This is a genomic window from uncultured Maricaulis sp. (assembly GCF_947259345.1).
In the GTDB taxonomy this organism is placed as follows: domain Bacteria; phylum Pseudomonadota; class Alphaproteobacteria; order Caulobacterales; family Maricaulaceae; genus Maricaulis.
This window is the reverse complement of sequence record NZ_CAMYLS010000006.1, coordinates 1-57132: the sequence shown is the minus strand read 5'-3', so window position 1 is coordinate 57132 and position 57132 is coordinate 1. Positions and strand designations below refer to the sequence as shown.

Here is a 57132-nt window from a genome sequence, read left to right as displayed (position 1 = left end):
AGGCCAGCGTGAAGGGCAGACCGGCCATCACGAAACGCGGCCAATGGGCGATCAGCAAGGCATAGGCCTTGGCCACGCTGGGCAGGACGGGAATGGGCTGGCTCGACATGACGTCTCCGATCACTTCGACGCCAGAGATACCGCCCTGCCCGCAAGGATCAAGCGCGACGCGCGGTCGCGCTAGCGCGCCATGCGGAAGTCGAAGCGGGTTTCCACGCCCTCGCGCCGCACCGGTTCGCCGTCGCGCGTCGCCGGTTCGTAGACCCAGTCCTCAATCGCGTCGATCGAGGCCTCGTCGAAGATTTCCGGCGGGAAGGAGCCTGTCACCTCGATCGCGTCGGTCCGCCCTTCCTCGGTGACCGCGAAAGTCACGTAGACCACGCCATCAATATCCGAGTAAGCGGCGTCTCTCGGGTAGTCCGGGTTCCGGCGGCGGATTGGAGCCGCATCACAACAGACCGTCTCCGCGTCTGCTTCATCGGCCAGCCCATCATCGGCTGCGGCCTCGACCTCCCGGTCCAGATAGCGATCGCTATGAAAGGGGTTGGCCGCGAGCCGCGCGTCCAGCCGCGCGAACGCCGCCGCTTCCCGATCAGCGTCATCCTCATCATACAGGTTGAGACGTGCCGATGTGGTCGCAGCCTGCAAGGTTCGCAGATCCGGATGCTCCGGCGCGACCTCTTCCATGACATCCAGCGCCACATGCAGCGAATAGGTCGCGCGCTCGAAATCCTGATCGAGCGTCTGGGCCACACCGGCATAGAACAAGGCCAGCGCGTAGCTGACATTGGGCGCCTCCAGCTCGGCTTCAAAGGCTTCGGCCGATTGTATGGCCGCATCTCCCGCATCGCCGATACGTCCCCGCCCCATGGCGAGAGCCGCACGCGTCAGGAAGGCGACACCGGCGAAATCCGACGCAGCGCCGAGGTTGCCATCCAGCTCTTCAAGCGCATTCGCGGCGCGGCGCGCGCACGCATAGGCGTCATCGCGATCCTCGATTTGCAGTGCGAACAAGGCCGCGTTATGCCACCGCCACGCGCGCTCCACGGCACTTCCGCCCGCCCTGTCAGAGAGCCGTGCCGCCTCTCGCCAGGCGCTCTGGGCTGTCTCGAAATCCTGGTTGAGGGCCGCGCCATAGCCGTAATTCTCGGCCAGCGTCGCGAGCGTGGTCAGGTCGATATCCGCGGCTGTTCCGGCCTCATAGGCCCGACGCGCATTCTCCAGGACCGCCGCGGCGTCGCCCGCCCGCATCGCGGCCTCGAAGGCGAGATAGGGCTCGGTCACGGACTCTGGCAAATTCTGGGCAAGCGCATCAGCACTCAATACGAGCGCAGCCAGCGCACCAATCAACCACTTCATGAAACAACCCCCTGTTGCAGGAATTTATCCTTCCCGACGCCAGACCCGTCAACCCGCTCGCCCCCGATTGTCCCGCCCCTGCCCCAGCCCGCTTGACTTCAACGCGCCCGGGTTCGATATGCCGCGCATGACAGATCAAGCGATGAAACCCGTTCACGTCATCGGCGGCGGCATGGCCGGTTCCGAGGCCACCTGGCAGCTCGTCTCGAAGGGCGTGCCCGTCATCCTGCATGAGATGCGCGGCGTAAAGGGCACCGATGCCCACCACACGGACGGGCTGGCCGAGCTGGTCTGCTCCAACTCCTTCCGCTCGGATGATCACCGCACCAATGCGGTCGGCCTCCTTCACGAGGAGATGCGCCGTCTCGACTCGATCATCCTGCGCCAGGGCGATGCCGCCCGCCTGCCCGCTGGCGGCGCACTGGCGGTGGATCGCGACGTCTTCTCGCAGGCCGTCACGAAAGAGCTCTCCGAGCATCCGCTGGTCACCATCAATCGCGAGGAAGTTCCCGCCCTGCCGCCGGAAGACTGGGACAGCGTCATCATCGCCACCGGCCCACTGACCTCGGAAAGCCTGTCCGAAGCGATCCTCAAGCAGACGGGCGAAGGCGAGCTGGCCTTCTTCGATGCCATCGCGCCCGTCGTCTATCGCGACAGCGTCAACACCGAGAAAGCCTGGTTCCAGTCGCGCTATGACAAGGGCGAGACCGAGGCCGAGCGCAAGGCCTATCTCAACTGCCCGATGGACAAGGACCAGTATGAGGCCTTCATCGACGCCCTGATCTCGGCCGAGAAGACCGAGTTCAAGGAATGGGAGGCCAATACCCCCTATTTCGACGGCTGCCTGCCGATCGAGGTGATGGCCGAGCGCGGTCGCGAGACACTGCGCCACGGCCCGATGAAACCGGTCGGCCTGACCAATCCGCACAATCCGACCGTGAAGCCCTGGGCCATCGTCCAGCTGCGCCAGGACAATGCGCTGGGAACGCTGTTCAACCTCGTCGGTTTCCAGACCAAGATGAAATACGGCGCCCAGGGCGAAGTCCTGCGCATGATCCCGGGCCTGGAGGAGGCGCGCTTTGCCCGTCTCGGCGGCATTCACCGCAACACGTTCCTCAATTCGCCGAAACTGCTTGATGCCCAGTTGCGCCTGAAGAGCCAGCCGCGCCTGCGCTTTGCTGGCCAGCTGATCGGGGTGGAAGGCTATGTCGAGAGCGCCGCCATGGGCTTGCTCGCGGGACGCTATGCGGCTGCGGAACGCCTCGGCGGCAGCCTGACCCCGCCACCGGCAACGACCGCGCTGGGCGCGCTGATCGGCCATGTCACGGGTGGCCATCTGGATGCCGGCAAGGGCTCTTTCCAGCCGATGAATGTCAATTTCGGCCTCTTCCCGCCCATCGAACAGCCCACCGTCGATGCCGAGGGTAACCGCATCAAGGGCAAGGCCAAGACCCCGGCCCGCAAGATGGCGATGTCGGAGCGAGCCTTGAATGATCTTGAAGCCTGGAAGGCGGGCTAGGCCGGATAGCCGGTCTTGCTACCAGGGCAAGTCCTGGCCGGAGACGTGGTAAAAGCGTCCACTCATCACCGGATTGCCATAGGCGCGGGCGATGAGATCGAGCTGCCCGGAGACGGATTCCGGCACGGTCAGCTGTCCGTTGGGACCGCCCATATCCGTTTTCACCCAGCCGGGATGCAGGATGAGCACGACAATGCCCTTATCCTTCAGATCGATGCTGAGTGATTTGCCGACCGCGTTGAGCGCCGCCTTGGAACTGCGATAGCCATAGCCGCCGCCGCTCTCATTATCGCGCACCGAGCCCATGCGTGAGGATTGCAGCGCGATCACCTTCATCTCCGAGGCCTCGACCTGGCCAACGAAGGCCTCGACCAGCGCCAGCGGCGCGATCGTGTTGACCCGGAATTCCTGCAGCATCGCCTCGCCGGCCGCCTGGCCGAATTTGCGCGTTTCCGGCGCCATCATGCCGGCATTGGCGAAGAGGAGATCGATCGGCCCCGTCACCCCTTTCGCAAGCGCTTCGGCACTCGCCGGATCGGCGGCATCATAGGCATGGATGTCCAGCTTGCCCTCGCCCACCGGAAGGGCTGCCAGCTCCGTGGCCGCGTCCGGATTGCGGACGGCAGCGCTGACATGCCAGCCGCGCTCGAGCAATTGCCGGGCATGTTCCAGCCCGAGTCCGCGATTGGCTCCGGTGATGAGCGCATGATGCATAGGTCGTCTCCCTGGTTGGCGCCATGTTGGACGCGAGGCGGGTCTGTGTGCAAGAGGCTGACGCGGTCTATCGACCGGTCAATGCCAGCCAGGTCAGTCGCAGGCGACGGCTCAGCGGATTGATGTCCGGCGCCAGCGCATAGGGATTAACCGGCAGACGCGCGAGATGGGTTGCGGCGAGGCGGCAATAGCCGATAGCCGGCACCGCTTCGGCGGGGACGGGCCCGGCCTTGGCCAGAGCCTCGCACGCCGCCCGCGCAGCGCCGATCACGCCCTGACGCGCTTCGGCGACCTTTGCCTCGCCAAGCCCCTGCGCGAGCATGGCCGGCGTCGCCCCCACAGCCCCCAGGGCGTCACCGCCAACCGGTGCCCGACCGATGCGAGCCCGAATGGGAAAGGCCCGCAGCAGGCCGGTCAGTCCCCAGGCACGCCCGGCGGCTGTCACGGTGTCGTCGGACAGGCTGCCTTGGGCATCGAGCGCTTTCAGAGCCAGTCGCGCCAGGCACCCTGCCGTGTTGTCGACATAGGCGAGAATGTCATCGAGATCGGTAAAGGGACGCGCCGCGATATCGTCGAAACGCGCCTCGATCAGCGGTGAGATATCATCCAGGCTGATCCGGCCAATCAATGGCGCCAGCCCTTCGGTCACGTCATGGCGCCGCACTTTCTGTGGCGAGGCAAAGAGATCCGCAACGGCATCCCGCCACCAGGTCAGTTTCATCTCCCCGATCAGGCTTTCCGAACTGCTGTCGGCAATCCGGCCCAGCTCGAGATTGAGCCCGTACAGTGCCAGGAGGCCGGCCCGCTGCTCCGGCTGCGCAAAGAGCGCGCACAAATAGCGGTCCGGGTCCGCGCTGTGCAGCAAGCTGTCGATTTCTTTGCCTGTCATGCGTCTCCCCGGTGGACATGGCCGCAATCCACACCATATGTCCGGTCATGAAAACGGCCCAACCGGCCCCCATCCTTCCCGACTTCGTCACTGCAAGAGGTACTCATGGCTTTCACCCTGCCCGATCTTCCCTACGCCAAGGACGCGCTGGCTCCCCATATCTCCTCCCAGACGCTCGATTTCCACCATGGGAAGCATCACAACGCCTATGTCGGCAAGCTCAACGGCCTCGTGGATGGCACCGATCTGGCCGCCCTGTCACTGGAAGACGTGATCAAGGCCACGGCGGGTGACGCCAGCAAGGCGGGCATTTTCAACAATGCTGCCCAGATCTGGAACCACACCTTTTACTGGCAGTCCATGCGTCCCAATGGCGGCGGCACCCCGACCGGCGACCTGGCGGCCATGATCGACCGTGACTTCGGTTCGCTGGACGCTTTCAAGACGGCCTTCGCCGATGCCGGTGCGACCCAGTTCGGGTCCGGCTGGGCCTGGCTGGTTCTGGCCAATGGCAAGCTGGAAGTGCGCAAGACGCTGAACGCCGAAACCCCGCTGACCGAGGCGGGCGTCACCCCGCTTCTGACCATGGATGTCTGGGAGCACGCCTATTATCTCGACTTCCAGAACCGTCGCCCGGATTACATCTCGACCTTCCTCGACAATCTGGTGAACTGGGAATTTGCGGCTGAAAACCTCGCCGCCGCCCAATAAGGCCCTCGTCAGAGCGCCGCTCGCGTCCTAACCTTCCCCTCGGTCGATAAACACTATCCCGAAGGGAAGGTTAGATGGCGTTCAAACAAGCCATGGCAGCGTTCGCGCTGGCCACGACGGCACTCATGGCCGTCACCGCGCCGCTACAGGCGCAAGACATCCACACCGTCGAAAATCCTGCCGCGCTGGGCTTTGACCCGCACGCGCTCTCCTTGCTGGACGCGCGGCTCGACGCGCTCGCCGCAGAAGGCGCGCGTCCGGGCTATGCTGCGATCATCGCGCGGGGCGAGCAGATCGCCTTTGTCTCCGAAGCCGGAGAGGCCGACCTGGAGGCCCACACGCCCTTCACCGTCGACACGCCGGTGCGCATTGCGTCGATGACCAAGCCGGTCACGGCCTTCGCCATCATGATGCTGGTCGAACGGGGCGAAATCGCGCTGGGCGATCCGGTCAGCAACTATATCCCGGCCTTTGCCGATGTCCGCGTCGCCAGCTCCCCGATGGCCAATGAGGCTGGCGAGATCGAGACCCGGGCACCGGATACGGTGATGACGATCGAACACCTGCTCACCCACACGGCCGGGCTGGGCTATATCTTCGAAGCCGAAAGCGATCTCGGCCAGCTCTATCTGGAAAACTCCATGTATGAGGGCGACGGCGATCTCGCCGTCCGGGTCGATCGCCTCGCCGAACTCCCGCTCTACGCAGACCCCGGCGACCGCTGGATATACTCCTACAGTCTCGACGTTGCCGGCCGGGTGATCGAAGTTGTCTCCGGACAGCCGCTCAACACCTTTCTCGACACTGAGATTTTTGCGCCGCTGGGCATGGATGATACCGGCTTCTTCTTTGACGATGTCGACTTTAGCGAAGCCGAGCTGGCTCCGCTCTATATCCATGACGAAAGCGGCGAGATGGTGCCTTACGAATTCGGCAATCCGACCTGGCCGTCGGGCGGTGGCGGCCTGGTTTCCACCGCATCGGACTATATTCGCTTCGGTATGATGCTGGCCAATGGTGGCACGCTCGGCGACGTTCAGCTGATCGCGCCGGAGACGTTCGCCGTCTTCTCACGCCCGCACACGACGGCGGACCAGCTTGGCGAAGGCTGGACCGGTCGCGCCTTCGCCCTGGGCATGGACATTGTCCTGCCTCCCGCCGAGGGCCAGCGGCCTGCCGGCGTGCCCGGCGATCTGAGCTGGGGTGGCTTCTTTGATACGGACTTTTTCGTTAGCCCACAGACGCGCACCGCAGCCGTGATCATGACCCAGATCCAGCCGTCCCAATACCGGCCCGAGCCGCGCACCCTGCGCGAGTTCCGCCCCCGCGTTTACGCCAGCTTCGCCTTCGACTGAGGGCGATGGACAATCACGCAATCTGTGGCGACGGAAATCCCGGGTGAATGGCGTTGGACAGGGGCAACGGGTCGCAATCCCTCCCTGTCTCGCCGACCCGGCGCTCACGTACCCCCGAACGTGAACAGGGCCCGCCATGTCCCGGCGGGCCCTGAATCTTTCCGACTTACCTGTCAAAGATGCGTCAGCCGAACACCGTCTGTGCCATGGCCATCGCGATCAGCATCGGGAAGGACAATAGCGTGTTGGTGCGCGAGAAGAGCATCGCCGTACGGGCGGCCTTCGGCTTGGCCTCGGCATCGGCCTCGACCATGCCCAGCGCGATCTTCTGATTGGGCCAGATCACGAACCAGACATTGATCGCCATGATAATGGCCAGCCACATGCCAATTCCGACAAAGGAATATTGCGGCGTGTAGACATCGGAGACGAGGCCCAGGCTGAGCACTTCCATGGAATAGCCGCGCAGCCCGGCCACGGTGAGGCCGGTGAGAACCGTAAAGGCCGCGCCCCAGCGGAACCAGAACAGGGCCGCCGGTGCGATCACCTTGCCGATCGCCGGCTTCTGCTCGTCCGGGATGTTCGGCATGTTCGGGATCTGCACGAAGTTGAAATACCAGAGCAGACCGATCCACATGATACCGGCGACGACATGAGTCCAGCGCGCAAAAGCCTGCCAGAAAGCGCCGTCCAGCGCGATCGCACCGGACATTACATAAGCGCCAAGATAGATTGCGGTGAGCACGAAGGAGACGATTACCGTCGTGCGCAGATTGCTGAGAATTCCAGCCATTTTTCCCTCCCCTTTGGCAGAATCACCCTGCCTGTGGGGAGAAATTACACCAGAACTCGCGTCTCACGATAGGGCGCCGACCTCAATACCCGGTCAGCTCTCACTGCTGTCCCGTTGGACATTGGTGAAGAGCAGGATCGGAGCCGCCACGAAAATGGACGAGAAGGTCCCGATCAGCACCCCCCAGATCATGGCGAAGGCAAAGCCCTTCAGGGCCGTGCCGCCGATCAGGTAGAGCGAGATCAGGGCAACCAGCGTGGTCACCGAGGTCAGGATGGTGCGCGACAGCGTGTCATTGATCGACAGGTCGAGCACTTCCTGCAAGGGCTTGCGCTTGTACTTGCGCAAATTCTCGCGGATCCGGTCATAGACCACCACGGTGTCATTCATCGAGTAGCCGACAATGGTCAGGATGGCGGCAACGGTGGCGAGGTCGAAGGTCATCTGGGTCAGCGAGAACATGCCGACTGTGGCGATGACGTCATGGGTCAGGGCCAGGATGGCACCGACCGAATACTGCCACTCGAAGCGGAACCAGATATAGACCAGCATCAGGAAAAGCGCGACGCCGATGGCGGTAAAGCCGGTCACGATCAGCTCACCGGACACCGCACCACCAATGACGGTCGTGCCACGCATGTCGATGGTCGGATAGGTCGCCTCGAGCGCGGTTTCCAGCGCCTCCCGGGCGTCATTCTGGGCGGCCTCGCCTTCAAGGCCCTCGCCTTCCTGAAGTGGCAGGGAGATAAGGTAGGTGGTCAGACCATCACCGGCGCCGCCGGCCCCCTGAACGCGCGCCTCACCCAGATTGAGCGCGTTGGCGGTGGCCCGCAAATCCTCGATCGAGGTCGTTTCATCCGCGACCACTTCGGTCTGGATACCACCGCGGAAATCGATACCGAAATTGATGCCAACGGTCGCGAACTCGAACATCGAAAACACGATGAAGAGCGCGGAGAGACCAAGCGCGATGAAGCGACCCCGGATGAAGGGGACGGTGCCCGATGTGGGGAGATATTTGACGAGTGCGAGGGACATGTCGGTTTCCTCCCCTTAAATCGGCAGCTTGGCGGGCTTGACGGCCCGCAGCCAGAGAACCGCCAGCAGGCGGGAGACGACGAAGGCGGTAAAGACCGAGGTCAAAATGCCGACGCCCAGGGTCACCGCGAAGCCGCGCACCGGACCGGCTCCGAGCATGTAGAGCACGGCCGCGGCGATGAAGGTGGTGATATTGGCGTCGAGAATGGCCGCAAGCGCCCGTTCATAGCCGGCCTGGAGGGCTTGCACCGGCGTTCGGTTATTCTTCGCCTCCTCCCGTATGCGCTCATAGATGAGCACATTGGCGTCGACCGCCATACCGATGGTCAGGATGATGCCGGCGATCCCCGGCAGGGTCAGCGTCATGCCGAGGCCGGACAGACCGCCCAGGATCAACACCACATTGACGAGCAAGGCTGTGGTGGAGAAGATCCCGAACACGCCATACATGGCGATCATGAAAATGATGACGAGCGCAAAGCCGATCATAACGGCCAGCTGGCCGCTCTCGATCTGATCGCGACCGAGCGAAGCGGTAACCACGCGTTGTTCGACCGGCGTCAACGAAGCCGGAAGCGCACCCGCATTGAGCAGGATGACCAGCTGATTGGCCGTCTCATAGGTATATCCGCCACCGATCACACCGGACCCGGACAGGATGGGCTCATTGATGGTCGGCGCGGTGATGATCTCGTCATCCAGCACGATGGCAAAGCGTCGGCCGCGATTGCTTCGGGTCAGTTCGCCAAAAACCAGAGCGCCCTGGGTATCGAGACGGAAGCCAACGACCGGGCCAGCATAATTCGGGTGGCTGGTGACATAGGCCTGGTTGAGATTCTCACCCGTCAGCCGCTGACGGGTCTCGACGGCGAGCCACGCGGTTCCGCCGGAATCCGCCATCGCGAAAACGCTGACGCCTGGCGGCGTGCGGCCCTGGCCATTCGGTCCCGGATCAACATTCTCGTCAACCATGTGGAAGCTCATCGCGGCCTGGGTTCCGACCAGATCGATGATGACCTGCGGATCATCCGCGCCCGGCACCTGAACCAGCACGCGACGATCACCGGAGCGGGCAATGGTCGGGTCTGTCGTCCCGAGCCCGTCGAGACGGCGACGGATCACCGTGATCGATTGTTCCAGCGTCCGGTTCCGGATCGCTTCATACTGTTCGTCAGTGACGGAGATGCGAATGGCGGACGGATCGGTCTGATCCGCCGCAATCTCATACATGTTGGCAAAGCCGGCCTGCCCCGAACCAGTTGTTACCGGCGCGTTGAGCGCACGGATACGCTCGAGCGCTGTCTCACGCTCTTCCGGACGCAGCATCAGGACAACGACCTCTTCGCCGATCACGGAGACCGAGCGGGCAAGGACGGGCGGCGCATTGCGCAGCGAAGTTCGGATGTCGGAGGCCAGCGCTTCCAGCTGGGCATCGCGGACCTCGTCCATATCGACTTCAAAGACGATATGGGAACCGCCTTGAAGGTCGAGGCCGAGATTGATCGTGCCGGACGGTATGAAGCGCCAGATGCCGTTGGGCGTTCGCGTGCCATCCGCCTCGTTGATCGTATACCGGTCAGTCTCCGGCACGAAATTGGGGATGGTGTACATCACGCCAAGAAGCGTGATGAAGAAGATGGAAAACAGTTTCCAACGCCCGAAATGCAGCATGACAGCGCGGCCTCTTGGTCAGGGACGATCAATAATGCAAGTCAATCGGTTCAACCGATTTCCTTGTCATCCTTCTTGTCGTCTTTCTTGGCATCATTGGCCGGCTTGGGAGCAGGACGCCCCTTCACATCAGCGATCGTGGAGCGGACGATCCGGACCTTCACGCCCTCGCCGACATCCAGGGTCACTTCTTCATCAGCGACCTTGGAAATCTTGCCGATCATGCCGCCCTGGGTGATGACTTCATCACCACGCTTCAGGCCCTCGATCAGGGCCTTGTGCTCCTTCATCCGCTTTTGCTGTGGACGAATGAGCAGGAAGTAGAAAACCAGGCCCATGAGAACAAGCATGGGAATGGGAGATGACAGAAACTGTTCCATGAGGTAGCGCGCTCCGCGGCTTGTGGGCGTGTGACGCAACCAAACTGCGTGAACGCCCGGAAATTCGAATGCGCGGGACTATATCGGGACCGGCCTTGGTTGCAACAAGGGTCGGCTGTTGGAAAGCGGTACGATTGTGTGGCTTTCGCCACAGGCAGGCTTGTCCGGACCCTAGTTGAGATAGGACATCGGATCGACCGGGTTCACACCCGAACGGATCTCGAAATGCACCTGGGGACGATCCACCGTCCCGGTCGCTCCGGCCTGGGCGATGATCTGGCCGCGGGATATCTGGTCGCCCTCGCGCACAAGAAGACGCGAATTATGAGCATAGGCAGTCACATAACCGCCGGAGTGGCGGATCAGGACAAGCTGCCCATAGCCAGCGAGTTCGCTGCCGGCATAGACGACCTGGCCCGGTGCGGCAGCCCGCACCTCCGCCCCGGACGGCGCTTCGATATTGATGCCGTCATTACGCTCGCCATTGGGACGGCGTCCGAAGCTGGACAAGACCTGACCTCGGATTGGCCAGTCAAAGCGCGGGGCACCCGCCTCGGCCGGCGGCGGCGTATAACGATCCCGGTTAGACGCGGTCGTCGACGCGCGCGAAGAACCACCGGATGTGGTGCTGGCGATCCGGGTCCCAGCCGGCAGGTTGATCTGTTGACCCACCTCGATCTCATATGGGGCCCGGATCCCGTTATGGTTGGCAAGCTGCTGGAAGGGCACACCATAGCGCAAGCCGATCCGGTAGAGGTTTTCGCCACGCTGAACCACATGGACCGGCGGGCGCGGCATCGAGATCGTCTGGCCGACGCGCAGCGTATAAGGCGCACTGAGACCATTCGTGCTGGCCAGGTCCGCCATGCTGACGCCACACCGCTCGGCGATTTCCGACAGCGTATCATTGGTGCGCACGGTATAGCCGGATCCGCAATTCATGCTGGCACGGCGCGGCGAGGACGGCGATGACGTCGTGGCTGAGGACGATCCGCTGCCGAAACTGCGATAGTCGACCCGCGCCGGCTCACGCGGATTGGACGCGCAAGCCGCAAGGCTCGCACTCACCACCGCAACGAGGCAGATCAGGGACATTCGACGCATTTCGGGCTCGACCTCCGACAGGAATAGCCGGGCCATCAAGCCAGAGAAGGTTTAACCGGCGGTTATCCATGGCGACGCTTCCCGAATGCGGGGCATTTTTAATGTAACCGCCCGGACCGGCCGCTATTCCCCTTTGAGCATAGCCAGTTTGGCGAGACACCAGGCCCGCCCCTCGGACTCGGAGCCGACCACGCGAAAACAGCTGCCCCACTCCGCAAGCAGCGCCGAGATCATGGCCTGGCGTTCGGGGCTGTCATGCCCCTGCGGCGGGATATAGGCGAAAGGGCGTGCGTCCAGCACGCCAAGAAAATCTTCCCAGATCTCCCGCGATATACTTGGATTGGGTGGCAACTCGGCTTCACTGGCATCAATGAGGATCGCCCGGAGGCGCCCCGCGCGCACATCTTCACGCGCCCGCTCTTCGGCCACTGCATGTTCGGTGCGCGTCGCCAAGCCGGTCAAGGTGACGCAGGCCAGCCCATCCTCGCCCGGATCAATATACGTTATCCCCATACCGTCACCTTAGCACATTCCGGCTTGAACATCTGCTAGAGTGCCCGCGCCTCGCCCTTCACCAACGGAACAAACCGAACATCCATGATGTCGGTTTCGGTGATACTGTCGCCCTCACGCACATAGCGCACCAGGACCTGACGGGTCTCACGGTCCACCGGCGCGACGGCGATACCGCCATCCTTGAGCTGTTCGAGAATGGCGTCGGGCCGGGTCGGGGCCGAGGCCGTCAGGATGATGCGGTCAAAGGGGGCCTGCTCCGGCCAACCGACCGAGCCATCACCGATGCGGGTCACGATATTGGTCAGACGCATGGCTTCGAAGCGGGCCTCGGCTTCACGCGACAAGGTGCGATAACGCTCCACCGAATAGACCCGTCGCGCCAGCCGCGCCAGGACAGCCGCCTGATAACCGGAGCCGGTGCCGATCTCGAGCACTTTGCAACGATCATCCAGCTTCAGCGCCTGGGTCATCAAGGCGACGATCAGCGGCTGCGAGATGGTCTGGCCGCAATCGATCGGCAGGGCCCGGTCATCATAGGCCTGGTCGCCAAAGCGTTGCGGCACGAAAAGATGGCGCGGCGTGCGTTCGAGCGCACCCATGACCTTGGCATCGGTCACACCGCCACCACGCAGGCTCATCACGAGCTGGATCATGCGGGGATCAGGCATTTGCATGCGAGGCAACCTTCTTCACGCGTCAGTCCGCGGCCAGGGCGGGATCAGGATTTGGGCGGGACGCCGCCGAGCATGCTTTTCAGATTGCCCAGCGTCTCGCCATGGGTGAGGTCCATGTGCAGCGGCGTAACGGAAATCTTGCCGTCATAGATCGCCCGCAGATCGACCCCGTCCGGCGGATTGGACAACAGACCCTTGAAGGCGAGCCAGTAATAATCCATGCCGCGCGGATCCGTGCGGTGCTCGGCATGCAGGATATGCTGGTCGCGACGCCCCTGGCGCGTGACTTCGACTTCCTCGACTTCATCCGGCTTGCGGTCCGGGAAATTGATGTTGATCAACACATCCTCGGGCCATTTCAGATCAAACAGGCGGCGCAGGATGGGCGCGCCATACATTTCCGCCGTCTCCCACTGGATCGGATCATCCTTTCCGAAACCATAGGCCTGGGACAGCGCGACCGACGGCACCCCCAGCTGCATGCCCTGCATGGCACCGGCGACCGTGCCGGAGAAGGTCACATCCTCGGCGATGTTCTGGCCACGATTGACGCCCGAGAGGACGAGGTCAGGCTGTTTGCCGGGGATGAGGTCCTGAATGCCCATCAGTACGCAATCGGTCGGCGTTCCGGACACCGCCATGCGGCGCTCGTCGAAATGGCGGACCCGCAAGGGCGCATGCAGCGACAGAGAACGTCCGGCCCCGGACTGCTCCTCGGCGGGCGCCACGATCCACACATCGTCCGACAGCTGGCGCGCAATCTTCTCCAGCACTTTGAGCCCGTGGGCGCGGATACCGTCATCATTGGTAAGGAGGATGCGGGGATTGTCTGGGATCATGATCAACCGGTCGCTTGCTGTGTTCGCCAGCGCCTGCTTCTAAAGCAATTTGTGCCGACCGCCAGTCCCCGGACGCGGTCAAAATCATGCCGGACAAGCATCAGGCGGCCCCTTGTGGAGGGCCGCCTGAGCCTACGACCAATCTCGCAAAAACAGGGAATAGCGAGCCAAACAGGTCAGGCTGATATTGTCTCCAACCCACCCATATAGGGACGCAGGGCCGCGGGAATAGTGATCGAACCGTCGGCGTTCTGGTGATTTTCCAGGACGGCCACGAGGGCGCGGCCGACGGCGACGCCGGATCCGTTCAGCGTGTGCAGGAAGGCCGGACGCTTCTCGCCATCCTTGCGGTAGCGGGCATCCATGCGACGCGCCTGGAAGTCGCCACAGGTCGAGCAGGACGAGATTTCGCGATAGCAATCCTGGCTCGGCATCCAGACTTCAAGGTCATAGGTACGGCGGGCGGCAAAGCCCATATCGCCGGTGCACAGTTTCATGACCCGGTAGGGAAGCTCGAGCAGCTGCAGGACCTTTTCGGCGCAACCGGTCATGCGTTCCAGCTCGGCATCGCTTTCGTCCGGCGTGACGATCGACACCATCTCGACCTTCTGGAATTGATGCAGGCGGATCATGCCACGCGTATCGCGACCGGCCGAGCCGGCTTCCGAACGGAAACAGGGCGTGTAGGCTGTCATGCGCATGGGCAGATCGCTCTCGGGATGGATGGTCTCGCGCGCCAGATTGGTCAGCGGCACTTCTGAAGTGGGGATCAGCCAGCGACCATCGGTCGTGCGGAACGAGTCTTCCGTGAATTTCGGCAGTTGACCGGTCCCGAACATGGCTTCGTCGCGCACCATGTAGGGCGGGCTGACTTCTTCATAGCCGTGCTCGGTGGTGTGCAGATCGAGCATGAACTGCGCCAGCGCACGTTCCATGCGGGCCAAACCGCCGCGCAGCGCCACAAATCGCGACCCGGAGATCTCAGCGGCGGCCTTGAAGTCCATCTGGCCGAGACCTTCACCCAAGTCGACATGGTCGCGCGGCTTGAAGTCCATGGCCCGGGGATCGCCCCAGCGACGCATTTCCTCATTGTCTGCCTCGTCGGCGCCCTGCGGCACGTCGTCATAAGGCAGGTTCGGCAGGGCGGCGAGATGCTGGTTCAAGGCTTCGTCGAAATGGCGCGCCTGCTGACCGGCCTCTTCCAGCACGGATTTGAGACGGTCGACCTCGCTACGCAAACGGTTGAACTCGGCTTCGTCGCCGCTCGCCTTGGCCTTGCCGATCTGCTTGGACAGCGCATTGCGCTCGGTCTCGGCGTCCTGTTGCTTGCCCAGCGCATCGCGGCGGGAGGCATCAAGCTCGATCAGGGTCGCGGATTGCGGCGTCAGGCCACGCTTGGCGAGGCCAGCGTCGAATGCGTCGGGATTGTCGCGGATGAGCTTGATGTCATGCATGGGTCTGATCCGGTTGGAATGAAATAACGAGGCCGGGCTATAGCCCTGCCCGCGCGCGCCGTAAACCGGATCAGTCCTCTTCAGCCTCGTCGGCCTCGGCCTTGGAAGACTGCATCAGATGCATGCCGCCAATCGAGATGAAGTAGAGCAGCATCAGCGCACCGCCCAGCATAACCTGGGAAATCGGATCCGGCGGTGTCGCGAACGCGGCAAACAGGGCAATCCCGACAACCGCAAAGCGCCAGCCCTTGAGCAGGGTCTTCGCCTTGAGGATGCCGGCCTTGGCCAGCAGCATGAGGAAGACCGGCATCTGGAAGGAAATGCCAAAGACCAGCATCAGCGTGGTGATGAGGTTCATGTAGTCGGAGACGTTGAGCAAAAGCTCGATGCGTGTCCCGACCAGCTCGGCCGACTGTTCCTGGCCCAGCGAAAAGCGCATCACCATCGGCAGGACGAAGAAATAGACGAAGCTCACACCCGCGCCGAACAGGATCGGCGACATGGCCAGGAAAGGCGCGAAGGCGCCGCGCTCATTCTTGTAAAGGCCCGGCGCGACAAAGCCGTAAATCTGCCAGGCAATGACCGGGAAGGTGATGATGATTGCGCCCACCAAAGACAGTTTCAGCCGGACAAAGAAGAATTCCAGCGGCGCAAAGAAATTGGCCGTCAGGTCCAGCTCTTCAACGGGCACGCCGCGCACAATCGAGGCGGCGTCACGATAGGGCAGAAGCAGCCATTGATAGAGCGTCTCTGAAACCAGGAAACAGCCGATGAAGCCGACCAGGAGAAAGCCCATGATCAGCACCAGCCGCGAGCGCAGCTCGATCAGGTGTTCGACCAATGGAGCGCGGCTCGCCTCGACTTCGTCATGCTCGATTTCGGCCATTCGGCTCAGCGTCCCTTGATTTCGTCGGCCGGCTTGGCCGGTGCGGGTTCGGCACGCTCAGCCGTCTCTGCCGCATCATCGCTCGCAGCGGCGTCGGCCTGTGCATCGCTTTCCGGTGTTTTGCTTTCGAGGGCGGCCTGCTTCTCCGCCTTCGCCGCTTCGGCCTCAGCCTGGCTCTTCTCGACATGCTTCATCTTGAGGGCGCGGATATCATCGTCTTGCGCGCCGCGTGTGGCCTTGTCCAACTCGCCATGGATCTGATTGACGGGATTCGCGTCCTTGAGCGCCTCAATCTCGCGGCGCAGTTCGGACAGCTCGGTCTCACGACCGATTTCCTCGAAACTGTTCTGGAAATCCTTCGCCATGGCGCGGGCCTGGGCCATCATCTGACCGACCTTGCGCATCATGACCGGCAATTGCTGCGGCCCGACCACGACAAGCGCGAGGACCAGGACTACCAGCAATTCCGGCATGCCAATGCCGGGGCTCATCGCCTAGCTCCCGGTTTTTTCGTCTTCGCGGGTCTCGGTGTTGAGCGAGCCGGCCGGCGTTTCACTGTCAGCCGCGTCGCCCTCGCCCTCATCATCCTTCAGTCCCTTGCGGAAGCTGGTGATGCCTTTGGCGAAGTCACCCATGACCGATGCGATCTTCCCGCGGCCGCCGAACAGCAGGACGGCCAGAAGAACCACAAGAAGAATTTGCCACATACCGGGAGCCATGTGCCCCTCCGTCTGAACCGAGTTAACTGGGTCTACTGCGTTTGCCGGGCCTCGTCCAACCCGTCAATCAGGCAGCGGGACGATTGATCGCACACCCGCCGCTATGCCGCACCGTCCGGCTCGTCATCCCCGTCCATGAAGTCGACATGGAAGGCGTGCGCTTCCTCATCGCTGAGCGGATCTTCCAGCAGGTCTGGTTCCACGCTGCGGGTCGGATCCGGAACCGAGAAATCCGGCGGCAGGCGCGCATCCAGCAAGCCGGCCGCCTTGAGGTCGGACATGCCGGGCAGGTCACCGATCGATTGCAGCGCAAAGTATTCCATGAAGGCCTGGGTCGTACCGTAGGTGACCGGACGGCCCGGCGTGCGACGACGCCCGCGCGGGCGAACCCAGCGCAGCTCGAACAACAGGTCCAGCGTGCCGCGCGAAACCGCGACACCCCGGATTTCCTCGATCTCGGCCCGCGTCACGGGCTGGTGATAGGCGATGATGGACAGGGTTTCCAGCGCCGCCTGGGACAGTTTGCGCGGTTCCTGTTTCACTTCAACCAGGACGTCAGCCAGATCGGGTGCCGTTTCGAAACGCCAGCGCCCGCCCACTTCTGTGAGGCGCACGCCGCGTTCGGCGTATTCCCCCTGCAACTTGCCGAGCAGGTCCTGGATATTGGCTTCGAGCGGCAGTCGCCCGATCAAGGTTTCTTCGTCCAGCGGCTCCGCAGCGGCAAAGAGCAAGGCTTCCAGCACGCGCAGATTCTGGCGTTCGGTATTCACAGCGAGATGGACGCCCAGCGCTTCGGACGCTTCGGCGTCGGCCGCCACGCTCGGCCCCTGGTGCGAGGCGCGCTCGCGCAGCGCGGAGATCGCGCTGGAGATCGCGTCGGTCTTGTCATCGGTCGTTGTGTCATCAGTCATCGGTCGCGCCCTCTTCCCCGGACTGCGCCCTCACGAAGAGCGGCGCATAGGCTTCACGCTGACGCAATCGTGCATGGCCCTCCTTGGTGATTTCAAGCGCGGCCAGCATCGAACTGGCCCGCACTGACCGCATCGGAGGTGGATTGGCGCCCAACTCCCCGGCCCCGGGAAGCAGGCTATCCAGTTCTCGCCATTCACTGATTTGCGGCATCAGTGTCTCAAGGCGGTCTCTTGCAGTTTCCAGGCCATAAACCTTGGGAGTCGGCGGGCGATAGACCGAGCGCGCCTGTTTCACGCGGCGACTGGCATAGGCCGATAGCAGGTCATGCAGGTCGGCTTCATAGACCACTGAGCGCGTCGCGCGCACCCCTTCCGGCATGCCGCGCGCGTGGATGTCCACCGCGAGCAGTGGCCGGGCGAACAGCGCTTCGCCGGCGGCGCGCATGGCTTCGAGACGCCGCAGCCGGAATGCCAAGGCCGCTGCCAACGCTTCTGCAGGCTGCTCCTCCTCATCCTTCTGCGGCTTCGGCAGGAGAAGTTTGGACTTCAGATAGGCCAGCCAGGCCGCCATCACCAGATAGTCAGCGGCGAGGTCGAGACGCTTTTGGCGCGCCGCTTCCATGAATTGCAGATATTGCTCGGCCAGTTCGAGGATCGAGATCTTCGCCAGATCAATCTTGCGCTTGCGGGCCAGGGCGAGCAGGAGGTGAAGCGGTCCCTCGAATCCGTCGAGATCCACAACGAGCGCATCCGTCTCGGCGTTCTCGGCGGCTTCAAACCGGACGTCTTCCTCGAAATCCTCGCTCACAACGCTCCCACTTCAGGGCTCCCGCTCCAACGCTCCCGCTTCAGGCGGCTGACCGTCTCCGGATCAGGCCGAAAGCCTGTCCAGCCAGTCATTGAAACGCGATTCGGCATCTTCCGGGTCAAAATCCTCGATGACATCACGGGCGCTCTCGGCGGTTGCCGCGCGTTCAAGCGCCTTGCCGGACAGGGCGGCCGTGCCTTCGGCAACGGCGATCATCTCGCCCATCTGGCCATTGCAGTGCAAAAGCATGTCGCAACCGGCCTTGAGCGATCGCTCACCACGTTCGCGGAACGTCCCTGTCAGCGCCTTCATTGACAGATCATCCGTCATCAGGAGGCCGTCAAACCCGATCTCGCCGCGAATGACCTTGCCGACCAGCTCGGCGGACTGGGTCGCGGGATGATCGGAATCGATATCGGCATAGACAATATGGGCCGTCATCGCCATCGGCGCATCGCTCAAGCCCCTGAAGGGCGCGAAATCGGTCTCCGACAGCAGGCCGTGCTCTTCCGGAACGACCGGCAATTCCAGATGACTGTCGGCCAGGGCCCGTCCATGACCGGGGATATGCTTGATAATCGGGGCGACACCGCCGGCCATCAGGCCTTCCATGGCCGCACGCCCCAGATGGATGACCGGTTCCGGCGTCCGTCCGAAAGCCCGGTCGCCGATAATGTCATCCGCGCCGTCAATGCGCAGATCGGCCACCGGCGCACAATCGACATCAACGCCGATCGTGCGCAATTCGTGGGCCAGCAGGCGATGATTGATGCGCGTGGCCTCGATCGCCATTTCCTCATCGATCTTCCACAAATCGGCAAACCGCTCGGCCGCTGGCGCTGCACGCCAGGTCGGCGGGCGCAGGCGGGCGACGCGGCCGCCCTCCTGGTCGATCAGGATCGGCACATCCCGGCCAACGCAATCTCGCAATTCCAGCGTCAGCCGCGAGACCTGACGAATACCCTCGATATTGCGGGCGAACAGGATGAAGCCCCACGGATCGATGTCGCGAAAGAAGGCTTTCTCGTCCGGGCTCAACTTGGTCCCGGCGAGCCCGTAAATCACCGACGCTATCGTCATCGGCGTGCCACCAGGCAGTCTTGCCCGCGCGATTGCAGGGTCGAGCAGAAGTTGACCGCATCACCGCGATCGGCAAAGGCGGCGATGCGCAGGCGATGATACGTGCCGCGTCCCTCAATCTCGACCGAGGCCACATCCGGCGCCATGCCGGCGGAGATATCGGCGAAGCGCGTCCGAAAGGCGACCCAGGCCGCTTCGGCATCGGCTTCGGTCCGGAAAGAGGCGATCTGCACGACCCAGCTGCCCGACACGTCAACACCGGGCGTCGCCGTCGCGGTTTCAGCCGGGGCCGGATCGGGTTCGCTGGCCGGTGCCTGTGGTTCGGGTTCCGGATCGGGCTGGCGCGCCGGGCGCTCCGGTGCCGGGCGCGGGGTCGCGTCCGGCAGGGCCTCGGTCTCGACCGTCGGATCGGCGGCCTCATCGGCATCCACCTGTTCGACCCGCAGGCCCGGGCGGCCCGAATCTTCCAGAGGCTCTTCCGGTGCCGGACGCAGCGAGACGGTGTCATCACCCGCATCATCACCTGTCAGGCGGTCATAGACTTCCAGCTCCGTGTCCGGCGTCTCGGCGCCACCGGGATCAACCGGGCGCTCGCGATAGGGTTCTTCATTGGGAATGAGGCGTGGCGCACCATCGCGGCCACTATCGCGCAGACCCTGATTATAGGCGCTCCAGACCACGCCGAGAAACAGGACAAAAGCGGCCAGGGCCGTGGTCAGCAGAAGCAGGCCGCGACGGGCATCCTCGTCACGGGCGTCAAAGGTGGCAAACTCGTCCGCCGGTGGGGCATAGGCGCCGATCCGGCTTTCCTCGTCCTGGTCTGTCATGAATTCCGGTTCTCACCTCAGGTCCGGCGGCCGCGCGAATCGCGACAGGTCGCCATACGATAACACTGCGGCCTGAATGACCTTACCGCCGCGACAGTTTAGAAATACCCCTGCACGGTGAAAAGCCGTCTGTGCTCTTCCACTGCAAAGCGATCTGTCATTCCGGCGATATAGTCACAAATCGCCCGCGCCGACTGCGCTGTTCCGGCCCCCGACATGCTGGCCTGAACATCATTTGGCATTACGCCGGGATCACTCAGATACAGGTCAAACAAATCACTGGCGACCCGGCGTGCCTGGCTCATCATTCTGTTGACCTTGTAGTGGCGATACATGTGGGCAAAGAGATGGCGACGCAGCGCGGCCAGATGCAAAACCATCTCTTCGGAGAAGGCAACAACCGGGTGATCAAGCGCCCGCAGGGCCTCCGCACTCTCAGGTTTTGCCAAGTCCAGACGGCGGCGCGTTTCGGTCAAGACATCCTCGACCATCACACCGATCAATTCGCGCACGGCCTCGTGGACGATGATCGCCTGTGGCTTGTCCGGCCAATTTTCGCGGGCACGCGTGAAAATATCGCCGACCAGCGGCAATTCAAGCAACGGCTCCAATTCCAGCAATCCGGATCGCAATCCATCGTCAATGTCGTGATTGTTATAGGCGATATCGTCGGCCAGTGCGGCGATCTGTGCCTCGAGGCCGGCATGGGTCTCGAATTCCAGCGCCCGCCAGCCATCATAGTCGGTGAAGGCCCAGGGCAGGCTGGCCTCATCCTGGCCAGCTCCCAGAAGGGGGCCATTATGTTTGACGACGCCCTCAAGCGTCTCCCAGGTCAGATTCAGGCCGTCAAATTCCGGGTAACGCACTTCCAGCTTGGTGATCACGCGCAGGGTCTGGGCGTTGTGGTCGAAGCCGCCAAAATCCTTCATCTTCTGGGCCAGTACCCGCTCGCCCTCATGACCGAAGGGGGGGTGTCCGAGATCATGGGCCAGCGCGAGGGCTTCGGCGAGGTCCTCATCGCCGCGCAAGGCCCGGGCCAGCGTCCGGGCGATCTGCGAGACTTCCAGTGAATGGGTCAGGCGTGTACGATATTGATCGCCTTCATGGGCCACGAAAACCTGGGTCTTCTCCTTCAGGCGCCGAAAGGCCGCGGAGTGGATGATCCGGTCGCGATCGCGCTGGAAGGCGTTACGCATGGCACTGTCGGGCTGGGCAAAGCGGCGGCCGCGCGACTCCGCCGGATGACAGGCATAGGGCGCACGGGTTCGGTCGGTCGCGGCGATGATCATGTCAGGGGGGCCTTTTATCCGCGCAAGGGTGGGTCCATATAGGATGATACAGGCAGAAACCAAAGACCCGCCGGGTCAAGTGTCAGGCTCTACCATGTCCGTTAATGTCTCGCTCTCCGCGTCCGCCGCGAAACAGATCAACACCATTATCGCCGCCCAAGCCTCAACCGGCCTGCTGCGCATCGGTGTGGTCGGCGGTGGCTGCTCGGGCTTTTCCTACACGTTCGACCTCGACGAAACGGTCAATGAGGACGATCAGGTGATTGAACGCGACGGCGCCAAAGTGGTCATCGACGAAGCCTCCCTGCCCTTTCTGGAAGGTTCGGAAATCGATTATGTCGACGAACTGATCGGTGCCAGCTTCAAGATCCACAATCCCAATGCCACAGCGGCCTGCGGTTGCGGCACAAGTTTCTCAATCTAGCTATCGCGAACGACGTCTTGCTGGCCTATCCTCGGCTGACACACCGGGAGGAAAAAATCATGGCCTATGTTCAAGGATATGTCGCAGCCGTGCCTGACGCCAATCGCGAGGCCTTCATCGAAAGCAGCGAAGTGATGTGCGCGATGATGAAGGAATACGGCGCGCTTCAGGCCGTCGATTGCTGGGGCGCGGATGTACCGGAGGGCGAGCTGACCTCCTTCCCCAAGGCGGTGAAGAAACAGGACGGCGAAACCGTGACCTTTTCCTGGGCCGTCTGGCCCGACAAGGCGACAGCCGACGCCGCGATGGAAAAAATGATGGCAGATCCGCGCATGAAAGCCGATGAAATGCCGTTCGACGGAAAGCGCCTCATCTTCGGTGGCTTCGAACCGCTCGTGGGGCTTTGAGCATCCATGACTGCCACTTTCTCCGACATCGCCCGGCGACGCATCTCGACGCGCGCCTTTCTCGACACGCCAGTCAGCGAGGCCGAGATCCGCGATATCCTCGACACGGCGCGCTGGGCGGCCTCGGGCGGCAATGTTCAGCCCTGGACTGTGCATGTCGTCACGGGCAAGGCGCGCCAGCGCGTGATCGATACGGTCCGCATGCGCCTCGAGGTCGATCCGTTTGGCGACGAGAATGATTTCGGCGCCTACCCGCAATCGCTCTGGGAACCCTTCCGCACGCGTCGGCACCAGCTGGGCGAGCAGATGTATGAGACGATGGGGATTGATCGCGACAACAAGCCGGCGCGGCTCAATCACCTGCTCAAGAATTTCGAGTTCTTCGGCGCCCCGGTCGGCCTTTTTTTCAGCCTCGACGCGCGCATGAACCCCAATCAATGGGGCCATCTGGGCATGTTCATCATGTGCGTCATGCTGGCAGCCGAGGAAAAGGGCCTGGCGACCTGCGCCCAGGAAGCCTGGATGACACGCTGGAAAACCGTCGGCGCCGCTATCGGCCTGTCACCGGAGGAACGGATCTGGTGCGGCATGGCGCTGGGCCATGCCGACCCGGATGCCCCGGTGAACACGCTACGCTCAGAGCGGGCGGAGGTGGACAATTTCACGACCTTTCTGGAGCACTGATCCTATTCGGCCAGTATCGCCTCGAACTGCGCGCGCGCCTCGGCACCCCCGACCGCTTCAAACACGTCCAGCATCTGCAGTGTCGTCGAGACCCGTGCCTCCATCACCGCCTGGATGAAGCGGGCAAAGGCCTCGCGGCCAATGAGCGCCTCGGCCCGTGCCAGGGCGAGCGGTCCCTTGCGGTAAGCGACCAGATAGGGCGGGCGCTCGGTGGTCTCCGGCGTCCACACCGGCGGCAAGTCTGCCGACGCATTGTCGATCTGGCGCTGATAGCGGGCCAGCCGCTCCTCGAAGACCGTCTCGCCCAGCGCGTCACGCATGCCCATGATGGCGACATAGTCGGCAAAACTCTCATTGAGCCAGTTCTCGACCGTCATGGCATTGCCATGGCTCCAATAGTGGCTGAGCTCATGACAGACAAACTGGGTCAGGCTGGCCTCCGAGCTTTCCGCGATATCGGTCAGGGCGATCAATGTGCCGCGCGAATACCCGCCCTCATGGCGGCTGGTCACGACGATGGAGGCGTTCGGCAAGGGGCCTGCCGCACCGGACAGGGCGTTGAGATAGGTCGTGCAATGGTCGAGTGCGGCCACTGCCAACTCGATGCCCGCCCCTGCCGGATCACGCGTGTCATAGATCGCATAGCCGGGCGCGGCGTGGCGCTCGAAGTCCGACATCAGTGTGAAGGCCAGATCCAGCGCGGGATTGTCCTGGTCGATATGGAAACCGCCGGGCGTCCGTATGATCGACTGCATGGTGACCCCGTCCCACGCGCCGGGCAGCCAGATGTCCAGATCCGCTGTGATCAAAGACGAGAAGCGCGCATCGAAGGGCATCCAGAAACTATCGACCGTGAGCTCGATCTTGTCGGGGTCGAGCGTATTGATCGGCACGGCTGGCGGTTCCGGGAAGAGCGCGCCCGCATAGCGCATCTCGATGACCCGGTCCGCGCCATCGACCGAGGGCGCCAGCGCTATCGTGTAGGCGCGCATCTGACCGTTGAAGCCTTCGGCAAGATCGCTCGTCGCCCCGGTGACGCCCGAGCCGCCAATCCACGCCTCGCCGAGTGCTGTGTTGAGAAAGAAGGTAACTTCCGTGAGGTCGTCATCCGTGACGGTCAGTGACCAGTCGGCTACCAGCCTGCCGGTCTGCGGGCTCAGCCGCAAATCCCCGTCATAGTGAAAGACTGCCTCCTGCGCGGCGGCGCCGGATGTCAGAATGGTCGCGGCCGTGAGGGCCGCCAGTGCCGGTTTTGAAATCCACATGATAATCCCCTGTGTGCCTGGCCTTCAGATGCCGCGACACACGGGATCGGATGCAATCGACCCCGCCGCTCTGGTCGGACGGGGCGCCGCGCCTCAAGCGCTGCAGTCGAATGTGTCGCCACAGACGGCGGTCGCGAACACCAGCCATCCGACGAGGCCGGCAATCCACAGAAGCGGGATGACCAGCATCCATTTGAGGCCGGAACCGCGCTGCTTCATGATGACCCGGACCCAGCCGATGATGACGGCCAGTATCGCCACCACGGGGCCGGCGCTGGAATAGAGCGCGAACGCCACCAATGCCTGGTTCTCGGTCGATCCCGGTGCGTCGAACATCATCAGGGCCGGCAACCACAGGCCCATGCTGACAAAGCCGAAGCCCAGCACGGCGATGGTCGCCAGGCTGGGCCAGATCAGGGAAAGGCGTTTGGGTGTTTCGCTCATAATCCCCCCGGAATCAGCTCATCGGCCTCCTGACGCGAAATGCGCTGGAAATTGACCTGCATGACGACCGCGTCGTTCTCGCGTGTGACAACCGAATAGCCGTCCGGCCCGGTGATCTCCATGACCGTCGAGAAGACCCGTTCCTCACCATCCTGCCCGCGATGGGTTTCGTCAGGGAAGAGCAGGCGGTCTCCATCCGGGGTTATGGTGCCATCGGAGACACCGCCGATGGAGTTGTAATAGCGATAGGTAATCACCTCCGCCTCGGCGTCCCAGTGATACAGCGTCTCGCCACGATAGATCGTGGCTCCCTGCGGCACGGCATGGACATCACGCAGATACTGGCCGTCATAGACCGGCTCGTAACAATGCACATCGAAGGTTTCCGAGCCCTGGAAAACCCCGGTCCAGCAAGAGCCGGCAAGGAAGGCGAGCGGCATCAATTCCTCACGCAGAACCGGCGCTTCGTCCTGCGCCTGACACGCCCCGGCCAGCGCGAGGGCTCCCAGCCCGGCGATAACACCCTGTCTCTGCATCATGCCGCGCTCCGCGTCTTTTCTCGTTTGCGAAACGGGTTAGGCTGGACATATCTCGCCCACCCGGACCCCGTGACCCATCATGACCCTGACTGTTGCCTCCTGGAACGTCAATTCCATCAAGGCCCGCCTGCCCAATGTGCTCTACTGGCTCCGCGAGGCCCAGCCGGATGTCGCCTGCCTGCAGGAGATCAAGACGGTTGATGAGGGTTTCCCGCGGATGGAGATCGAGGATCTCGGCTATAACGTCGAAACCCACGGCCAGAAGTCCTATAATGGCGTTGCCATCCTCTCGAAACACCCGATCGAGGAGATCCGTTGCGGCCTGCCCGGCGATGAGAGTGACGAACAAGCGCGCTATATCGAGGCGGTCATCTCGGCCAGCAGCGGTCCGGTCCGCGTCGCCTCAATCTACCTGCCCAATGGCAATCCTGCGCCCGGCCCCAAATACGACTACAAGCTGGCCTGGATGGAGCGTCTGCGCCTGCACGCCAAGGGCCTGCTGGCGTTCGAAGAACCGCTCATCCTGGCGGGTGACTATAATTGCATCCCGCGCGACAGTGATTGCTGGGACATCGCGGAATGGGAGCGCGACGCCCTCGCCCTGCCGCAGACGCGCGCCGCCTTCCGGGCGCTCAAATGGCTCGGCCTGACCGAGGCCTTCGAACAGCTCGACGGGCGCGGCCACCAGTATACCTTCTACGACTACCAGGCCGGTCGCTGGAACAAGGGCCATGGCATCCGCATCGACCATCTCCTGTGCTCACCGCAGGCGGCCGACCGGCTTGAAGGCATCGAGATCCACACCAAGACGCGCGGTAAGGAAAAAGCCTCCGACCACATTCCGATCGTCGGAAGCTTTTCGCTTTAGACCCGGTCTCCACCAGCGGTGTGACAAGCACGGCTTGACCAAATCTAGCCCTTGACTGCAAGCGCGGGCGCCGCCGCGGCGGCGCGGCTTGCGGGCAAAGCCCCGGCGGCCACACCTGCACCAATGCTGCCAGCCAAAGCCGCAAGTGCCAAACTGGGGTCCAGAGCGACCGGAATATCCCAGAGAGACGATACCAGAAAGCCCAGCCCCGCCGCCACACCAGCACCGATGGCCGCGCCGAGAACACCGAGGATCAGGCTTTCCAGCATGAATTGAAACAGGATGTCACTGCCAAGAGCCCCGCAGGCCATCTGCAACGCGATATCCCGACGCCGCGTCTCCACAGCGGACAGCGTATAGCCGCCATAGCCAATTGCGGCAGCGATCATCGATATCGTGGCGATTGAGAAGAGCAAGCGCGTGAGCAGGTCACGTTGGCGATTCATGGCACGCAGCGACGCGTTCTCGTCGCCAAACCGGAACGGGGCAGCATGTGACAGCGGCGCACCATGCTCTCGCCGCAAGATCCGGTCAGCCGTTTCGCGTGCCGCGCTGATGCTGCGTCGGTCCAGCAAGACCACCGTCAACTGGTTCGCTTCATCAGGCGCGAGATGCGCACTCCGGTCAAAGTAGCGTACCATCGCGGTGAAAGGCAGGAGAACCCCCAACGCATAGCGCTCGGCGGTGTTGGTTTCTGCAGGCCCGAAAACACCGATGACGGCGCAGGAGATACCGTTGATCCGTACCGGCGCGCCAACCGCATCAGCCGGACGCGCGAACAGCCGGGCAGCCGCGGACGCGCCGAGCATGCATTGACGTTCGGCTCCGGCGAGTTCGGCCCGTGTGAAGGCTCGACCGTGCGCAACAGCCATATTGGCTTCCCGTTGATAGTCCCCGACAACGCCGAAAAGCCGCACTTCATATCGATCCCCGTCACCTTGCGCTTCGGCAAATCCTGTCCGCCAGGCGGCGCGAGCCTCGACGAGCGTACCCAGCTCCTGGTCCAATGCCTCAAGATCCGACACTCGCGGGGGACCGAAGCGGTCATGGATGAGAGTATTTTCCGTGATGACAAGCGATCGCGCATACGCCCCGAAAACCATCCGCTCCATCTGCTGGCCGTACCCCGCCAGTATGGCAGTCGCAAGCGCGACAGAACCGGCGCCCGCTCCGAGCGTGAGGGCCATCAAACAGGATCGAATCGGCCGGGTGGTGATCGACCAGACCGCCATGTAAATCTGGTTCCACAACGGCATCAGGGCTTTGCCTCCTCGATGGCCGCGCCATTTGTGAAACGGATCATGCGGTCGGCGATCGGCATCAAGAGCGGATCGTGGGTTGCCAGAATCACACAGCCACCGCGATTGGCGTGGTCGCTGAGGAGCCGCCCGATAACCCCGGTGGTCTGCTCATCAAGCGCGGCGGATGGCTCATCACAGACAAGCAGCTGCGGGCCGAGCGCGAGGGCGCGCGCAAGCCCCACGCGTTGACGCTCTCCGCCGGACAACTCCTCTACACGCCGATTGGCCTTTTCCGAGAGTTCGACAGCGTCGAGGGCTTTGTACGCTGCCGCTTTCCGGTCATCTGCGGCCCGCCCAGCATAGCGCATCGGCAAACATACAGTGTCCAAGACACGCATGCGAGCGATGAGCCCCGCATCCTGGAAAAGATAGCCGATCCGTCCGCGCCGCCTGCGCGCAAGCGCGGCGGGGGGGATGCCGGAAACGTCTTCCCCCAAAAAGCTCACCGTGCCGGCGTCCGGCTGGTCGAGAAGCCCCAGTATTGTCAGGAATGTTGACTTGCCTGCGCCGGAGCGCCCGACAACGGCGATACACTCACCGGCCATTGCCGAAAAATCCACGTCCCGAAGGGCAACCACGCTTGACTTCGCGCGCTGGTAGACACGGCTTATTTGCCTGACCTCGATCACCGGCAAAGACTTAGCCATCCGCGCACCCGCGAAGGGATGTCGGGCGCCGGGGATGGCGACTTCTAAAGCTCAAGTTCGGGATCTCGGGCATCAATGATGACAAGGTCGCCCTCTTCGAGATCACCGCCGATGACCGCGAAATTCTCTGCATCCTCAGGGCCGGCCCTGACATGGCGCGATTCAATCCGACCGTCATGCCACACATAAACAACACGCATTCCCCGTGCGATAGCTTCGCCCAGCAATACGCCCGTAATTGCGCCCCTGTAATCGGGGACAAGCTCGGCATCATCGGACAGGCTGTAATAATCCCTTACCCATCGTTCGGTCTCTTCGCTGGGTTCAAATCCGGCCGGATAGCCGACAGTGAATGCACGACGCGGCGCGACGAGCTCACCATAGGCCTCGGCAGCCACAAATTCGATGGAAGCTGTCATGCCCGGCAAAAGCCGTTCGTCGGGGTCGCTGGCGGCGATCGCCACAGGGTAGGTCACAAACCGGTTCGCGACATTGGCCGCGCGTCGCACCGGGCCGGCCACGCCAAAAAAGATTTCACGGGGATATGCATCGACCCTGAAGCGAACATCCATACCCTCCTGGATTCGGGCGACATCTGCCTCGGCGACCTCAGCCTCGATCACCACATTTGACAGGTCGGCCGCTATGATAAAGAGCACGGGGGTCGACAAGGTGGCGTTGACCGTCTGCCCCGTCTCGACACGCCGATCCAGTACGAATCCGTCGATCGGAGAGGTAATCTCCGTATTCGACAGATCAATTCGGACCTGATCGACCTGGCTGCGCGCCAGCGCGACGCCGGCCTCGGCGCGGGCGTGCGCGGCTTCGATCTGTGCCAGCTCGAATTCCTGATCTTCGACCCGAGAATCAGGCACAGCGCCGCGCGCTGCGAGTTCCCGGGTGCGCTCGAATTGGCGTTCGGCCGCGGCCAGCCGAGCGGCGACCTCGTTTCTATCCGCAACGGCGGATCGCAATCCCGCCTCGGCGCGCGCAAGGGCCGCCTCGTACGGTTCCGGATCGATGCGCGCGAGAACCTGGCCCGCACGCACCGGCTCATCAAAATCAACATCCACCGAAACGATGCGCCCGTTGAGTTCTGCTCCGACCTCAACCTGTGTCGCTGGACGTATCCGGCCCACCGCAGGCACAACGTCACTGATTGAGCCACGCATGACACGCGCTACCGAAAGATGTTCCGGTGCGCCATACTCGACATCATCGCCAACAGGTTGCGCGCCGGAGCAACTCGTGAGCAGTCCGGCGACCAGACCTGACACCAGCCAAGCTGAGACACGGCCGGTTCTACCGTCACTCCACATCGTGAATATTGACCAGCTCCATCTCGCCTGCATGATCCACAACTCTGACCGGCCACCCGACCTCCGGCGCGAATGAATAGGTTGTGACTTGCTCTCGCAACGCCTGTCCACCATTCGACACGGTGCCCGTCGGGCGCTGCACCCGGAAGTTTATAACATCAAAAACGCCCGCCGGGGTTCTGATTGCCTCACAGCCTTCCAACCGGATCTGGATCGTCGTAACCGTTGTCTGCAAATCGCCCCCCACATTCAGGCTGTAGGGCGCGCTCATCTCGATCTCATCACCCGGCTCCATGCCAGAAATCGCGCGACGCAAGCTCTGCGTGCTGAGAGCCAATCGGGAATGACCGACCGTTTCCAGGTGCACCATGCCAAGAAAGCTGCGCCGTACGCGCTGATATCCCATCCGTTCCTCGCGCGGCGCATGAGGTTCGGACGCTGTGAACCATCGCGATGACACGGCACCGCTACTGTCGACGTCGATGACTTCCTGAAACGAGACATGACTGGCGACCTGGGACTCGAATACCGCCCCGACCTCAGGCAGCGCGCCATTCTGCGGCAGTGCGCATGCCGTCAAATTCATCGAAAGCACCAAAGTGACAGTGAGCATTTTCTCATCCTGCTAGCGAACTGAACCGATTGGTCCTGGAGCCAACCGTGATTGCGACCACCCCAGGACCAAAATCGTAGTGACCTTACAGACCTACCATATCCTCCATACACTTGGAGTTGCAGACGTCCAAGCATCGTTCGTATCCAAGATTGCCAGCCGGTGTTCCCAACTCTTCGCCCCAGGTGTCATAGCATCCACCGTAACAATTTGTGGTACAATTCGCCCACGCCGACATTGGTGCAAAACTCAGCGCCGCAACCGCAACCAGCAGACCCATCAGGTTCTTGACCATACCCCTAAACTCCTGTTTTGTTGAAATCTTACCCACCTGCGTGGGCTTCCAATTTCCGCAATTTCAATCTGAAGTAGCTATTTAATCAATTTTAAATTGCACAATCAGTGGGTGTGGTCAATAGACAGGCATTCAGGTGTGAACCGGTTTTTTTTCGGGTGAGGCGGGAGCGTCAGGCAGAGCCGTAAGAATTGAGGCATGTCGACAGGCGCGATGTGAAACGGGCCAGGACCTGCCAGCCTCCCGATCATCACAACCTTTGATACGCGGCAGTTCTGACCGGCAGACTTCTACTCTGCCCGCCGCGTGGCGCAAGACCTTGAAGCTATGACATTGCAACGATGGGCCCAGCCCGACATTCCGTTGCTACCGCGCTTCGCCGCCCGATCGAGGGAACCGGCCCTTGCCTTGTGCCATGCATTCGGCATCCGACCCGATCCGCCGACCGCGCACCTCCTCCCGGCATCGACTTTTGCGGCTCACGTCAGAATTCCGGACCCTGGCCCGGCGGCAGGCGGGGCGCACAGCCTCAGCCAGAGCGGACGACACCAAGACGCGCGGCAGGGAAAAGCCTCCGACCACATTCCGATCGTCGACCGTTTCTCCCTCTAGCTCCGGCGCCCTGCTAGCACTGATCGCCGCGACGGAATTGGCCGTTGCAAACGGTCAGAGGTCCGAAATAGCGATCAATCTCGATGGAAATCCGGCTTGTCGGGCGATTGCCCATTCCGCTGCTCGGATGCCCGCCCGAGACACAATCCGCCGTCAGGGTGCGTCGTCCCGATGTCGACATTTGCGGATTGCGACAGAAGTTCGCCCAGGGTCCCGGCGGCAGGCCGGGCGCGCTGCCACAGCCAGACCGCGCCACCAGCTCGCCATCGCAATTGGTCACGCGGCCGCGATAGCTCGACAGGTCGATCCGGCTGCGCACCATGCCGCCGGCATTGGTCCGGCACATCGCGGTCATGAAGTTGCCGTCCCAGTCGGGCGTGGAGCAGGACATGCGCCAGATGCCCTCCGGAAAGCTCGCCGGGCGGGTGATTGCGGTCCCACCATTGCCGCCCGAAGCCGGACCGGGGCGCGGCGGCGCATTGCCGGTCACGGTGCAGCTCGTGCTGCCGCGCAGCTGGCCGTTGCAATTGGTCAGGGCGGTAAAGGCGAAATTGGTATCAAAACGGGTGAGCTGCCAGACGCCATTATCGGCCCGGCACTGCGCCACGATGGTTCGACCTTCCCAGCGCGGACGACGGCAGGTCTCCTGCCAGCGCCCGTCCGGGAAATCATTCCAGCCGGTGCCCGCGGTTTCGGGGGCTGTCAGCGCCGCCGCCTGCTCGCCATAGATCTCGTCCCAGTAATAGTTGATCGAGACAAGGCATTGCGTGACGGTGGATCGCCGTGTCTGCAACTCGTCAAAAACGGTCCCGGGATCGGTCGCCAGACACCAGTTGTAATGCGCTTCCGCTGGATAGCTCGTCATCGGGCAATTGCCGAACGCCGCTGCGAGACGCTCCAGCCGGTTAGACCCGACGGCGTAGTATTCACATTTCTCGGCCTGGCTACCGACACCCGGCATTCGCTGGGCGTTGACGAAATTGACGACGGCTTGAAGTCGCGCCGTGTATTGATCCGCCAGCACTGGCAGGGACATCGAGCGGCAGTCCTCGAACGGGTCACGGCGTTGCGGAAGCCCCATCACAGCCCCCTGGCTGGCGATGACGTCCTCGAGCTGACCGGCAGAGTTCGCATAGCCGAAGCAATAGTCTTCCTGACCCTGCCCCTGACCCTGTCCCGGCCCCTGACCATAGGCGGCCGATGACAGGATCAATCCGGCAATTCCAAGTGCAAACTGTTTGAACACAACCCTCTCCCCGTGCTGGGAGCCATCAGGGCAGAGTTCGGATGAGCTGGCAATGAACACGCTCGCCACTCTCTCATTCTCGCGTGTTTCGCGATGTTATCTCCAATCACGCGATGGGCTCTTGTTCGGTTTTATTGAGGGACCAGGCTGCACGGACCCAGACATGTGACTTGTCCTGATTTCAACTTGCACGCTGGCGATCTATGTCGGCCAGGCTGATGCCCAGCCACCGGTCGCGGAAACCTGCTGGACGGGCTGGACTATTCCCATGGCGCCTTCTGGACCCACGGCGCCTTCCGGGTCTATGGCCCGGTGACCGAGGCCGATCGGTCTCAAGGCTATGGCTATGCCGTCTACAATCATTGTTCCGGACAATCGGGGCGGAGACTCTCACACCTCGTCCAGAATTGACCCCCTCGACTTCACGATGGAGCACGGATTGTCAGCTGGCACCTACGAAATCCGGGCGGCCTTTCCTGACCAGCCCGCCACGCTTTCACCTGCCGACTGAGCCAGTCAGTCCCGGCCGAGGGTGGATCGGCGGCGGACTCGGTGCATCCGTCGCCAGCTTCAGCCTAGATGACGGTGATGCCGTCGCCCGCCTCGATCCGGCCGATCACCGCGGCGTCGACATGGCCCTGGTCATGAAAGCGCGCGAGCACGGCATTGGCCTGCTCCGGCGCACAGCTGACCAGCAAACCACCGGAGGTCTGAGGGTCACACCACAGGACTTCGTCGATCTCCGCCCAGTCATCCGGACAGGTGATACCGGCCCTTACCGCGGCCCAGTTGCGCCCGGACGCGCCGGTTTTCAGCCCCTCGCCCGCCAACCTGCGGGCTTCGTCGAAGACCGGGATTGCGGCACGATCGACGACGGCCTTCACATCCGCCCCGGCACAGATTTCCGACAAATGCCCCAACAGGCCAAAGCCGGTCACGTCGGTTACAGCATGCACGCCACCGAGGGCGGCCAGCCCGGCGCCCGGCGTATTGAGGCGCGTGGTGGAAGCCACCATCTGCGCATAACCCTTATCCGTCAGTCGGTCCTTTTTCAGCGCAGCGGAGAAGACCCCAATCCCGATCGGCTTGCCCAGGATCAGCACATCGCCCGGGCGCGCACCTGCATTGGTCAAAAGACGAGCCGGGTGCACCATCCCCAGCGCCACGAGGCCATAGATCGGCTCGGCAGCATCGATGGAATGCCCGCCCGCGATCGGCGCGCCGGCAGCCTCGGCGACCGCACGTCCACCGGCCAGGATGGCGCGGATGATTTCCGGCGGCAGCTTGCCGACCGGCATGCCGACCAGGGCCAGGCAGAAAATGGGCGTCGCGCCCATGGCGTAGACATCAGAGAGGGCATTGGTGGCCGCGATCCGGCCAAAAACTTCCGGGTCGTCGACGATGGGCGTGAAAAAATCCGTGGTGGCGACCAGAGCCGTCTCGTCATTGATGCGCCAGACGGCGGCATCGTCGCGCGTGGACGCGTCGACGATCAATTCCGCCGGCAGGGGAAAGGCAGAGGGCGCGCCGAGGATGTCGGTAAGGACGGCGGGATCGAGCTTGCAGCCACAGCCGCCGCCATGCGCGAGTGAACTCAAGCGAACTGGCCGTGTGTCATCCATCGTCCCGAACCCCTTCTTTTTGGCTAGTCTGCCGGCATGACCGGGATCGACACGCCGATGCAACGCATAGCCACCACGGATGACCTGTCCGCGCAAGCGCTGGCACAGTATGACGCCATCATCGATGTGCGCTCACCCGCCGAGTTCGCCGAAGACCACCTGCCGGGTGCCATCAACCTGCCCGTTCTTGATGATGATGAGCGGGCCCGTGTCGGCACGCACTACACCCAGGTCTCCGTCTTCGAAGCCCGCCGGATGGGCGCCGCCCTCACGGCGCGCAATATCGCCGCCCATATCGACACGGTCTTGGCCGACAGGGAGAAGAGCTTCAGACCGCTCGTCTATTGCTGGCGCGGCGGGATGCGGTCGCAATCCATGGCGACCATCCTGGCCGCGGTTGGCTGGAAGACGACCCTGGTCGCAGGCGGCTATCGCACCTGGCGGCGACAGGTCAGCGCGGCACTGGAGGACGACGCTCCGATGCCCGTCATTCTCATTGACGGGCAAACCGGTAGCGCCAAGACCCGCCTCCTGCACCTCCTCGCCGAACGCGGCGAGCAGGTCATCGACCTGGAAGGTCTGGCCTGTCATCGCGGCTCCATTTTCGGTGATTTCGCCGACATGCCCCAGCCAAGCCAGAAGGCGTTCGAGACCGCGCTGTGGGCGCAATTGCGCACGCTTGATCCGGACCGCCCCGTCTATGTGGAGGCGGAAAGCCGGCAAGTGGGACGCCTGCGCGTCCCGCCGCGCATCTGGGCGGCGATGCAGTCCGCCCCGCGGATCAGCATCCAGGCGCCGGCCAGCGCCCGGGCGCGCTACCTCATGACCGCCTATCCGGACCTGCCCCGCGATACCGAAAAGCTGATGGCGGCCATTGAGGGCTTGCGGCGCTTTCACCCGAAGGCCGACATCGAAGCCTGGCAGGCGCTGGCCGAGAGCGGTGACTTCGAACCGCTCGCCGCCGCCTTGATCACCGCCCATTACGACCCGGCCTATGACCGCGCCCGAAAGCGCGACAAGCCAGCACGAAAGCCGGTTGTGCTGGAAACGCTCGATCTCGACGCGGCGTCACTGATCGCCCTCGCCGACCGGGTGATCGAAACCGGCCAGCCGGACCGAACTATTCGCCCTGCCGGGCCTCGTGCTCGCCAAGCTGGGCCGGCGCGACCAGGAGGTCGATGAGGCCGGTAATGTGGCCGAGTTCCTCGACGATCTTGTTGAAGCGCCCCGGCTCGGTCAGAGGTTTCGACATCGACCCGACCTCGAAAAGATTGCCGGTCTCCGCCGCAATCAGCAACTCGCCCTCGCCGCTGTCCTCATCGAAGGCCGCGCGAACATTCTTGCCCTTCAGGCTTGTTTCCAGAGCCAGCAGACGTTCCATGAAGGACGGGGTCAGCATGTAGCGGGCCAGCACCTGGTCATTGCCATAGACCTCAAAGGCCTTCTCGAATGCGGGATCAACCAGCCCGATCCGTTCCAGCTTGTGGGCTCCGAAACCGCGCGCGAAGGACTGGACACCATTAAACCAGCCGGCATCGCGCGTGATCACGGTGATGCCCTCGACCTTGCGCGGGAAATTGATGCGGATGATGACGCCGCGAAAGACGGTGACGTAATAGGTGCGCTTCTTGGAGCGCCGGCGCTGTTCCAGATGCGCCTCATAGAGCTCGAACTCACAACCATCGCGCTCGCCGGCAAAATGATCCTCGAACCGGCGCCGGTCGGAGGATGGCAGCAACCCGAAATCCCGCAAGCGGTCAAATCGCGCCGGTGCATAGGGTGTCGGCGAATAGGCCAGGCCCAGCGCGCCAGCGATTTTGGTGTTCAGCTCGGCCTTGATCCGCTTGGACATGGCGTGCAGCGCATGGCTGCCAATCATGTAGCCAAGGAAGGGGCCCAGCACCAAGGCCATGACGATTGGCACCCACTCAACGCGCTGGAATACCATCACGCAGGCGATGACCGCCGACAGGATCGTGCCGGCAGCGGTCCAGTTCCAGCGCAGCCGGACAAAGCGGAGCCTGTCCGCCTCCAGCCCGGCCAGCCAGGGCTCGAGCGTGTCCGTCCAGAGTGATTGAAACCGATCGTCCACTACATCGCCTCGAGCCGGGCCAGGGCTTCGGTCATCTTGGCTTTCTGGCCGGCATAATCCGTCAGCTTTTCGCGCTGCTCGGCAACCACACTTTCTGGCGCATTGGCGACGAATTTCTCATTGCCGAGCTTTTTCTCCAGCCGGGTGATCTCGCCATCGAGCTTGGCGACTTCCTTGGCCAGGCGATCCTTCTCGGCGCCGAAATCGATGACGCCTTCCAGCGGCAGGGCCAGTGTGGTTGTGCCCAGCACGGTCTGGGCCGAGGCCGACGGAACGGCGTCGGCGGTCTCGATCGAGGCCAGTCGGGCCATGCGCTGGATGAGCGCATCATGGCGGGCGAAACGGTCTGCGGTGACCGTGTCGGCGCCGACCGCAACCAGCGGCAATTTGGCGCCGGCCGGGATATTCATCTCGGCACGCAGGCGGCGAATGTCGGTGACCAGATTGATCAGCCAATCCATCTCTGCCGTGGCGTCGGCGTCCTGCAGGCCATCCAATTGCGGCCAGTCGGCGACGATGAGCTGGGTGTCACGCTTGCCGGTCTGCTGCCACAGCTCTTCGGTGACGAAGGGCATGAAGGGGTGGAGCATTTTCAGGGCCTGGTCGAGCACCCACGCCGTGGTCGCCTGAGTCTCGGCCTTGGCCGCAGGGTCCTCGCCATTGAAGAGCGGCTTGGCGAATTCCAGGTGCCAGTCGCAGAAGACATTCCAGACAAAGCGATAGGCCGCCGCCGCCGCATCATTGAAGCGATAGGTTTCGAGCCCGGCATTGATCGCCTCGATGGCCTGGGCGGCCTCGGACAGGATCCACTTATTGACGGTCTGGCTGACGGCTTTCGGGTCATACCCGTCCGGCACAACGCATTCATTCATCTCGCAGAAGCGGGCCGCATTCCACAACTTGGTGCCAAAATTGCGATAACCTTCAACGCGTTCCTTGGACATGCGGATATCGCGGCCCTGCCCGGCCTGGGCGGCCAGGGTGAAGCGCACGGCATCGGCACCGTATTCGTCGATCAGCTCCAGCGGATCGATCACATTGCCCTTGGACTTGGACATTTTCTGTCCGTTCTCGTCGCGGACGAGAGCGTGGATATAGACATCCTTGAAGGGCGCGACCTTCATGAAGTGGAGGCCCTGCATCATCATCCGGGCAACCCAGAAGAAGATGATGTCGAAGGCGGTGATCAGAACCGAGGTCGGATAATAGCGCTCAACCATCTCCGGCGTGTCGGCTGGCCAGCCCAGCGTCGAGAAGGGCCAAAGTGCAGACGAGAACCAGGTGTCGAGGACGTCTTCGTCCTGGGTCAGGGCGACATTCCTGCCATGCTTGGCCCGCGCCTGCTCTACGGCCTCGGCCTCGCTTTCGGCGACGAAGACATTGCCGTCTTCGTCATACCAGGCCGGAACCCGATGCCCCCACCAGAGCTGGCGGGAGATGCACCAGGGCTGGATATTGCGCATCCATTCGAAATAGGTCTTTTCCCAGGTCTTGGGATGGAAGGTGGTGCGGCCATCCTCGACGGCGGCGATGGCATCCTTGGCCAGCTCGCCGGCATTCACATACCATTGATCGGTCAGCCAGGGCTCGATGACGACGCCCGAGCGGTCGCCATAGGGCTGCTGGATGACCTTGTCCTCAACGGCGCGGAGAAGACCCAGCTCCTCCATCTTGGCGACGAGTTTCTTGCGAGCCTCGAAACGATCCATGCCGCGCCATTCGGCGGGGATGCGGTCGAGACCGCCCGTGCCGTCATCCTCGGTCAGGAGGCGCGCTTCACGGTCGAGAATATTGACTAGTGGCAGGTCGTGACGCTTGCCGACCTCGAAATCGTTGAAGTCATGTGCCGGGGTGATTTTCACGCAGCCCGTGCCCTGTTCGGGATCGGCATGTTCGTCGGCGACAATCGGGATTTCCACGCTGGCGATGGGCAGGCGGATCATCTTGCCGATGAGGTGCTGATAGCGCTCATCGTCCGGATGCACGGCGACGGCGCTGTCACCGAGCACGGTTTCCGGGCGGGTGGTCGCAACCACCAACTCGCCTGAGCCATCGGCCAGCGGATAGGCGAAATGCCAGAAATGGCCCTGGGTTTCCTTGTTCTCGACCTCGAGATCGGAGATCGCGGTCTGGAAGTGCGGGTCCCAGTTCACGAGGCGTTTATCGCGGTAGATCAGGCCCTGCTGGTGGAGCTCTACAAAGACCTTGAGGACGGCCTTGGACAGGCCTTCATCCAAGGTGAAGCGTTCGCGTGACCAGTCGCAGGTCGCGCCAAGCCGGCGCAGCTGCTGCAGGATGGCGCCGCCGCTTTCCTCTTTCCAATCCCAGACGCGCTTGATGAAAGCCTCGCGTCCCATATCGCGGCGGGAGATATTGCCTTCATCGGCGAGCTGGCGCTCGACCACCATCTGGGTTGCAATACCGGCATGGTCGGTGCCCGGCTGCCAGAGCACGGAACAGCCCAACATGCGCTTGTAGCGGACCAGCACGTCCTGCAGCGTGTTGTTCAGCGCGTGACCGATATGGAGACGGCCGGTGACATTGGGCGGCGGAATGACGATCGAGAAGGCCTCGGCCTTGTCGTCATCCTTCGGCTGGAAAGCCCCGCTGTCTTCCCAGGCCTGATAGATCCGGGTTTCCGCGTCATTCGGGTTGAAAGTCTTGTCCATGATGGTCCGCACAGCCTGTTCTGGCGCGCCAGCGCGCGTTTGCACCCTTTATGGACATCTCACCGCAATTGTCAGCCCGCAAACTGCGGATCGGGGCTGATCGGAAGAGGTTGCGGAACAGACTATTCGGACTTCTCGCCCAGCTCCTCCTTCACCTTCTCGGCCAACTGGGTGAGCGTGAAGGGTTTGGGCAGGAAGGAGACATCCTGTTCTTCCGAGAGCGTCTCGGAGAATTGTTCGGCGGCATAGCCGGAGATGAAGACGACACGCGTATCGCCCAGCAGGTCGCGCGCCTTTTTCAGCAAGCCCGGCCCATCAAGGCCCGGCATGACGACATCGGAAATCATCAGGTCAAAACCTTCCTCTTCATCCTCGAGGATTTCATAGGCTTCTTCGCCATCGCAGGCCTCGACAACCTCATAGCCGCGCTTGACCAGGGTCTTGGCCGCAATCTGGCGCACCGCGTCCTCGTCCTCGACGAGGAGGATGCGGCCGCGACCGGACAGGTCTGCCGGGGCCTTCTCGACAGTCTTGGCCTCTTCGGCCTGTTCCAGCTCGACGGTCTCTTCCTCAGTTGGTTCATGGCCGGGCAGATAGATGGTGAAGGTCGTGCCCTTGCCCACTTCACTGTCGGCAAAGAGGAAGCCGCCGGATTGCTTGACGATGCCGTAGACCGTCGCCAAACCCAGCCCCGTGCCCTTGCCGGCCTCCTTGGTGGTGAAGAAGGGTTCGAAAATCTTCTCCATCGTCGCCTTGTCCATGCCGTGGCCTTCATCGGTCACCGCGATGGCCGTCCAATCGCCCTCGCGCGGATTGGGAGCGCCAGCATTGCGGACCGTATCGACATCGACGCGCGCCGTCGTGATGACCAGCGATCCGCCGCCATTTTCGCGCATGGCGTCGCGGGCATTGGCGGCAAGATTGATGATGGCGGTTTCCAGCTGGCCCTTGTCGGCTTTGATCATCGGCAAGTCACGGCCGTGCTTGATGTCCAGCCGGACCGTCTCTTCGACGATCTGGCGCAACAGGACCGAGACGTCCGACAGGACATCACCCACATCCAGCGTTTCCATGCGGAAGGTCTGCTTGCGCGAGAAGGCGAGCAGTTTGCGCACCAGACCGGCCGCGCGGGCGACGGTCTGGTTGATCGCCTGCAGCTCGGAATAGTCCGGATCGCCAACCGGGTGACGGTTCAACAGCTCGTCGCAATTCAAGCGGACCGCGGTCAGTAGATTGTTGAAGTCGTGCGCCACGCCACCGGCGAGCTGGCCGACCGCCTGCATCTTGTTGGCCTGGCTGAACTGACGCTCCAGCTCTTTCCAGGCGGTGACATCGATCACATAGGCCACCCGTTTGCCGCCACGCGCTGGCGAGAAGGCGAGATGGACATACACGCCCTTTTCGTCATGATCGAGCCGCGCCTCCGCCGGGTCACCGCTGCCGGCCATCGCGGACGCAAAGGCATCGGTGGGCGAGCGCCCGTCTTCCCAGTTGAACAGGTCACAGAATTTGATGCCCGGTAGCGCCTTGCCGCCGGAGAGCTGGACCAGGGCCGGATTGACATCCTCGATGATCGCGGTTTCCGGATCGGCCCCGTCAAGGCGAACCACGCCGAAGGGGGCATTGCCGAACATGTCGTCCAGGGTACGACCGGTCGGCCGCGGCTCAGCAGCCTCGCCGGCCGACATGGCCTGGGCCACGCCCGGCGGCGCGCCCGTCACGGACAGGCCATACATGACGGCGCGCCCGGCGCCAGGATCGCCTGGTGCCCATTCGACCGCGATCGCGACCGGACTCTCAATGCCGTCACGCGCTTTCAGCCGCGCATCAATGCGGGCAATCCCCTCCCCGCCGCGGGTCTGCAGCACACGCTTGGCGCCATCGCCGGTGAGCATGTCCCTGAGCGGGGGGAAAGGCGTGCCCTCGGCCAGGCCGAGCCAGTCCCGCAAGGTCGCATTGGCTACCGGCACATCGCCATTGGGCCGCAGCGAAAACAGCGCGACCGGCGAGTGCTGGGACCAGTCCGACAGGGCGCTGGACGCCCCGTCTTCGCGCTCCCCGGCGGGCATCAATCGCCACAGGATCAATCCCCCGTCCTGAGGTGCGGCCTCGAGATGGAAGCGTTGGACACCATGCTCGTCCAGGTCGAGTGGCGGCAAGAGCTCGCACGCCCCCTCGCCGCGCGCAGCAGCCCGGGCGAGACGGTAAACCGTCCCGTCACCGCCACCGGAGCCGGCCCACAACCGGTCCACCGTCGGTAGACCAAAGCTCTGGCCGAATCCGCCCGCTTTGCGCGCCAGTTCCCGATAGGCGGCATTGGCCCAGCGGGCTGCCCCCCGCTGGTCAGAAATAAGGACCGGATCGGGAAAGCTTTCCATCGCCGAAAAGCCGATCTCGGTCGTGCTGGGCGCCTGATTGCGAGCGACCTGTCGGCGCATCGTCTGGCCCGCCGCTTCCCCAGCGGCGATGGCAAACAGGATCAAAACCGCGATTACGGCGAGACCGAACAGATAGACCAGCCCATGACCGCCATCCTGACCCGCCCCGATCAGCGCCACCGCCGCGGCCGCAACCGCGATGATGCCGCACACCCAGAAGGCCACGCGTCCGGCCGGTTTCGACCAGAAGGGCTTGCGCTCGATATTGGCATCGACCTGCGGGGTCGGCTGGGAGGTGTCGGCCATGGGAAACTCCGGCGCGAATCAAAATGATGTCGGGTCAGTCTACTCGCTCGGGCGATATCGCGCGCGTTGTCCCTGAGCCAGCGACAGAACATAGCCGACCACCTTGGCCACGGCCTGGAAATGTTCGGTGGGGATTTCTTCGTCGAGATCAGCGGTCGCGTGCAGTGCGCGCGCCAGCGGCGGATCCTCGACGATCGGGACGGAATGCTCCTCGGCCAGTTCGCGAATGCGCAGCGCGACCGCGTCCACCCCCTTGGCCACGCACACCGGCGCCGGCGTTTCGCCTTGCACATAGTGAAGCGCAATCGCGTAATGCGTCGGGTTGGTCACCACCACCGTGGCATCGGGCACCTTGGTCATCATGCGGCGCTGGGCCCGCTCCTGGCGTAGCTGGCGCAGCTTGGCGCGCACCAGCGGATCCCCCTCGGACTGCTTCATCTCGTCCTTGATCTCGCGCCGCGACATCCGGTTTCGCTTCATGAAGCTTTGCCGCTGGAAAACATAGTCGAGCCCTGCGATCACCGCGTAGACCGTCAGCGCCGCCAGCAATAATTCGATCGCGCCCTGGCGGACCAGCGACAGCAGGGCGGAAATGTCGAGCGCCGGCATGCCGGCGAGGATTTCCCGCTTGGGATAGATAACCAGGAAGGCGGCGACCGCGACCAGCGCCATCTTGCCCACGCCCTTGAGGAAGTTGGCAACCCCCTGGGGACCGAAATTGCGCTTGAAGCCTTCGATCGGGTTCAACTTGTCGAGCTTGGGCTGGATTTTCTCGGTCGTGAACAGCATGCCCTGCTGGATATAGTGGCCGGCGAAGCCCGCCATGGCGAGAACCAGGACCGAAAAACCGACCGCACCGATTACCTGCCAGGCCATTGTCTGCAACAGCGTCATCATCGAGCCCGGCTCGACCGCGAAACGATGCGGTTGCTCGAAGAAGACCTCCAGAGAGCCCGCGAGCGTGCGCGACATCAGCGGGAAAATAAACGCCAGCAGGGCGAGACCCGCCGCGAGAATGAACCAGCCGGGAATTTCCTGCGACTTGGCGACATCGCCCTTCTTGCGCGCATCATCCAGCCGCCGCTGGGTCGGTTCTTCGGTTTTCTGGCTGTCGTCTTCGCCTTCGGCCATCCGCTAGCGTCCTTGTCGGGTCATCGCCCGTCTCTGGTCATTGCCCGTGTCTGCTCTGTGCTCGCTCAGATCATGTCCATCGCGAAACGCTGCATGCGCTCCAGCCAGACCGCGCTCATCGCCCCCAATGCAATGATGAGGATGATCAGACCGACCATGATATTCGATGGCATGGCAATGAAGAAGATCTGCGCCTGTGGCATCAATCGCGAGAGGATGCCCAGGGCGAGATAGAAAAGCAGGCCGTAAAGTATGAGTGGCGAAGCCAGTTGAACGCCGATCCGGAAGGCATCGATGAAGGCATTCAACGCCCATTCCGCGGCATCTGTCATGGACGGCATCCCGCCCGGCTCGAACACCTGATAAGAGTTCACAGCCATCTGCAGCAACATGTGGTGCGTATTGGTCGCCAGCAGGACGAGCAGGAAGGTCAAATTGAGAAAGGTCGCGATCAGCGCGCCCTGCTGACCCTGGGACGGGTCAAAGGATTGCGCCATGGCGAGGCCGGACTGCATGCCGATGACCTGCCCGGCCACGGCGGCCGTGGACATGAAGATTCGCGCCACTGCGCCTATCATAAGACCGGTAATGACCTCGCTCATGACCATGCCCGCCATGACCAGCGGTTGAGCCGGCATCGCTGGCAGGGACGGCGCAATGATCGGGCCCATGATCAGGCAGAGCAGAAGCGCGAATGCCAGGCGAATCCGGACCGGGATGGACGGCTCGCCGAAGCCCGGCAGGAGCATCAGGATCGAGCCGAGACGGGCAAAGACCAGACCCGCCGCATAGACCAGGGCCGGCAGCTCTGGAATCATGGTGTGGCGATCCGGTCGAATATGACGCCCATGAAACCGGCCATGAGACCGCCCATGAGCGGCAGGAAGATCAGTAGCGCGACGAAGATGGCAATGATTTTGGGAACGAAAACCAGTGTCATTTCCTGAACTTGTGTCAGCGCTTGGAATAACGCGATCGTGACACCCACGGCCAAGCCAACCAGCATGACCGGGGCCGACATTGCCAGCATGAGCCAGATGGCTTCTCTTGCGAAATCAAGGACTTCAGGTCCGGTCACGGGTCTCGCCTCTCACCGCATGGGGAGAATCGGTCTTACGGTTAATTATCTTTACGCATGACCGCGCAGCGTTAAGAAATAGTCAATTCTGGTAAACGGGGAAACTCCAGCCATGCGTATTCACACCTTGCTCGCCAGCGCGAGCGCTCTCGTCCTGGCTGCGGCCTGCTCGCCAAGCGACACGCCGGAAACCGCAGACATCGAGGCCAATCCGGTCACCGAAACCGCCGCACCGGCAGCAGAAACCGCGGCGAACGAGCAGACCGAAACCGAGCGCCTCTACGCCTGGTTCCAACAGGAATTCGAAGCCGAGATCGAGTTCTCGCCCGTGGGCAAGACCTATCTGGGCATGCTGGATGATCTGGAAGCCTATGGCCAATGGAATGATCCCAGCGAGGCGGCTTTCCGCGCCGGCCTGCAGCGTGCCGCTGATCGCCAGCGCTACATGCACGAGAATTTCGACTTCGACGCGCTGACGCCGGAGGCCCAGATCACCTGGCGCTTTGCCGACTTCATCACCGAGAACAACGCCCAGCAATCGGAATTCTGGGATCACGGCTATGTCTTTTCATCCTTCTTCGGCCAGCATACCGGCCTGCCCTCGACACTGATCGGCTATCACCGGATCGACAATCTCGACCACGCCGAAGCCTATCTGAGCCGTCTGGAAACACTGGGCGATGTGCTCAATGTATATACCCAGCAGGCCGATGACCGGGCCAGGCAGGGCGTACTCGCCCCGGCTTTCGCCTATCCGATCATCATCGGTGCCTCCGAGCGCTTCATCACTGGCGCGCCTTTTGACGACAGCGGCACCGACTCGCCGCTCTGGAGCGACATCCAGACCAAGCTGGCCGGTATCGAGATTGAGGACGAGGCCCGGCAAGCCCTGCTCGACCGCGCGGAAACGGCGCTGCTCACGGGTGTCGGCCCGGCCTATGACAATCTGATCGCGACCATGCAATCGCATGCGGAGATGGCCGGCGACGCCAATAATGGCGCCTGGGCCCTGCCCGATGGCGAGGCCTATTACCGCAGCCAGCTGATGAATTACACGACCCGCACCGACATGACAGCGGACCAGATCCACCAGATCGGTCTGGACGAGGTCGAGCGCATTCACGGCGAAATGCGTGAGATCATGGAAACCGTCGGTTTCGAGGGATCCCTGCAGGACTTCTTCGAACACCTGCGTACGAGCGATGACTTCTACTATGAGGATTCCGAGGAAGGCCGTCAGCGCTATCTGACCGAGTCGGCCGCCATGATCGATCAGATCACTGAAGTCGCGCCGCAGTATTTCGGCCAGCTTCCGCAGGCAGAGCTCGAGGTCCGGGCAGTCGAGGAATATCGCATCACGACCGCCACCGGGGCGTTCTACGAGTCCGGTTCCCTCGATGGCACCCGGCCCGGCGCCTATTACGTCAATCTCGCCAATATGCGGGACAATCCGACCTATCTGATGGAATCCCTCGCCTATCACGAAGGCGCGCCGGGTCACCATTTCCAGTCCTCACTGGCCCAGGAACTCGAGAACGCGCCGATGTTCCAGCGCCTGCAATGGTATTCTGCCTATGGCGAAGGCTGGGCGCTCTATGCCGAAAATCTCGGCAAGGACATGGGCTTCTTCACCGATCCCTATCAGGATTTCGGTCGCCTCTCCTACGAGGTCTTCCGGGCTGCCCGTCTTGTCGTCGATACCGGCATCCACCATCTGCAATGGACCGAGCAGGAAGCCGCCGACTACATGCTCGCCACCACGCCGATGCCGGAAGGCGATATTGCCAATGAGGTCCGCCGCTACATGGTCTGGCCCGGGCAGGCAGTGTCCTACAAGGTCGGGATGCTGACCATTCTCGATTTGCGCCAGCGCGCCATGGACCAGCTGGGTGATGATTTCAGCTATGGCGAGTTCCACGACATTGTGCTGACCAATGGCTCAATCCCGCTCACCCTGCTGGAAGAGCTGGTCGACGCCTGGATTGCGCGCAAGCTCACGCAATAGTGCGAATCCAGCGCGCTTGAGGTTTGACAGGCCGGGCTGCGCAGAGGCTATTCTGCGCCCGGCTCATTTCATCAGCCGCCGCACCGGTACCGGTGCGGCGGCTGGATTGCTTTTGACGATGGCCCGTCTGGTCTGGGAGAGAGACCGGGCGCGCCCGGGGAGACCATCATGACCAAGCTTCCGATCTGGCTGACGACCGCCTCGATGGCCGCACTCCTGGCCGCCTGTTCGCCCACGCCCTCGGGCGATACGGACGTCCCGCCGGAACCGACTGCGACGGCATCCGGCGCTAACACCAGCGACACCGCTGCCAGCGAACAGACAGAGGGTGAACGCCTCTACGCCTGGTATTCCGAGTTGTTCGAGGCCGACCTCGCCCGCTCGCCGCAGCAACAGACAGGGCTTGGCCGGATTGACGACCTGGACGCCTATGGCCAATGGGATGATGTCAGCGATGAAGCTGCGGCCGCGGCCCAGCAGCGCCGCATCGACCGGCTTGCCCATATGCGCGAGCATTTCGACTTCGATGCGCTGGACCGCGATGCCCGCGTCTCCTGGCGCGTCTTCGAATACCTGCAGGAAACCGGCATTCGCCAGTACGAGTTCCGCGACCAGACCTATGTCTTCACCCAGATGTTCGGGCCCCATACCGGCATGCCCTCAACCCTCATCGGCCAGCATCGTGTGGAGAGCACCGAGCATGCCGAAGCCTATATCTCCCGACTCAACGGGATCGGACCGGTCTTCGACATCCTGATCGAGCGGGCCGATGCCCGTGCCGAGGCTGGCGTCATGCCACCGCGCTTCGCCTTCCAGTACCTGACCGGCAATACCCGCGCCGTCATCACCGGAGCCCCCTTCGACGACAGCGACGCCGCATCGCCGCTCCTGGCTGATTTCACCGCCAAGGTGAATGCACTCGAGATCGATGACGCGGCCAAGGCGGATCTGATCGCCCGAGGCACTGCCGCCCTGACCGACGTCGTGGGGCCGGCCTATGAACGCCTCATCGCCATGTTCGAACGTCATGAGCAAATGACCGACGATCGCGATGGCGCCTGGAAGCTCCCGCGCGGCGAGGCCTATTACCAGAGCCAGCTAGCGGCCTTCACCACCCTGCCCGACCTGTCACCGCAGGAAGTGCATGATACCGGCCTCGCCGAAATCGAGCGTATCCATGGCGAGATGCGTGGCATCATGGACGCGGTTGGATTCGAGGGCACGCTGCAAGACTTCTTCGAATTCATGCGCACGGACGAGCAATTCTATTACCCGTCCACCGATGAAGGTCGCGCCCGTTACATGGCCGAGGTCAATGATGTCTTCGACCGCGTCCGCGGTGTCATTCCAGACTATTTCGACACCTTGCCCGAAGGCGAGATGGTGGTGCGCGAAGTCGAGCCTTATCGCGCGGCGGGTTCACCGTCGGCCTTCTACAATACCGGTACCCTCGATGGCTCGCGGCCGGGTGTCTACTACGCCAATACACTGAATATGCGGAACCTGCCTGTCTATCAGATGGAAACGCTGGCCTATCATGAAGGCATTCCGGGCCATCATTTCCAGCTCACCCTAGCGCAGGAGCAGGAGGGCACGCCCATGTTCCAGCGCTTCCTCTATCTCTCTGCCTTCGGCGAAGGCTGGGCGCTCTATGCCGAGAGCCTGGGCAAGGATATGGGCATGTTCACCGATCCCTATCAGGACTTCGGCCGCCTCGCCTATGAGCTCTGGCGCGCCGGGCGTCTCGTGGTCGATACCGGCATCCATTCCCTGCAGTGGAGTCGCGAAGACGCCATCGACTATCTGCGCGAGAATACCTCTTTCACCGAGGAAGAGATCACCCGCGAGGTCGAGCGCTATATCGTCTGGCCGGGCCAGGCGACCTCCTACAAGACCGGCCAGATGCGGATCCGCCAGTTGCGCGATTATGCCCAGGCCGAGCTGGGCGATGCCTTTGATTATGGCGAATTCCACGATGTGGTCCTGACCAATGGCTCACTGCCACTGGCCGTTCTGACCCAGCTGATCAATGATTATGTTGAAGAGACGCGGGCTGAAACGGCTCAATAATGAAAACGCGAGGGGTATGAAAATGCGTATGTCCAACCTGATTGTCGGCGTTTCGGCCCTGGCGCTCCTGGCCGGCTGCGGCGCTACTGACGACGAGAATCTCGCCAGCGATACCGCTCCGGCCGAGACCGCGGCGAGCGAGACCGAACTGGCCTCGGCCGAGACCATGGCCGAGGTCGAGCAGGCCGCAGGCGAGGAAACCGAATCCGATCGCCTCAATGCCTGGTTCCAGGACGTTTTCGAGAGCAATGTCGCGCGCTCGCCGATGACCCAGACCTTCCTCGGCATGAAAACGAATTACGACCAGTGGTCCGACGCCTCCCCGGAATTCGCGCGCGAGGGCTTCGAACTGGGCCAGGCAGACCTCGCCCACATGCGTGAGACTTTCGACTTTGATGCGCTGGACGACAGCGCCCGGATATCCTGGCGCCTGTTCGAGTACAATGCCGAGCGCGCCGCAGAAGGCCAGCGCTGGGTCGATCACGGCTACACCTTCACACCGCGTTCCGGCCCGCACATGAATGCGGCCTCTTTCCTCATCAACAACCATCGCGTTGACACGGTCGAGGACGCCGAAGCCTATATCGGCCGCCTGCGCAATCTGCCGACCTATATGGACCAGAATATCGCGAATTCGCGGCGTTCGGCCGAGCTCGGTGTGCTGACCCCGGCCTGGACCTATGAGCCGATGATCGCCACGGCCCGCAACGTGATCACCGGCTCGCCCTTTGATGACGGCGAAGCCAGCCCCCTGCTCGCCGATTTCACCGGCAAGGTTGAGGCCCTCGAACTCGATGCGGACGAGACATCCCGCCTCATCGCAGAGGCGGAGGCCGCCATTACAGAGGCCGTCGCCCCGGCCTATGAGCGCGTCATCGCCCTGTTCGAGGAACAGGCCGCGGTCGCGACCGAGGATGACGGCGTGTGGAAACACCCCGATGGCGGCGAGTTCTACAATTATCTGCTCAATGGCTATACGACGATGGACCTGTCGGCCGAGGAGATCCACCAGCTGGGCCTCGCCGAAGTCGCCCGTATCCATGACGAGATGCGCGGCATCATGGACCAGGTCGGCTATGAGGGCTCGCTGCAGGACTTCTTCGAGTTCATGCGCACGGACGAGCAATTCTACTATCCGAACACGGATGAGGGTCGCGCCGATTATCTCGCTGACGCGACGGCGCTGATCGACACCATGACCGAGACGCTACCGCAGATGTTCAACACCTTCCCGCGGGCCGAACTGGAAGTTCGCCGGGTCGAGGTCTTCCGTCAGGACAGCGCCGGCAAGGCCTTCTACCAGCGCCCGGCTCCGAACGGCTCACGACCGGGCGTCTATTACGCCAACCTGCGCGACATGTCGCTGATGCCGACCTACCAGATGGAAGCCCTCGCCTATCACGAGGGCAGCCCGGGGCATCATATGCAGCTGGCCATCATGCAGGAGCTTGAGGGCGTTCCGGCCTTCCGCCGATTTGGTGGCTATACCGCCTATACCGAAGGCTGGGGTCTCTATACCGAGTATCTGCCGGTCGAATACGGATTCTATTCCGACCCCTATTCCGACTTCGGTCGCCTGGCGATGGAGTTGTGGCGTGCCTGTCGTCTCGTGGTCGATACCGGCCTGCACTATCACCAGTGGACGCGTCAGGAAGCGGTCGATTACCTGGCCGAGAACACGCCCAATCCGCAAGGCGATATCGTCGCTGCCATCGACCGCTATATCGTCTATCCGGGCCAGGCCACGGCCTACAAGGTCGGCATGCTGGAAATCCTGCGCCTGCGCGGCATCGCCGAGGAAGCCCTCGGAGACAGCTATGACATTCGCGACTTCCATGATGTCGTGCTCACACAAGGCGCGATGCCGATGTCAGTGCTGGAAGAGCGCGTGAATGCCTGGATCGCGGAATCGCAAGACTAACGCGAGACAACCCACGCATGACTAGGCCTCCGGCGCTTCGCCGGGGGCCTTTTTCTTTGCGACATCAGGTGTTTGTGACAAACGCGCAAGCTTTCTGTCATGACTGTACCTTAAGCGACCCGTCAGGCCCTCGCAGGCCCTGTGCCCCGATCTTGCCCGCTGATCCAGAGGGTAAAGGGGACATCATGACCACCTCATCGCGCGCCACACTGCGTACACTCCTGCTGGCCGGTTGCACGGCTCTCACCGGCCTCACACCGCTGGCCATGACCGCACCGGCGCAGGCACAGTCCGAAGCCGCCGCCACAGCCCAGACCGAGACGGACCGGCTCAATGCCTGGTTCGAAGAAATCTTCATGGCGGATCTCGAATTCTATCCGACCAGCAAGACCGGCCTGGGCATTATCGATGAGGATTATGGCCGCTGGAATGACAATAGCGAGGCGGCGACACGCGCAGCGATCGCCCGCAATCGCGACCGGCTCGTCCATATGCGCGTCAGTTTCGACTTCGACGCGCTCGACCCGGTCGGACAAATGTCATGGCGCCTGTTCGAATACCAGGTCGAGCGCGGCGCCGAGGCGGAACCCTTCCGACGCTATGGCTATGTCTTCAATCAGCTCTTCGGCCCGCATACGGGACTGATCGCCTTCATGATCGGTCAGCATCGTATTCAGAATGCCGATCATGCCGAGGCCTATATCCAGCGCCTGTCGACCCTTGATGACGCGCTCGGCCAGCAGATCGAGGAAGCCGAGTACCGCTTCGAAAACGGTATCCAGGCCCCGGCCTGGGTCTATGAGCGCGTTCTGGCCACGGTGACCGGCCTGCAGACCGGTGCCCCCTTTGATGACGGGCCGGACCATCCGCTCTGGGCCGACTTCCAGCGCAAGCTGGGCGCGCTCGAGCTGGATGAGGCCACACGCGACGATCTCCTCGCCCGGGCCCGCACGGCCCTGCTGGAGGATGTCGGACCGGCCTATGCCCGCCTGCAGGCCATGCTGGAAGATCACCGGGATCGCTCGACCACGGGGGACGGAGTTGCCGACCTGCCCGATGGCGAGGCCTTTTACAACAATCTCCTCGCCGGTTTCACCACGACCGACATGACGGCGCAGGAAATCCATGAACTGGGTCTGGCCGAGGTTGAGCGCCTGCAGACGGAGATGCGCGGTGTGATGGCGCAGGTCGGGTTCCAGGGCTCACTCGGCGACTTCTTCGACTATCTGCGCGAGGACCCGCAATTCTACTATCCCAACACGGATGAGGGACGCGCGGACTACATGGCCGAGGCGACGGCGATCATCGATGCCATGCGCGAACGCCTGCCTGAAGTCTTCGGCACCCTGCCCCAGGCCGAGCTGGAAGTGCGGCGGGTCGAACCCTTCCGGGAGAATGGCGCCGGACTGGCCTTCTATGAGAACGCGACGCCGGACGGCTCACGGCCGGCGGTCTACTATGCCAACCTGCGCGACATGGCGAGCATGCCGACCTACCAGATGGCGACGCTGGCCTATCATGAGGGTATTCCGGGCCATCACCTGCAGCGCTCCATTCAGCAGGAAATGGACAATCTGCCCCGTTTCCGCCAGTTCGGCAGCTTCACGGCCTATGCCGAGGGCTGGGGCCTTTATGCCGAGTATCTGCCCTTGGAGATGGGCCTCTATGAGGACCCTTATCTCAATGCCGGACGGATCGCGATGGAGCTCTGGCGTGCCTGCCGCCTTGTCGTTGACAGCGGCCTTCACGCCTATGGCTGGACCCGCGAAGAGGCGATTACCTATCTCACCGAGAACACGCCCAACGCCCAGGCCGATATCGTCCCCGCCGTCGAGCGCTATGTCGTCTACCCGGGGCAGGCCACCGCCTACCAGGTCGGCAAGAACCACATCATCGCCCTGCGCGAACAGGCAGAGCGGGAACTCGGTTCCGACTTCGACCTGCGCGGCTTTCATGACCGCGTCCTGGCCTCCGGCCAGATTCCGCTGTCCATGCTGACCGAAGAGGTCGAGGCCTGGATCGCCGAGACGCGCGGTTGAGCAAGCCCGCATGCGCTCAGACACAAAAAAAGCCCCGGCCAGCGCCGGGGCTTTTTCTGCTGCGTCCCGGGTCAGCTCGATCAGATCGGCATGCGCAGGATTTCCTGGTAGGCCTTCACGACCTCGTCGCGGACGGCGACGACGGTTTCCAGCGAAATCTCGGCAGCAGAGACAGCCGTGACCACGTCGATCAGTTCGGCTTCGCCGGCGGCGCCGGCCGCGGTCATTTGTTCGGCTGCCGCCAGGGTCTGGCCAGTATCGGCGACGGCATTGGTGACCATCGCACCGAAATCCATACCGGCACCGATGGATGCGGCGTCCTGGGTCGAACCCATCGAGGATTGTTGGGCAGTGCGGATCGCGGCCTGATAGGCCTGTACGGCAGAGAGGTCAGCGGCCATGGACTTTGTCCTTCACAAATCAGCTGGCGAGCGCGTGTGCTGTTCTAGCGGCGCAGGAGATCGAGCGCCCGCTCCTGCATGCGGCGGGCATTTTCGATCATGTTGAGGTTGGCTTCATAGGTCCGCATGGCTTCACGCATATCCATCATCTCCACCAGCGTCTGCACGTTGGAGTACTGGACATAGCCTTCTTCATTGGCGGCCGGGTGCCCCGGATCGAATTCGAGCGTGAACTCGCTCTGGTCATGGGCGACATCGGTCATGCGCACGGCATTGAGGCCGGTCGCACGATCAAGTTCCGCCTCGAAGACCGGGACCTGGCGGCGATAGGGATCACCGCCGGGCTCACGCGCCGTCGAATCGGCATTGGCGATATTCTCCGAGATGATCCGCATCCGGGCGGCTTGCGCCCGCATGCCGAAAGCGGAGATCTGCATCGCGTCTGAAGCGTTACCCATGGTTCACTCCCTAGCGGCCCGGCGGACGGATTGCCGTCCGCAGCAGACCAAGGCTTTTCTGGTAGAGGGTCAGCGCGCTCTCATAGCGCATGCGGTTTTCCTGGGCCCTGACCATCTGCTCCTCGATCACGACCGAATTGCCGTTCACGGTGGTTTCGCTGTCCGGGCTGTCGATCGGCTCCCAGAGCGCCGAGGCGCCAGCGCCTGAATTCGAGGCCGGGATATGTCCGGCATTCGTCGTCGCCAGGCCGATCGGTCCACGGCTTCCGGCGGCGCCATTGCTCATCTGCGAGCGCAGGGCCGCATGGAAGTCGGACTCGTCCAGATCACGGGGCGTATAACCCGGTGTATTCGCGTTCGCGACATTCTCCGCGATCACCTGCTGGCGATCGGCGTGAAAGCTCATCGATTGTCGAAGCAGTCCCAGAACCGGGACGTCATCGGGTCGCATGCGCGAATCCCCTATCTCACTTGTTACCGAAGGTGGTCCCGCACGGTTAACGGCGGCTTAACCGCATCACCCCACACAGTGATCATTGATTATGAGGCCCCGCACGCGATGTCCGATATCGTCGACTGGACCAGCTATTTGTTCGCCATTTCGATCCTGATCGTCCTGTTGGGCGGATTGGGCCTGTTTGGCTATGCGATCCAGAAGGGCTGGCTGCTGCAGCAAATGACAGGACTGCGCCAGCTCGGCGGCACCGACAAGCGCCTCAAGGTTCGCGAGACCCTGGTCATCGATCCGCGCCGCCGTCTGGTCATCCTGCAAGCCGATGGCATCGAGCATGTTGTCTTGCTGGGCGCCGAGCGCGAAACCATTCTTTCGACCGGCGCGGCGCGTCCTGAACCCGTTCGCCCCGAGCCCATCGCCAGGGAGTCGCGATCATGAATGCTCGCAAGGGTTTCTGGGTCTGCCTCGGCCTTTTCCTGATCGGAATCATCACCCTGGCCGGCATCCCTGCCGAAGCCCAGACCGTGACCATCGATGCTGGCCAGGAAGGCGCTCTGACCGAGCGTGTCCTGCAGCTGATCGCCCTGCTCACCGTACTGTCCCTGGCGCCGTCCATCGTCATCATGACGACCAGCTTCGTGCGCATCATTGTGGTCTTGTCGCTCTTGCGGACCGGGCTCGGCCTGCAACAAAGCCCGCCGAATGCGGTGCTGGTTTCGCTGGCCATCTTCCTGACCGGCTTCATCATGGCGCCGGTTTTTACGGAGTCCTATGAACAGGGTATCCAGCCCCTGCTGGAAGAAGAGATCGAGCTGACCGAGGCCTTCGACCTCTCTACCGGGCCGCTGAAGACCTTCATGCTCAGCCATGTCCGCGAGGATGACCTCGCCCTCTTCATCGACATGTCGCAACAAGCGGTACCGGAGGCACCGGAGGAGACGTCCTTTTGGGTGGTGGCCCCTGCCTTCATGATCTCCGAACTGCGCCGCGCCTTCGAGATCGGCTTCCTGCTCTTCATCCCCTTCCTGATCATCGACCTCGTGGTCGCCTCCATCCTCATGTCGATGGGCATGATGATGCTGCCCCCCATCGTCATCTCCCTGCCCTTCAAGCTGATCTTCTTCGTGCTCGTCGACGGCTGGCGACTGGTGACGGGATCGCTGGTGCAGAGTTTCGGGACATTGAGTTGACGGGGGCACCCGACAAGGTCGCCTGAACTGCGCGCGCAGTCACGCCATCACCCATGATTTGTCATCCACGACGGACGCCCCGCGAACGCGGGTAGCGGGGATGACAATTATCCGAAATTTCAGCTTGAACTGGTCGCCCTAGCTCGGCCCGCCACCATTCACGAAGCGCGCGCGGAAGGGTTCCATGAAGGCATCCAGCGTGTCGATCGAGGCGATGCGGGAGGCCATGTCGGTGAAGCGGACATTGCCCGGGGTGGCATCGTCGTTGGTCAGGAGATCAAAGGCCGCGGCCTGATCGGTTTCCGACATGGCCTCGCCATAGCGCTGGCCCAAACGGACAGCCGCCTCGCTGTCGCGCGCCAGGCTGTAAGCAATGGCTGCGCGCAGGAGATCATCCTGCTCGGTCAGGATCAGCGGCGCCGGATCGGAAAAGCGATTGCCCAATATCCCTTCCAGGCGCCGACCGGCATTGCGCCAGTCGCGCTGGGTCCAGGCGACATCAGCACGCAGACGGGTCGCGGCCTCGGACTGATCCGAGGCGATCAGTTCCAGCGCTTGGTCGGCACGGCCCATTTCGGACAAGGCGCGGGCTTCCAGCAGGTAGCGCTCATCGACCAGGGCCTCGGGAAGGCCGGCAATGCGCGACCGACGGATCGTATTGAGCGCGTCCTCATAGCGACGGTTCATCAGGTAGACGATAGCGAGATCCGTCGCCACGCGCGCCCGGGCCAAGGGCTCACGCAGGCGGTTATCGACCTGATGCTGCAGGAGCTCGGCGGCCGGATCGAGCAGATCGAAAGCGATCAGCCGGTCGGCCAGGCGGCGGATCATGCGGTCGCCGTCTGTGCCCCGAGGCGCCAGATGCTGGTATTGGTAGAAGATCGCCACGGCCTCGACCGGGTCCATCCGGTCCGCCTCGCCTTCAAGGAAGAGCCGGCGGAAAATCGACACCATATCCTCGCCGATACGGCGGCCGGCTTCGGATTCGGGGAAGCGCGCCTGGGCGGTGGCCATGGTTTCCAGACCACCGGCGAAATCGCCCGCCTGAACATAAAGCTCACCCAGTTCGCGCACCGTCTCCAGCTCGATCGTGTCGCCGCGCCAGCGGAAGCGGAGATTCTCCAGGTTCTCGATGGCCTCGCTGCGGCTGATCTGCCCCTGGTCCAATTGCAGTCGATAAAGATCAAAAAGGGCACGCGCCTCGACCTCCGGATCGCCGGATTCCGACAGCGCATCGAGGCGGCGGATCGCGTCGACAGCATCTCCGGAGCGTTCCGAGAGACGTGCGGCGACGTAATTGGCGTCAAGCCGCGTTCGCCAATCCGGCTCGCTGGCCTCGACGGCGTAGAGATGGTCCTGCGCCGCGCCGGTATCGCCGAGTTCGAGGGCGGCGCGTGCATGCGCGGCATGGAAACGTGCCTGCCATTCAGGCGGATAGTGATAAATGGTCGCCTCGCCCGTGCTGAAGCGACGGCGCGCATCCTGCCATCGCTCCTCACCCATCGCGACCATCCCGCGCCACAAGTCTGCGGCCGGATCCTGGGCCAGCGAGGGGTGAGCCAGATAGGCGTCAGCATCGTCATATCGACGCATCATGTAACTCGCGACACCCTGCAAGGCGCGGACATGAGGATCGTTGGCCAATTCCGGTTCGACATCGAGTGCGAGATCGAGCATGCCGAGGGTTTCCGGTGCAAGATCGCGCGACAGGAGGAAGCGCGCCAGGGCAATCTGGCCATCCGTGCCGTCTTCAAGCGCTGTCCTGCGCAGACGCGCATGCCATTCATCAACGAAATGGCCCGCACCGCGCCAGGCATCAAAATACATCAGGGCGGGCGAGGATATATTGGCCAGGACGGAGCCATCCGCTTCGCTCCGGTCGACCGTTGCAGCCGGTGTCAGGTCCAGACCGCTGAGCCGACTGATCGCGACGCCTCCGCCGATTAGCGAAATTTCGATATCCTCCGCCGTCGCCTGTACGGCCGCGCCCTGGGCGCTGGGCAAGAGCGCGCCACCGACAAATTCGCTTCGCGCCGCCAGCCCCTGGATCGGCCCCATGGCTGTAATAACGCCGAGCCGGTCACCAACCACCGGATCATCAACCCAGCGAACGGTATTCGCGCTGGCCATGTCCATCAGGATGCGGCCAGGTCGCCCACGCCGGGCATCGCGCCGGACATTGATCGGACGCGGTGGCGCGTCGATACGCTCGGACAAAACCACCGACCAGCGACTGCCATCGAGGCGCGCCTCGGCTTGCGAGGTGGACGGCACAACGACCCGGGCGGCAGACCAGTCATCACCGCTGACGCCGGCAAAGTTGCGGACATGACGGCGGCTGGCGGTATCGAGCTCGCGCAAGTCCAGTTCAGCGGGACTGTCGAAGACGATCCAGATCGCCTCGCCACGTCGGAAGACCGACATGCCCAGCGGCGCAGCCCAGTCAAAGTCGATGCGAAGGTCGCCATTGTAATCGGAAACTTCAGCCCGAACGATACCATCGGCCGGAAGCGGGTCTGCGCCAGGCGCTTCAGACAGGACCGGCGACGCATCATCGTCAGGCGGACCGGAGTCCTGCGCCGGTTCCGGCACCGGCTCTCTGGGCGTCGGCGCTACTTCCCGCGCGGGCGCGGTAACGGCCTCGCTGGCGCCGGGTTGCGTTTCCGTCTCATCCGCTTGCGCCGACTCCGGCGTGGCGTTTGCGGCTTCAATGATCGCCGCAGCATCGCCGCCCAATTCGGCGAGCAGCGTCTCCGCATCAACATAGGCCGGGTCCGGCAGATCGATGGCGACACGTCCATTTTCGCCCCAGGCGCGGACGGTCACACCGGGCTCGACCTCCATGGTCAGGACAAATTCATCACCCTCGCGGGTTGGCCGGATCGAATTGAGGAAACGTGGCGGGGAGCCGACCAGCCGGCTGAGATCGACCTCGGCCGGTTCGACGAAGCGGACTTCGGCTGTGTTGCCGGTCTGGGTGACCGTGAAATCAACTTCGCGCGGCCACATCAATTCGATCCGCGTATACTCGGTCGCCTGGCCGACCCGGTATCGAACAGGCAGGGCCTCGGCGGGTGGCGGTGGCGGCGGCGGCAGAGCCGCCTGCTCGGCCGCCAGG

The 57132-nt window shown here is 62.9% G+C and carries 54 protein-coding genes (1 of these 54 only partly in view); 14 read left to right on the top strand and 40 right to left on the bottom strand.

Annotation, left to right across the window (positions count from 1 at the left end):
* Both Q0X62_RS03500 and Q0X62_RS03495 read right to left on the bottom strand, forming a co-directional pair.
* Positions 1-109, bottom strand: the 5' end (the start) of a protein-coding gene (locus tag Q0X62_RS03500) for a hypothetical protein (RefSeq protein ID WP_297731678.1). It extends 770 nt beyond the left edge of the window; 109 of the gene's 879 nt are visible here — the first part of the coding sequence; it begins with the start codon at positions 107-109; the stop codon falls past the left edge of the window.
* A 71-nt stretch (positions 110-180) separates the two neighbouring features.
* Positions 181-1359: an energy transducer TonB gene (locus Q0X62_RS03495; protein WP_297731676.1), complete on the bottom strand. Its 1179-nt coding sequence runs from the start codon at positions 1357-1359 to the stop codon at positions 181-183.
* Positions 1360-1477: 118 nt separating this feature from the next.
* Between Q0X62_RS03495 and trmFO the strand changes: the two genes are divergently transcribed.
* Positions 1478-2878, top strand: a complete 1401-nt coding sequence (trmFO, locus tag Q0X62_RS03490) for a methylenetetrahydrofolate--tRNA-(uracil(54)-C(5))-methyltransferase (FADH(2)-oxidizing) TrmFO (RefSeq protein ID WP_366946098.1) — start codon at positions 1478-1480, stop codon at positions 2876-2878.
* Between the two features lie 18 nt (positions 2879-2896).
* Here the strand turns inward: trmFO and Q0X62_RS03485 are convergent, their stop codons facing one another.
* Both Q0X62_RS03485 and Q0X62_RS03480 read right to left on the bottom strand, forming a co-directional pair.
* Positions 2897-3592 (bottom strand): SDR family oxidoreductase, encoded by a 696-nt coding sequence (locus tag Q0X62_RS03485; protein ID WP_297731670.1) that lies wholly within the window; start codon positions 3590-3592, stop codon positions 2897-2899.
* A 67-nt stretch (positions 3593-3659) separates the two neighbouring features.
* Complete coding sequence (locus Q0X62_RS03480) at positions 3660-4481, bottom strand: squalene/phytoene synthase family protein (protein ID WP_297731667.1); 822 nt, start codon at positions 4479-4481, stop codon at positions 3660-3662.
* 105 nt (positions 4482-4586) lie between these two features.
* On the opposite strand from Q0X62_RS03480, the gene Q0X62_RS03475 reads away from it, so the two are divergent.
* Positions 4587-5192 carry a superoxide dismutase gene (locus Q0X62_RS03475; protein ID WP_297731664.1) on the top strand — a complete coding sequence of 202 codons (606 nt, stop codon included), beginning with the start codon at positions 4587-4589 and terminating at the stop codon, positions 5190-5192.
* A 74-nt stretch (positions 5193-5266) separates the two neighbouring features.
* Positions 5267-6547, top strand: a complete 1281-nt coding sequence (locus Q0X62_RS03470) for a serine hydrolase (RefSeq protein ID WP_297731661.1) — start codon at positions 5267-5269, stop codon at positions 6545-6547.
* A gap of 184 nt (positions 6548-6731) precedes the next feature.
* On the opposite strand, the gene Q0X62_RS03465 is transcribed toward Q0X62_RS03470, so the two are convergent.
* From Q0X62_RS03465 to Q0X62_RS03385, 17 genes are all read right to left on the bottom strand, one after another.
* Positions 6732-7340 (bottom strand): urate hydroxylase PuuD, encoded by a 609-nt coding sequence (locus Q0X62_RS03465; RefSeq protein ID WP_297731658.1) that lies wholly within the window; start codon positions 7338-7340, stop codon positions 6732-6734.
* 93 nt (positions 7341-7433) lie between these two features.
* The gene (gene secF, locus Q0X62_RS03460; protein WP_297731654.1) at positions 7434-8378 is read right to left on the bottom strand and encodes a protein translocase subunit SecF; all 945 of its coding nucleotides are present in this window, start codon (positions 8376-8378) and stop codon (positions 7434-7436) included.
* 15 nt (positions 8379-8393) lie between these two features.
* Complete coding sequence (secD, locus tag Q0X62_RS03455) at positions 8394-10049, bottom strand: protein translocase subunit SecD (RefSeq protein ID WP_297731651.1); 1656 nt, start codon at positions 10047-10049, stop codon at positions 8394-8396.
* Between the two features lie 50 nt (positions 10050-10099).
* Complete coding sequence (gene yajC / locus Q0X62_RS03450; RefSeq protein ID WP_297731649.1) at positions 10100-10429, bottom strand: preprotein translocase subunit YajC; 330 nt, start codon at positions 10427-10429, stop codon at positions 10100-10102.
* A 171-nt stretch (positions 10430-10600) separates the two neighbouring features.
* On the bottom strand, positions 10601-11533 hold the full coding sequence (locus tag Q0X62_RS03445; protein ID WP_297731646.1) for a M23 family metallopeptidase: 933 nt from the start codon (positions 11531-11533) through the stop codon (positions 10601-10603).
* Between the two features lie 123 nt (positions 11534-11656).
* A complete protein-coding gene (locus Q0X62_RS03440) occupies positions 11657-12046 on the bottom strand; it encodes a hypothetical protein (RefSeq protein WP_297731644.1) in 390 nt (129 codons plus the stop codon).
* Positions 12047-12081: 35 nt separating this feature from the next.
* Positions 12082-12723 (bottom strand): protein-L-isoaspartate(D-aspartate) O-methyltransferase, encoded by a 642-nt coding sequence (locus Q0X62_RS03435; RefSeq protein ID WP_297731641.1) that lies wholly within the window; start codon positions 12721-12723, stop codon positions 12082-12084.
* A gap of 44 nt (positions 12724-12767) precedes the next feature.
* The gene (surE, locus tag Q0X62_RS03430) at positions 12768-13562 is read right to left on the bottom strand and encodes a 5'/3'-nucleotidase SurE (protein WP_297731638.1); all 795 of its coding nucleotides are present in this window, start codon (positions 13560-13562) and stop codon (positions 12768-12770) included.
* A 176-nt stretch (positions 13563-13738) separates the two neighbouring features.
* The gene (serS, locus tag Q0X62_RS03425) at positions 13739-15016 is read right to left on the bottom strand and encodes a serine--tRNA ligase (protein WP_297731636.1); all 1278 of its coding nucleotides are present in this window, start codon (positions 15014-15016) and stop codon (positions 13739-13741) included.
* A 70-nt stretch (positions 15017-15086) separates the two neighbouring features.
* Positions 15087-15902 carry a twin-arginine translocase subunit TatC gene (gene tatC / locus Q0X62_RS03420; RefSeq protein ID WP_297731633.1) on the bottom strand — a complete coding sequence of 272 codons (816 nt, stop codon included), beginning with the start codon at positions 15900-15902 and terminating at the stop codon, positions 15087-15089.
* Between the two features lie 5 nt (positions 15903-15907).
* Complete coding sequence (tatB, locus tag Q0X62_RS03415; RefSeq protein ID WP_297731631.1) at positions 15908-16393, bottom strand: Sec-independent protein translocase protein TatB; 486 nt, start codon at positions 16391-16393, stop codon at positions 15908-15910.
* Between the two features lie 3 nt (positions 16394-16396).
* The gene (locus tag Q0X62_RS03410; RefSeq protein WP_297731629.1) at positions 16397-16621 is read right to left on the bottom strand and encodes a twin-arginine translocase TatA/TatE family subunit; all 225 of its coding nucleotides are present in this window, start codon (positions 16619-16621) and stop codon (positions 16397-16399) included.
* 101 nt (positions 16622-16722) lie between these two features.
* Positions 16723-17532, bottom strand: a complete 810-nt coding sequence (gene scpB / locus Q0X62_RS03405; protein ID WP_297731627.1) for an SMC-Scp complex subunit ScpB — start codon at positions 17530-17532, stop codon at positions 16723-16725.
* Positions 17525-18340: a ScpA family protein gene (locus Q0X62_RS03400; RefSeq protein WP_297731624.1), complete on the bottom strand. Its 816-nt coding sequence runs from the start codon at positions 18338-18340 to the stop codon at positions 17525-17527. The genes scpB and Q0X62_RS03400 overlap by 8 nt, the downstream gene beginning before the upstream one ends.
* Before the next feature lie 63 nt (positions 18341-18403).
* Positions 18404-19420, bottom strand: coding sequence for a beta-N-acetylhexosaminidase (nagZ, locus tag Q0X62_RS03395; protein ID WP_297731621.1), 1017 nt, complete (start codon positions 19418-19420; stop codon positions 18404-18406).
* The gene (locus Q0X62_RS03390; RefSeq protein WP_297731618.1) at positions 19417-20247 is read right to left on the bottom strand and encodes an SPOR domain-containing protein; all 831 of its coding nucleotides are present in this window, start codon (positions 20245-20247) and stop codon (positions 19417-19419) included. Before Q0X62_RS03390 ends, nagZ begins: the two co-directional genes overlap by 4 nt.
* Before the next feature lie 98 nt (positions 20248-20345).
* On the bottom strand, positions 20346-21536 hold the full coding sequence (locus Q0X62_RS03385) for a deoxyguanosinetriphosphate triphosphohydrolase (protein WP_297731617.1): 1191 nt from the start codon (positions 21534-21536) through the stop codon (positions 20346-20348).
* A 94-nt stretch (positions 21537-21630) separates the two neighbouring features.
* Between Q0X62_RS03385 and erpA the strand changes: the two genes are divergently transcribed.
* Genes erpA through Q0X62_RS03370 form a run of 3 tightly spaced genes read left to right on the top strand, consistent with a single transcriptional unit; the run spans position 21631 to position 23051 of the window.
* Positions 21631-21960 carry an iron-sulfur cluster insertion protein ErpA gene (gene erpA / locus Q0X62_RS03380; RefSeq protein WP_297731616.1) on the top strand — a complete coding sequence of 110 codons (330 nt, stop codon included), beginning with the start codon at positions 21631-21633 and terminating at the stop codon, positions 21958-21960.
* Between the two features lie 59 nt (positions 21961-22019).
* Positions 22020-22367, top strand: coding sequence for a DUF1428 domain-containing protein (locus tag Q0X62_RS03375; RefSeq protein WP_297731614.1), 348 nt, complete (start codon positions 22020-22022; stop codon positions 22365-22367).
* A 6-nt stretch (positions 22368-22373) separates the two neighbouring features.
* Positions 22374-23051, top strand: coding sequence for a nitroreductase (locus Q0X62_RS03370; protein ID WP_297731613.1), 678 nt, complete (start codon positions 22374-22376; stop codon positions 23049-23051).
* A 2-nt stretch (positions 23052-23053) separates the two neighbouring features.
* Here the strand turns inward: Q0X62_RS03370 and Q0X62_RS03365 are convergent, their stop codons facing one another.
* The 3 genes from Q0X62_RS03365 to Q0X62_RS03355 form a co-directional block, all read right to left on the bottom strand.
* Positions 23054-24316: a M1 family aminopeptidase gene (locus Q0X62_RS03365; RefSeq protein ID WP_297731611.1), complete on the bottom strand. Its 1263-nt coding sequence runs from the start codon at positions 24314-24316 to the stop codon at positions 23054-23056.
* 93 nt (positions 24317-24409) lie between these two features.
* A complete protein-coding gene (locus tag Q0X62_RS03360; protein ID WP_297731609.1) occupies positions 24410-24760 on the bottom strand; it encodes a hypothetical protein in 351 nt (116 codons plus the stop codon).
* Complete coding sequence (locus tag Q0X62_RS03355) at positions 24757-25299, bottom strand: hypothetical protein (RefSeq protein WP_297731607.1); 543 nt, start codon at positions 25297-25299, stop codon at positions 24757-24759. Before Q0X62_RS03355 ends, Q0X62_RS03360 begins: the two co-directional genes overlap by 4 nt.
* A gap of 79 nt (positions 25300-25378) precedes the next feature.
* On the opposite strand from Q0X62_RS03355, the gene Q0X62_RS03350 reads away from it, so the two are divergent.
* Positions 25379-26167, top strand: coding sequence for an exodeoxyribonuclease III (locus Q0X62_RS03350; protein WP_297731605.1), 789 nt, complete (start codon positions 25379-25381; stop codon positions 26165-26167).
* Positions 26168-26211: 44 nt separating this feature from the next.
* Here Q0X62_RS03350 and Q0X62_RS03345 read toward each other — a convergent pair whose 3' ends face one another.
* The 6 genes from Q0X62_RS03345 to selD all read right to left on the bottom strand — a co-directional run bounded on the left by Q0X62_RS03345 (position 26212) and on the right by selD (position 33822).
* Positions 26212-27423, bottom strand: coding sequence for an ABC transporter permease (locus tag Q0X62_RS03345; protein WP_297731603.1), 1212 nt, complete (start codon positions 27421-27423; stop codon positions 26212-26214).
* A complete protein-coding gene (locus Q0X62_RS03340) occupies positions 27423-28097 on the bottom strand; it encodes an ATP-binding cassette domain-containing protein (protein WP_297731761.1) in 675 nt (224 codons plus the stop codon). The genes Q0X62_RS03345 and Q0X62_RS03340 overlap by 1 nt, the downstream gene beginning before the upstream one ends.
* Before the next feature lie 62 nt (positions 28098-28159).
* A complete protein-coding gene (locus Q0X62_RS03335) occupies positions 28160-29392 on the bottom strand; it encodes an efflux RND transporter periplasmic adaptor subunit (protein ID WP_297731601.1) in 1233 nt (410 codons plus the stop codon).
* 31 nt (positions 29393-29423) lie between these two features.
* Positions 29424-30047 (bottom strand): hypothetical protein, encoded by a 624-nt coding sequence (locus Q0X62_RS03330; RefSeq protein ID WP_297731599.1) that lies wholly within the window; start codon positions 30045-30047, stop codon positions 29424-29426.
* 920 nt (positions 30048-30967) lie between these two features.
* Positions 30968-32200, bottom strand: a complete 1233-nt coding sequence (locus Q0X62_RS03325) for a hypothetical protein (protein ID WP_297731597.1) — start codon at positions 32198-32200, stop codon at positions 30968-30970.
* A 575-nt stretch (positions 32201-32775) separates the two neighbouring features.
* Positions 32776-33822 (bottom strand): selenide, water dikinase SelD, encoded by a 1047-nt coding sequence (selD, locus tag Q0X62_RS03320; RefSeq protein WP_297731595.1) that lies wholly within the window; start codon positions 33820-33822, stop codon positions 32776-32778.
* Between the two features lie 36 nt (positions 33823-33858).
* On the opposite strand from selD, the gene mnmH reads away from it, so the two are divergent.
* Entirely contained in the window at positions 33859-35004 is a 1146-nt protein-coding gene (mnmH, locus tag Q0X62_RS03315; RefSeq protein ID WP_297731592.1) for a tRNA 2-selenouridine(34) synthase MnmH, read from the top strand.
* Here the strand turns inward: mnmH and Q0X62_RS03310 are convergent.
* The 6 genes from Q0X62_RS03310 to fliQ all read right to left on the bottom strand — a co-directional run bounded on the left by Q0X62_RS03310 (position 34943) and on the right by fliQ (position 43476).
* The gene (locus Q0X62_RS03310) at positions 34943-35914 is read right to left on the bottom strand and encodes a DUF3137 domain-containing protein (RefSeq protein ID WP_297731590.1); all 972 of its coding nucleotides are present in this window, start codon (positions 35912-35914) and stop codon (positions 34943-34945) included. The genes mnmH and Q0X62_RS03310 overlap by 62 nt on opposite strands.
* A complete protein-coding gene (locus tag Q0X62_RS03305; RefSeq protein WP_366946099.1) occupies positions 35914-38586 on the bottom strand; it encodes a valine--tRNA ligase in 2673 nt (890 codons plus the stop codon). The genes Q0X62_RS03310 and Q0X62_RS03305 overlap by 1 nt, the downstream gene beginning before the upstream one ends.
* Before the next feature lie 119 nt (positions 38587-38705).
* A complete protein-coding gene (locus Q0X62_RS03300) occupies positions 38706-41267 on the bottom strand; it encodes an ATP-binding protein (RefSeq protein WP_297731586.1) in 2562 nt (853 codons plus the stop codon).
* A gap of 39 nt (positions 41268-41306) precedes the next feature.
* Positions 41307-42398 (bottom strand): flagellar biosynthesis protein FlhB, encoded by a 1092-nt coding sequence (gene flhB, locus Q0X62_RS03295; protein ID WP_297731583.1) that lies wholly within the window; start codon positions 42396-42398, stop codon positions 41307-41309.
* Between the two features lie 65 nt (positions 42399-42463).
* Positions 42464-43216 (bottom strand): flagellar biosynthetic protein FliR, encoded by a 753-nt coding sequence (gene fliR / locus Q0X62_RS03290; protein ID WP_297731581.1) that lies wholly within the window; start codon positions 43214-43216, stop codon positions 42464-42466.
* Positions 43213-43476 carry a flagellar biosynthesis protein FliQ gene (gene fliQ / locus Q0X62_RS03285; protein ID WP_297731579.1) on the bottom strand — a complete coding sequence of 88 codons (264 nt, stop codon included), beginning with the start codon at positions 43474-43476 and terminating at the stop codon, positions 43213-43215. The genes fliR and fliQ overlap by 4 nt, the downstream gene beginning before the upstream one ends.
* A gap of 112 nt (positions 43477-43588) precedes the next feature.
* Here fliQ and Q0X62_RS03280 point away from each other — a divergent pair, with 112 nt between their 5' ends.
* The 4 genes from Q0X62_RS03280 (at position 43589) to Q0X62_RS03265 (ending at position 51511) form a co-directional block, all read left to right on the top strand.
* Complete coding sequence (locus Q0X62_RS03280) at positions 43589-45481, top strand: DUF885 family protein (protein ID WP_297731577.1); 1893 nt, start codon at positions 43589-43591, stop codon at positions 45479-45481.
* 168 nt (positions 45482-45649) lie between these two features.
* Complete coding sequence (locus Q0X62_RS03275) at positions 45650-47551, top strand: DUF885 family protein (RefSeq protein ID WP_297731574.1); 1902 nt, start codon at positions 45650-45652, stop codon at positions 47549-47551.
* Between the two features lie 22 nt (positions 47552-47573).
* A complete protein-coding gene (locus Q0X62_RS03270; RefSeq protein WP_297731572.1) occupies positions 47574-49472 on the top strand; it encodes a DUF885 family protein in 1899 nt (632 codons plus the stop codon).
* Positions 49473-49657: 185 nt separating this feature from the next.
* Positions 49658-51511: a DUF885 family protein gene (locus Q0X62_RS03265; protein WP_297731570.1), complete on the top strand. Its 1854-nt coding sequence runs from the start codon at positions 49658-49660 to the stop codon at positions 51509-51511.
* Between the two features lie 80 nt (positions 51512-51591).
* Here Q0X62_RS03265 and fliE read toward each other — a convergent pair whose 3' ends face one another.
* From fliE to flgB, 3 genes are read right to left on the bottom strand one after another with little or no spacing between them, the layout of a single operon-like run.
* The gene (gene fliE, locus Q0X62_RS03260; protein WP_297731568.1) at positions 51592-51912 is read right to left on the bottom strand and encodes a flagellar hook-basal body complex protein FliE; all 321 of its coding nucleotides are present in this window, start codon (positions 51910-51912) and stop codon (positions 51592-51594) included.
* Between the two features lie 44 nt (positions 51913-51956).
* Positions 51957-52370 carry a flagellar basal body rod protein FlgC gene (gene flgC, locus Q0X62_RS03255; protein WP_297731567.1) on the bottom strand — a complete coding sequence of 138 codons (414 nt, stop codon included), beginning with the start codon at positions 52368-52370 and terminating at the stop codon, positions 51957-51959.
* A 10-nt stretch (positions 52371-52380) separates the two neighbouring features.
* Entirely contained in the window at positions 52381-52821 is a 441-nt protein-coding gene (flgB, locus tag Q0X62_RS03250; RefSeq protein WP_297731565.1) for a flagellar basal body rod protein FlgB, read from the bottom strand.
* 108 nt (positions 52822-52929) lie between these two features.
* Between flgB and Q0X62_RS03245 the strand changes: the two genes are divergently transcribed.
* Together Q0X62_RS03245 and fliP are read left to right on the top strand one after the other, a co-directional pair.
* Positions 52930-53262, top strand: coding sequence for a flagellar biosynthetic protein FliO (locus Q0X62_RS03245; RefSeq protein ID WP_297731563.1), 333 nt, complete (start codon positions 52930-52932; stop codon positions 53260-53262).
* Entirely contained in the window at positions 53259-54014 is a 756-nt protein-coding gene (gene fliP, locus Q0X62_RS03240) for a flagellar type III secretion system pore protein FliP (RefSeq protein ID WP_297731561.1), read from the top strand. Before Q0X62_RS03245 ends, fliP begins: the two co-directional genes overlap by 4 nt.
* Before the next feature lie 138 nt (positions 54015-54152).
* Here the strand turns inward: fliP and Q0X62_RS03235 are convergent.
* A partial coding sequence (locus Q0X62_RS03235) for a hypothetical protein (RefSeq protein WP_297731558.1) occupies positions 54153-57132 on the bottom strand: 2980 nt, incomplete at its 5' end.

What these genes read in the sequence shown, in the direction of transcription:
- Q0X62_RS03275 (WP_297731574.1), top strand. Translation starts at nt 45,650, where the DNA reads ATGACCAAGCTTCCGATCTGGCTGACGACCGCCTCGATGGCCGCACTC.
- Q0X62_RS03330 (WP_297731599.1), bottom strand. Translation starts at nt 30,047, where the DNA reads ATGCTCACTGTCACTTTGGTGCTTTCGATGAATTTGACGGCATGCGCA.
- selD (WP_297731595.1), bottom strand. Translation starts at nt 33,822, where the DNA reads ATGGATGACACACGGCCAGTTCGCTTGAGTTCACTCGCGCATGGCGGC.
- secF (WP_297731654.1), bottom strand. Translation starts at nt 8,378, where the DNA reads ATGTCCCTCGCACTCGTCAAATATCTCCCCACATCGGGCACCGTCCCC.
- erpA (WP_297731616.1), top strand. Translation starts at nt 21,631, where the DNA reads ATGTCCGTTAATGTCTCGCTCTCCGCGTCCGCCGCGAAACAGATCAAC.
- surE (WP_297731638.1), bottom strand. Translation starts at nt 13,562, where the DNA reads ATGATCCCAGACAATCCCCGCATCCTCCTTACCAATGATGACGGTATC.
- fliR (WP_297731581.1), bottom strand. Translation starts at nt 43,216, where the DNA reads ATGATTCCAGAGCTGCCGGCCCTGGTCTATGCGGCGGGTCTGGTCTTT.
- Q0X62_RS03245 (WP_297731563.1), top strand. Translation starts at nt 52,930, where the DNA reads ATGTCCGATATCGTCGACTGGACCAGCTATTTGTTCGCCATTTCGATC.
- tatB (WP_297731631.1), bottom strand. Translation starts at nt 16,393, where the DNA reads ATGAGCCCCGGCATTGGCATGCCGGAATTGCTGGTAGTCCTGGTCCTC.
- yajC (WP_297731649.1), bottom strand. Translation starts at nt 10,429, where the DNA reads ATGGAACAGTTTCTGTCATCTCCCATTCCCATGCTTGTTCTCATGGGC.
- Q0X62_RS03270 (WP_297731572.1), top strand. Translation starts at nt 47,574, where the DNA reads ATGCGTATGTCCAACCTGATTGTCGGCGTTTCGGCCCTGGCGCTCCTG.
- Q0X62_RS03375 (WP_297731614.1), top strand. Translation starts at nt 22,020, where the DNA reads ATGGCCTATGTTCAAGGATATGTCGCAGCCGTGCCTGACGCCAATCGC.
- Q0X62_RS03385 (WP_297731617.1), bottom strand. Translation starts at nt 21,536, where the DNA reads ATGATCATCGCCGCGACCGACCGAACCCGTGCGCCCTATGCCTGTCAT.
- mnmH (WP_297731592.1), top strand. Translation starts at nt 33,859, where the DNA reads ATGACCGGGATCGACACGCCGATGCAACGCATAGCCACCACGGATGAC.
- Q0X62_RS03495 (WP_297731676.1), bottom strand. Translation starts at nt 1,359, where the DNA reads ATGAAGTGGTTGATTGGTGCGCTGGCTGCGCTCGTATTGAGTGCTGAT.
- Q0X62_RS03485 (WP_297731670.1), bottom strand. Translation starts at nt 3,592, where the DNA reads ATGCATCATGCGCTCATCACCGGAGCCAATCGCGGACTCGGGCTGGAA.
- scpB (WP_297731627.1), bottom strand. Translation starts at nt 17,532, where the DNA reads ATGACTGATGACACAACGACCGATGACAAGACCGACGCGATCTCCAGC.
- Q0X62_RS03440 (WP_297731644.1), bottom strand. Translation starts at nt 12,046, where the DNA reads ATGGGGATAACGTATATTGATCCGGGCGAGGATGGGCTGGCCTGCGTC.
- serS (WP_297731636.1), bottom strand. Translation starts at nt 15,016, where the DNA reads ATGCATGACATCAAGCTCATCCGCGACAATCCCGACGCATTCGACGCT.
- Q0X62_RS03465 (WP_297731658.1), bottom strand. Translation starts at nt 7,340, where the DNA reads ATGGCTGGAATTCTCAGCAATCTGCGCACGACGGTAATCGTCTCCTTC.
- Q0X62_RS03360 (WP_297731609.1), bottom strand. Translation starts at nt 24,760, where the DNA reads ATGAGCGAAACACCCAAACGCCTTTCCCTGATCTGGCCCAGCCTGGCG.
- Q0X62_RS03350 (WP_297731605.1), top strand. Translation starts at nt 25,379, where the DNA reads ATGACCCTGACTGTTGCCTCCTGGAACGTCAATTCCATCAAGGCCCGC.
- Q0X62_RS03445 (WP_297731646.1), bottom strand. Translation starts at nt 11,533, where the DNA reads ATGCGTCGAATGTCCCTGATCTGCCTCGTTGCGGTGGTGAGTGCGAGC.
- secD (WP_297731651.1), bottom strand. Translation starts at nt 10,049, where the DNA reads ATGCTGCATTTCGGGCGTTGGAAACTGTTTTCCATCTTCTTCATCACG.
- flgB (WP_297731565.1), bottom strand. Translation starts at nt 52,821, where the DNA reads ATGCGACCCGATGACGTCCCGGTTCTGGGACTGCTTCGACAATCGATG.
- fliP (WP_297731561.1), top strand. Translation starts at nt 53,259, where the DNA reads ATGAATGCTCGCAAGGGTTTCTGGGTCTGCCTCGGCCTTTTCCTGATC.
- Q0X62_RS03300 (WP_297731586.1), bottom strand. Translation starts at nt 41,267, where the DNA reads ATGGCCGACACCTCCCAGCCGACCCCGCAGGTCGATGCCAATATCGAG.
- Q0X62_RS03410 (WP_297731629.1), bottom strand. Translation starts at nt 16,621, where the DNA reads ATGGCTCCCGGTATGTGGCAAATTCTTCTTGTGGTTCTTCTGGCCGTC.
- tatC (WP_297731633.1), bottom strand. Translation starts at nt 15,902, where the DNA reads ATGGCCGAAATCGAGCATGACGAAGTCGAGGCGAGCCGCGCTCCATTG.
- flgC (WP_297731567.1), bottom strand. Translation starts at nt 52,370, where the DNA reads ATGGGTAACGCTTCAGACGCGATGCAGATCTCCGCTTTCGGCATGCGG.
- Q0X62_RS03475 (WP_297731664.1), top strand. Translation starts at nt 4,587, where the DNA reads ATGGCTTTCACCCTGCCCGATCTTCCCTACGCCAAGGACGCGCTGGCT.
- Q0X62_RS03390 (WP_297731618.1), bottom strand. Translation starts at nt 20,247, where the DNA reads ATGACAGACCAGGACGAGGAAAGCCGGATCGGCGCCTATGCCCCACCG.
- Q0X62_RS03435 (WP_297731641.1), bottom strand. Translation starts at nt 12,723, where the DNA reads ATGCAAATGCCTGATCCCCGCATGATCCAGCTCGTGATGAGCCTGCGT.
- Q0X62_RS03470 (WP_297731661.1), top strand. Translation starts at nt 5,267, where the DNA reads ATGGCGTTCAAACAAGCCATGGCAGCGTTCGCGCTGGCCACGACGGCA.
- fliE (WP_297731568.1), bottom strand. Translation starts at nt 51,912, where the DNA reads ATGGCCGCTGACCTCTCTGCCGTACAGGCCTATCAGGCCGCGATCCGC.
- Q0X62_RS03480 (WP_297731667.1), bottom strand. Translation starts at nt 4,481, where the DNA reads ATGACAGGCAAAGAAATCGACAGCTTGCTGCACAGCGCGGACCCGGAC.
- Q0X62_RS03265 (WP_297731570.1), top strand. Translation starts at nt 49,658, where the DNA reads ATGACCACCTCATCGCGCGCCACACTGCGTACACTCCTGCTGGCCGGT.
- Q0X62_RS03355 (WP_297731607.1), bottom strand. Translation starts at nt 25,299, where the DNA reads ATGATGCAGAGACAGGGTGTTATCGCCGGGCTGGGAGCCCTCGCGCTG.
- nagZ (WP_297731621.1), bottom strand. Translation starts at nt 19,420, where the DNA reads ATGACGATAGCGTCGGTGATTTACGGGCTCGCCGGGACCAAGTTGAGC.
- Q0X62_RS03365 (WP_297731611.1), bottom strand. Translation starts at nt 24,316, where the DNA reads ATGTGGATTTCAAAACCGGCACTGGCGGCCCTCACGGCCGCGACCATT.
- Q0X62_RS03280 (WP_297731577.1), top strand. Translation starts at nt 43,589, where the DNA reads ATGCGTATTCACACCTTGCTCGCCAGCGCGAGCGCTCTCGTCCTGGCT.
- flhB (WP_297731583.1), bottom strand. Translation starts at nt 42,398, where the DNA reads ATGGCCGAAGGCGAAGACGACAGCCAGAAAACCGAAGAACCGACCCAG.
- Q0X62_RS03370 (WP_297731613.1), top strand. Translation starts at nt 22,374, where the DNA reads ATGACTGCCACTTTCTCCGACATCGCCCGGCGACGCATCTCGACGCGC.
- trmFO (WP_366946098.1), top strand. Translation starts at nt 1,478, where the DNA reads ATGCCGCGCATGACAGATCAAGCGATGAAACCCGTTCACGTCATCGGC.
- Q0X62_RS03345 (WP_297731603.1), bottom strand. Translation starts at nt 27,423, where the DNA reads ATGCCGTTGTGGAACCAGATTTACATGGCGGTCTGGTCGATCACCACC.